The organism is Citrobacter sp. CK189 (assembly GCF_030333505.1).
GTDB classification, from domain to species: Bacteria; Pseudomonadota; Gammaproteobacteria; order Enterobacterales; family Enterobacteriaceae; genus Citrobacter_B; species Citrobacter_B koseri.
Window position 1 is genome coordinate 184213 of record NZ_JAOWFV010000036.1, and the last position, 56993, is coordinate 241205.

Sequence of the window (56993 nt, forward strand, 5' to 3'; positions counted from 1 at the left end):
CCGGCCTACGGGGGAATATGTAGGCCGGGTAAAGCGAAGCGCCACCGGGCGTATTTTTACAACATATGCTCAGTACGGGCGATGATATCGTCCTGCGCATCCGGCGACAGCGCGGTAAAGAAGGCGGAATAACCGGCCACCCTGACCACCAGATCGCGATACTGATCCGGGTGCTTTTTCGCGTCCAGCAGCGTTTCGCGCGACACGATGTTGTACTGAATATGCCAGCCTTTATGCACTTCGAAGAAAGTGCGCAGCAGTACCATCAGCTTCTGCTTGTCGGATTCGTTCTCCAGCGTCGCCGGGTTCAGCTTCTGGTTGAGCAACACGCCGCCGAGAATTGAGCCGGTAGGCAGTTTGCCGACGGAGCCAATAACCGCCGTTGGACCGAGATGGTCAGTACCGGAAGCCGGGCTTGCCCCTTCCGCCAGCGGGGTATGCGCTTTACGGCCATCCGGCGTCGCCATCGTTGCCGCGCCAAACGGTACGTTTGCAGAGATGGACGAGGTTCCGGCGTAATAGTTGCCGCCCGTCGGGCCGCGACCGTAACGCGGGTTGTGATACTGCTTCAGCTCGTCGATATAGGTCTGATAAGCGCGGGCCAGCAGGGTATCGACGGTGTCATCGTCGTTACCGTATTTTGGCGCGCCGTTGATCAGTCGCTGGCGTAACTGTTCATGAGTGAGGCCTTCAAAGTCATCGGCCAGTGCGGCGGCAAGCTGCTGTTGGCCGATAGCCCCCTGTTCAAAGACCAGTTTTTTCACCGCCGCCAGGCTGTTGCCGAGGTTAGCGATACCGACCTGCAAACCGGAAACCCAGTCATATTTCGCGCCGCCTTGCTTGATGCTCTTCGCGCGTTCGATGCAATCATCCACCAGCGCCGAGCAGAGAATGTCATGGACGTTCTCTTCCAGCATGGTGTCAACCACGTACTCGATTTCGATCGATTTGCGCGTGTAGTAGCGAATCTGCGTATCCCAGGCGTCCATCACTTCATCGAAGCTGGTGAAGTTACCGGCGGAGAGCGCCTTTTCCTGCGGCAGGAAGACTTTACCGCTGGTGGCGTCGCGACCGCCTTCCAGCGCTGCCAGCATCACGCGGGCAAAGTTAATGAAGCTCATGCCGGTGCAGCGGTAGCCCCATTTGCCACCCACGGCGGTTTCGATACAGCCGATGGCCGCGTAGTCGTAAGCGTCTTGTGGGTCGATACCGAGTTTAATAAATTCCGGGATAACGATTTCGTCGTTGTTGAACGCGGGCATCCCAAAGCCGCAGCGAATAACCTGCACGCAGGCATCGAGGAAGTCGTTGCTCATTCCGGCGTGATAGCGCACGCTGAGGTTCGGCTGGGTGGAACGCAGGCGGCCGCAGGACTCCAGAATGGCGTAAGAGAGCGGATTGACCGCATCCACCGGCTGACCGTTGACCAGACTCTGACCGCCAATGGTGACGTTCTGATACAGCGGGCTGCCCGCTGAGGCTTTGGAGTGAGAGCCGGAGCGGATCTTGTTCACTTCCAGCAGCTTCAGCCAGCAGCTGTGCAGCAGTTCAATCGCGTGTTCGCGATCCAGCGTCTGGTTTTGCTCCACATCACGACGGTAATACGGCCAGAGATACTGGTCCATACGTCCAAACGAGACGGAGTGACCGTTAGACTCGATTTGCAAAATCAGCTGGATGAAATAGCACAGTTGCAGCGCCTGCCAGAACGTCTGCGGCGGCTGATGGGCGATGAGATCGCAGTTCTCCGCCATCGCCAGCAGTTCGTCACGGCGGCTTTCACGGCTTTCTGTCGCCGCCATCTGACGCGCCAGGTCGGCAAAACGTTTGATGTGCAGGCTGACCGCCTCCAGCACGATATCAATCGCTTTCAGGAACTGCTCGCCGTGCAGGTCTTCCAGTACGGTCAGGTTAATGCGCGAACGGCGTTCCGCCACCTTGTCACGCAGACCATCAAGACCTTTTTCCAGCAGCAGCGGGAAGTTTACCGCCAGATGCGCGTCGCCGGAGGTCATGTTGCCCTCGGCTTTAATGATGCCGGTTTCCAGCAGGCCTTTTTGCTCATCGGTAAACATGCCGTAGCAGCGGTCCTGTACCGTCTGACCACGCCACCACGGGCACACGGCGTGTAAAACGCGTTTGTTCTCTTCGCTGACCGCAAAACCGGCGCCAGGGCGATCGGCCAGATCGTCGATCTCTTTTTCAATCCACGAGACGGTGTATTCCGGGAAGATCGGCGCGGCGCGCACTTCGCTTGCCTGGTTGCCGATAATCAGTTCGTCATGTTTGATCCAGATAGTGCGTTCCGCCAGATGGTGCGCCAGCGCCAGCGCGCGACGAACCGGAATCGGCTTATCCAGATGTTGCTGATACATCTCGGTGTAGTGCTGCGCGCGCTCCGTACATACGGGCGGCTTCACAATGTGCACCAGCGCGGTTTTATGCGCTTTGATGCGGTCGCTGAGCGTATCCAGTTTCAGTGTGGTCATGGGATTATCCTCGTAAAGTCGCGGTTAAACCTTTGCTGCTGGCGTACTGCTGCGCAAAATCAAGCAACGCGGGCGCATCAAGTGGTTTGTCCGGGGCATAGTAGGGCTGACTGAGTAAGTGGTATTTATTGATGCCCAGCGTGTGATAGGGCAGAAAATGGATCTCACCGACGTGCAGTTCGTCGGCGGCAAAATCGGTAATGGCTTTGATCGCCTCTTCATCGGCGTTAAAACCCTGAATGAGCGGCACGCGGATGATCATTTTTTTACCGGCGGCAGCGAGCTTTTTCAGGTTTTCCAGTACGCGAGAAGCGCTGCCATCGGTCCACTGCTTAAACGGCGCCTCGGCAACGTGTTTTAAATCGGCGAGGAACAGATCGACATTCGGCAGGGACGGTTCGATATATTTCCACGGTACGTGCAGACAGGTTTCGACCGCTGTATGGATACCCGCATCATGGCTGGCTTTGAACAACGCGGCGGCCAGTTCCGGCTGCATAAAGGGCTCGCCGCCGGAGAGCGTTATACCGCCGCCGCTGCGATCGTAAAACGGCTTGTCGCGCAGTACGGTGTCCATGATCTCTTCCACGCGCTTTGTTTCGCCGCAGACGGTTAACGCCTGAGTAGGGCAGCAGTGGGTGAGGGCATCCATATGCGCATCGGTCAGTTTTTCGCGATGAATAAGCAGGCCGTTCAGCGCGCGTTCGATCACCTCTGGCGCGGCTTGCGCGCACAGCGTGCACCCGTCAAGGCACAGGCGCGCATCGTATAAGAGATCTCTGGCGCGTGCGCGGCTTTCCGGGTTCTGGCACCAGCGGCAGCCCAGCGAGCAGCCTTTCAGGAAGACAACGGTGCGAATGCCGGGGCCATCATGGGTAGAATAGCGCTGAATATTGAAAATCATAAACGGCCTCTCTTTCTTTCGTATAAAGATTAAATAACTTTCGAATGAAAGTTATGTTGACGCAGGTCAACTCTCAGAGAGGTTTTGTCGTGATAGTCTTAAACTATGCAAAATCTCACAGTTTGAGGAATGGTTATGGAACTCTATCTGGATACGTCTGACGTTGAGGCCGTGAAATCGCTGGCGCGTATATTCCCGCTGGCAGGGGTGACGACGAATCCCAGTATCGTGGCGGCAGGTAAAAAACCGTTGGAGGTGTTACTCCCGGAATTGCACGACGCGATGGGCGGACAGGGGCGTTTATTCGCTCAGGTGATGGCGAGCACGGCGCAAGGAATGGTCAGCGATGCGCGTAAGCTGCGGGCGATTATTCCTGATATCGTGGTAAAAGTGCCGGTTACAGCCGAAGGACTGGCAGCGATTAAGTTGTTGAAAGCGGAAGGTATTCCGACGCTGGGGACGGCGGTTTACGGCGCGGCGCAGGGGTTGTTATCCGCGCTGGCGGGTGCCGACTACGTTGCGCCTTACGTTAACCGTGTGGACGCACAGGGCGGGAACGGTATTCAGACGGTTAATGATTTGCAGCAGCTACTGAAAATGCACGCCCCGCACGCCAAAGTGCTGGCGGCCAGTTTTAAAACGCCGCGTCAGGCGCTGGACTGCCTGTTGGCCGGGTGTGAATCCATCACCCTGCCGCTGGATGTCGCGCAGCAGCTTATCAGTTACCCGGCTGTCGATGCCGCAGTAGCGAAGTTTGAGCAAGACTGGCAAGGCGCGTTCGGACGAACGTCGCTTTGAGCGACGCGTAGACGCCATCCGGCAACATGCCCGGGGCGCTGCGCTTGCCGGGCCTACAAACCATCGTCAGCCGCCATCCGGCACCTGTGCTCCGCACACCTCGCAACCTGGGTTGCGCATTAATTTCATTTCGCGGAACTGACAGGTCATCGCGTCGTACATCACAATTTTGCCGGATGCGGGTTGACCGTAATGCGCCAGCAATTTGATGGCTTCCATCGCCTGCAATGAACCGATCACCCCTATCAGCGGCGCCATAACGCCCGCTTCCACGCAGGTGAGGGCGTTCTCGCCAAACAGACGGCTCAGACAGCGGTAGCAGGGTTCGCCTTCCTGCCAGGTAAAGACGGTGATCTGTCCTTCCATACGGATGGCGGCGCCGGAAACCAGCGGCACTTTGGCGGCGAAACATCCGGCATTAAGCTGATTACGGATGGCAACATTGTCAGTACAGTCCAGCACCAGATCGTGCCCGGCGATAAGCGCATTCAGCGCCGGTTCGTCCAGCAGGGCGTTGATCGGTGTAAGGGTGATATAAGGGTTGATGCGCGCCAGCGCCTCGCGCGCCGAATCCACCTTCGGCTGCCCGACGGTGGCATCGCTGTGCAGCGTCTGGCGTTGCAGGTTCGACACTGAAACGGTGTCAAAATCGAGCAGCGTGAGCTGCCCAACGCCCGCGCCCGCGAGGTACTGCGTTGCCGCACACCCGAGCCCACCCAGGCCAACGACCAGCACCCGCGCATCCTTTAGCGCTTCCTGTCCTTCAAAATCGAACCCTCGCAGAATGATTTGCCGGTTGTAGCGCATCATCTCCTGGTCGCTGAGTTCCGCCATTACAGGCCTCCAAACAGCGCGTTAAACGGCTCGACTTCCACCCATTCGCCCGCGTCAACGTTACCGCGATCGCGTTCCAGCACAATAAAACAGTTACCCATGCTAAAGGAGCTGAAAATATGCGAACCCTGGTGTCCCGTGGTGGTGACTTCCAGTTCGCCGTCAGCCGTGCGTTGCAGAATGCCGCGCTGAAAATCAAGACGGCCCGGCGTTTTCTTCAGCCGTGAAGCGGTACGCACGCGCTGACGCGCTGGCAGACCGCTGGCGATATTGCCGCTAAGTTTCGCCAGCAACGGCTGCACGAGCTGATAGAACGTCAGCGCCGCAGAGACCGGGTTGCCCGGCAGACCGCAGAACCAACTGTTGTTCAGCTTACCGAAGGCGAACGGTTTGCCCGGTTTAATCGCCAGTTTCCAGAACGCGATTTCTCCCAGCTCTTCGAGGATCGTTTTGGTGTAATCCGCCTCGCCCACTGAAACGCCGCCAGAGCTGATAACCACATCGGCCTGGCTGTCGGCTTCGATAAAGGCGGCGCGTAGCTGCTGCGGGTTATCGCGAATGATCCCGAGATTGATCACCTCGCAGCCTAACTGTTCAAGCATCAAGTGTACGGTTAAGCGGTTGGTGTCATAAATTTGCCCGTCGCCCAGCGGCTGACCCGGCAATTGCAGCTCATCGCCGGTGGAGAACAGCGCCACGCGCACTTTGCGCACGACCTGCGCTTCGGCGATGCCCAGCGAAGCCAGTACTGGCAGTTCTGCGGTGGTCAGGCGAGTCCCCGCCGGGAAAACCACGGCGTCATGGGTGATGTCTTCCCCACGGCGGCGGATGTTTTGTCCGTTACGAACGTCAGCGGTAAAACGGATGCCCTCGTCGGTTTGCTCCGTCTGTTCCTGCATGACCACCGCCTCACACCCCGCAGGCACCGGCGCGCCGGTCATAATGCGGATACAGGCGCCAGCAGGCCATTCCCCCTGGAACGGTTGCCCGGCAAAGGCTTTCCCCGCCACCGGCAGCGGTTGACCAGCGGTCAGATCCGCCAAACGCACCGCGTAACCGTCCATTGCGGCGTTATCGAATCCCGGAACGTCCAGCGGGGAGACCACATCGTTTGCCAGGATGCGGCCAAAACAGTGAACCAGCGGCAGGGTTTCGAATGCCGTGAGTGGCGTAATGCGCGACAACATCTGGGTGAGCGCCGTTTCAAGCGGCATCAGTCCGGCGGTAAATTCCATGAAAACACTCCTGCGAGGCAAAATCGAATCCGTCTATTATGTCAGAAAATGCGGGCAGGCTGTATGCCACCTCAGACTTAGGGGCTGGCCCTTTACCTTTACATGCCGCCTGCATCTTTCTATATTCAAAAATCGAATCAATAACTCACAACAATTCTGATATTTATAGGGAAAGTTGTGTGCCACCGCTAACGGACGACAAATAATGGGCAAAGCAGTCATTGCTATTCACGGCGGCGCAGGCGCAATTACGCGCGCACAGATGAGCCAGGAGCAGGAACAGCGCTATATTCAGGCGCTGTCGGACATCGTCGAAACAGGACAGAAAATGCTGGAGGCGGGCGAAAGCGCGCTGGATGTGGTGACGGAAGCGGTGCGTTTGCTGGAAGAGTGCCCATTATTCAATGCCGGGATCGGCGCGGTTTACACGCGCGACGCCACCCACGAACTGGATGCCTGCGTCATGGACGGCAATACGCTTAACGCAGGCGCTGTCGCTGGCGTTCGCCATTTACGCAACCCGGTGCTGGCCGCCAGGCTGGTGATGGAGCAAAGCCCGCATGTGCTGATGGTGGGGGACGGGGCGGAAGCGTTTGCGGCTTCCCGGGGGATGGAGCGTGTTTCTGCCGATCTTTTCTCCACGCCTGAGCGCTATGCGCAACTGCTGGCGGCGCGTGACGCCGGAGAGACGGTGCTCGACCATAGCGGCGCGCCGTTGGATGAAACCACCAAAATGGGCACCGTGGGCGCGGTGGCGCGGGATCGGTTTGGTAATCTGGCGGCGGCCACGTCGACGGGCGGCATGACGAATAAACTGCCTGGTCGCGTAGGCGACAGCCCGCTGGTCGGGGCTGGGTGTTACGCCAACAACGCCAGCGCGGCGGTTTCCTGTACCGGAACGGGCGAGGTGTTTATCCGCGCATTGGCGGCCTACGATATCGCCGCGCTGATGGACTACGGCGGACTCAGCCTGGCGGAAGCCTGCGAGCGTGTGGTCATGGAGAAATTGCCTGCGCTGGGCGGCAGCGGTGGGCTGATTGCCGTCGATCACGAAGGCAACGTCGCCCTACCTTTTAACAGCGAAGGCATGTATCGCGCCTGGGGATATGCCGGAGATACGCCAACGACGGGGATCTACCGGGAGTGAGGAGCAACAGGTGCCACACAGTCACGAATTAGACGCCAGCGACGTACTGGCGGTCAAAAATTTGAACATTGCGTTCGAGCAGGAGCAGCAACGCGTCAGCGCGGTGCGCAATGTGTCGTTTCGGCTTCAGCGAGGCGAAACGCTGGCGATTGTCGGTGAATCGGGATCGGGGAAATCCGTTACGGCGTTATCGTTGATGCGCCTGATCGAGCAGGCGGGCGGCGACGTTCACTGCGATCAGATGCTGCTTCGGCGGCGTAATCGCCAGGTCATTGAACTGGGAGAGCAAAGCGATGCGCAGATGCAGCGCGTGCGCGGCGCGGATATCGCCATGATCTTTCAGGAGCCGATGACCTCGCTTAACCCGGTATTTACCGTGGGTGAGCAGATTGCCGAGTCCATTCGTCTGCATCAGGGGGCGAGTCGCGAAGAGGCAATGGCGGAAGCGAAACGGATGCTTGACCAGGTGCGTATTCCTGAGTCGCAGGCCATCTTATCGCGTTACCCGCATCAGCTTTCCGGCGGGATGCGCCAGCGGGTGATGATCGCGATGGCGTTGTCGTGCCGCCCGGCGGTGCTGATTGCCGATGAACCGACCACCGCGCTGGACGTCACGATTCAGGCGCAGATCCTGCAACTGATCAAAGTGCTGCAACAGGATATGTCGATGGGGGTGATTTTTATCACCCATGACATGGGCGTGGTGGCCGATATTGCCGATCGCGTCCTGGTGATGTATCAGGGCGAAGCGGTGGAAACCGGCAGCGTTGAGCAAATTTTCCACGCGCCGCAGCACCCTTATACCAAAGCGCTGCTGGCCGCCGTGCCGCAGTTAGGCGAGATGAGCGGACACGATCTGCCGCGCCGCTTTCCGCTGATTTCACTGAACGATCCCGATCGTGTGGAACCGCAAACTGAGCAGGACACGGTGGTGGCAGGCGATCCGATCCTGCAAGTGCGCAATCTGGTGACGCGTTTTCCGCTGCGTAGCGGCATTCTTAACCGCGTGACCCGTGAAGTGCATGCGGTGGAAAACGTCAGCTTTGATCTCTGGCCTGGCGAAACGCTCTCGCTGGTGGGGGAGTCCGGCTGCGGTAAATCGACCACCGGGTGGGCGCTGCTGCGGCTGGTGGAGTCGCAGGCTGGCGAAATTACCTTCAGCGGGCGGCGGATCGACACGCTTCCTGCCGGTAAGTTACAGCCGCTACGGCGAGATATTCAGTTTATTTTTCAGGACCCTTACGCTTCGCTCGACCCGCGCCAGACGGTGGGTTACTCCATAATGGAACCATTGCGGGTGCATGGTTTGCTGGAAGGCGAGGCGGCCGCGTCGCGGGTGGCGTGGTTGCTTGAGCGCGTAGGATTGCGCCCGGAACATGCGTGGCGCTATCCGCATGAGTTTTCTGGCGGCCAGCGTCAGCGTATCTGCATCGCCCGCGCGCTGGCGCTGAATCCAAAAGTGATTATCGCCGATGAGTCAGTCTCCGCGCTGGATGTCTCGATTCGCGGGCAGATCATTAATCTGTTGCTCGATTTGCAGCGGGAAATGGGCATTGCGTATCTGTTTATTTCACACGATATGGCGGTGGTGGAGCGCATCAGTCATCGCGTGGCGGTGATGTATCTGGGGCAGATTGTGGAAATCGGCCCCCGCCGGGCGGTGTTTGAAAATCCGCAGCATCCCTATACCCGTAAATTAATGGCGGCAGTACCGGTGGCCGATCCTTCCCGGCACAGGCCGCAGCGCGTGCTGCTGTCGGACGATATCCCCAGCAACATTCGTAAACGTGGGGAGGAGATCGCGCCCGCTCCATTGCAGTTAGTCGGGCCGGGGCATTATGTCGCGCGCCCGCAGGCAGAAAATGCGTTATCGCGTTTATAACATCTCATAAAACAGGCAGGGTTCAGGAGAATAATATGACAACATTTGTAACCCGTAATTGGCTGGTTGCGCTGGGCGTCGCTTCTGCACTGGCGGCATCTCCGGCGTTTGCTGCTAAAGATGTGGTGGTAGCGGTTGGCTCTAATTTCACCACGCTCGATCCGTACGATGCGAACGACACCTTATCGCAGGCGGTGGCGAAGTCGTTTTATCAGGGGCTGTTTGGTCTTGATAAAGACATGAAGTTAAAAAATGTGCTGGCTGAAAGCTACACCGTTTCCGACGATGGCCTGATCTACACCCTGAAGCTGCGCCAGGGGGTAAAATTCCAGGACGGTACCGACTTTAACGCGGCGGCGGTGAAGGCCAACCTCGATCGCGCGAGCGATCCAGAAAACCATCTCAAACGCTACAACCTGTATAAAAACATCGATAAAACCGAAGCGGTCGATCCGACGACGGTAAAAATTACGCTGAAACAACCGTTCTCGGCGTTTATCAATATTCTGGCGCACCCGGCGACGGCGATGATCTCTCCGGCCGCGCTGGAAAAATACGGTAAGGACATTGGCTTCCATCCGGTCGGCACCGGGCCGTATCAGCTGGATACCTGGAACCAGACTGATTTCGTGAAAGTGAAGAAATTTGCGGATTACTGGCAGAAAGGCTTACCTAAACTGGATACGATCACCTGGCGCCCGGTAACGGACAACAACACCCGCGCGGCAATGCTGCAAACCGGGGAAGCGCAATTTGCGTTCCCGATCCCTTACGAGCAGGCGACAATTCTGGAGAAAAACAAAAACCTACAGTTGGTTGCCAGCCCGTCGATCATGCAGCGTTACATCAGCATGAACGTGACGCAAAAACCGTTCGATAATCCGAAGGTGCGGGAAGCACTGAACTACGCCATCAACCGTCAGGCGCTGGTCAAAGTGGCCTTTGCCGGTTATGCGACGCCTGCCACGGGCGTAGTGCCGCCAGCCATTGCGTATGCGCAGAGCTACGCGCTGTGGCCTTACGATCCGGCGAAAGCGCGCGAACTGCTGAAAGAGGCGGGCTATCCGAATGGGTTTAGCACCACGCTGTGGTCGTCTCATAACCACAGCACCGCGCAGAAAGTGCTGCAATTTACGCAACAGCAGCTGGCGCAGGTCGGTATTAAGGCGCAGGTAACGGCGATGGACGCCGGGCAGCGTGCGGCAGAAGTGGAAGGCAAGGGGCAGAAAGAGAGCGGTGTGAGAATGTTCTACACCGGCTGGTCGGCTTCCACGGGGGAAGCGGACTGGGCGTTGTCACCGCTGTTTGCCTCGCAAAACTGGCCGCCAACGCTGTTCAATACTGCGTTCTACAGCAACAAGCAGGTTGATGACGACTTAGCGGCAGCGCTGAAAACCAACGATCCGCAGGAGAAAGCGCGCCTGTATAAAGAGGCGCAGGACACCCTCTGGAAAGAGTCCCCCTGGATTCCGCTGGTGGTGGAGAAACTGGTCTCAGCCCACAGTAAAAATTTGACGGGTTTCTGGATCATGCCGGACACTGGCTTCAGTTTTGATGACGCGGATTTGCAGTAAGCAACGCGCGCCCGATGGTTTTATCCGGCTTGCAGACGCAGTTCGTTGCAGGTCGGATAAGGGATTTACATCGCCATCCGGCAAAAGGTTTGTAAAGGGAGCCTGATGCTTAATTATGTGCTTAAGCGCCTGCTGGGGTTGATTCCGACTCTGTTTATTGTGGCGGTGCTGGTGTTTTTATTTGTTCATCTGTTGCCTGGCGATCCGGCGCGGCTGATTGCCGGGCCGGAGGCTGACGCGCAGGTGATTGAACTGGTGCGACAGCAGCTTGGTCTCGATCGGCCGTTGCATGTCCAGTTCTGGCATTACATGACTAACGTGTTGCAGGGTGATTTCGGCACGTCGATGGTGTCTCGGCGTCCGGTATCGGCAGAGATTGCCAGCCGCTTTATGCCGACGCTGTGGTTGACCATCACCAGTATGGTATGGGCGGTACTGTTCGGGATGACCGCCGGAATTATCGCCGCCGTCTGGCGTAATCGCTGGCCGGACAGACTCAGCATGACGCTGGCGGTAACCGGGATTTCGTTCCCGGCGTTCGCACTGGGGATGCTGCTGATGCAGATATTCTCCGTTGAGCTGGGGTGGTTGCCGACCGTGGGCGCAGATAGCTGGCAGCACTATATTCTTCCCTCCATCACGCTTGGCGCCGCCGTTGCGGCCGTGATGGCGCGCTTTACCCGAGCGTCGTTTGTGGATGTCCTCAGTGAAGACTATATGCGCACCGCGCGCGCGAAAGGGGTCAGCGAAACCTGGGTGGTGCTGAAACACGGTCTGCGTAACGCCATGATCCCGGTTGTGACCATGATGGGGTTGCAGTTTGGCTTTCTGCTCGGCGGTTCGATTGTCGTCGAGAAGGTCTTCAACTGGCCCGGACTGGGGCGGTTGCTGGTTGATTCAGTGGAAATGCGCGACTACCCGGTGATTCAGGCTGAAGTGCTGCTGTTTTCTCTGGAGTTTATTCTTATCAATTTAGTGGTGGATGTGCTTTATGCCGCCATTAACCCGGCTATCAGGTACAAGTAAGGATGCGATTATTTAACTGGCGCCGTCAGGCGGTTTTAGATGCCATGCCGCTGGTCAAACCCGACCGGGTGCGTACGCCGTGGCATGAATTCTGGCGGCGTTTTCGCCGTCAGCATGTGGCGATGATCGCAGGGATATTTGTGCTGTTGCTGATCCTGGTGGCGATATTCGCCCGCTGGCTAACGCCTTTCGATGCGGAAAATTACTTTGATTACGATCGCCTGAATGACGGTCCTTCGGCGGCTCACTGGTTTGGCGTGGACTCGCTGGGGCGGGATATTTTCAGCCGCGTCCTGGTCGGGGCGCAAATTTCGCTGGCGGCAGGTGTTTTCGCCGTCTTTATCGGCGCGGCGCTTGGCACGGTGCTTGGGCTGGTCGCGGGCTATTACGAAGGCTGGTGGGACCGGCTGATTATGCGTATTTGCGATGTGCTGTTCGCGTTTCCGGGCATTCTGTTAGCGATTGCGGTCGTGGCGGTGCTCGGTAGCGGTATTGCGAATGTGATTATCGCCGTTGCCATTTTTTCTATCCCCGCGTTTGCCCGTCTGGTGCGCGGAAACACATTAGTGCTGAAACAGCAGACGTTTATTGAGTCGGCGCGCAGTATTGGCGCCAGCGACGCGACGATTTTGTTCAACCATATTTTGCCCGGCACGGTCTCGTCGATCGTGGTCTTTTTCACTATGCGCATCGGGACGTCGATTATTTCTGCGGCAAGCCTGTCGTTTCTGGGGTTAGGCGCGCAGCCGCCAACGCCGGAGTGGGGGGCGATGCTCAATGAAGCGCGGGCGGATATGGTCATCGCGCCGCATGTGGCGATTTTTCCGGCGGTGGCGATTTTCCTGACGGTGCTGGCGTTTAACCTGCTGGGCGACGGGCTGCGCGACGCGCTGGACCCGAAGATTAAGGGGTGAATGTCGAACCGTAGGCCGGATAAGACGCTTCAGCGTCGCCATCAGGCATTGCGCCGGATGGCGGCATAAATGCCTTATCCGCCTACGGGTTTTACGATAATTTGGGCGAATTAAACGCGGCTGCCCCACAGGTCATATTCGTCGGCGTTATCAACTTTCACGCGGATAACGTCTCCGGGTTTAACGTTGGTTTCACCGTTGAGGTAGACCGCGCCGTCGATTTCCGGTGCGTCAGCCATGCTGCGGCCAATCGCGCCTTCTTTGTCAACCTCGTCGATAATGACCAGGATTTCGCGCCCCACTTTCTCTTGCAGACGTTCTGCGGAGATCTGCTGTTGCAGCTGCATAAAGCGGTTCCAGCGTTCTTCTTTCACCTCTTCCGGCACCTGATCCGGCAGCGCGTTCGCGCCAGCGCCTTCGACCGGGCTGTACTTGAAGCAGCCAACGCGATCCAGGCGCGCCTCTTTGAGGAAGTCGAGCAGCATCTGGAAATCGTCTTCCGTCTCGCCAGGGAAACCGACGATAAAGGTCGAACGCAGGGTCAGTTCCGGGCAAATCTCACGCCACTGTTTGATGCGCGCCAGTTGGCGATCGACAGCGCCCGGACGCTTCATCAGTTTGAGAATGCGCGGGCTGGCATGTTGCAGAGGGATATCCAGATACGGCAGGATTTTGCCTTCCGCCATCAGCGGGATCACGTCATCAACGTGCGGATAAGGGTAGACGTAGTGCAGGCGCGTCCAGATGCCCAGTTTTGACAACTGCTCGCAAAGGTCGACCATGCTCGTTTTTACCGGCTCGCCGTTGTGGAAACCGGTGCGGTGCTTCACATCCACGCCGTAAGCGGAGGTATCCTGGGAAATGACGAGGATCTCTTTCACGCCCGCATCGACCAGACGTTTGGCCTCGCTTAACACTTCGCCAATCGGACGGCTGACCAGATCGCCGCGCATGGACGGAATAATGCAGAAGGTGCAGCGATGGTTGCAGCCTTCAGAGATCTTCAGGTAGGCGTAGTGACGCGGGGTCAGCTTAACGCCCTGTTCCGGCACCAGGCTCAGGAACGGGTTGTGCTTCGGTTTTGGTACGTAATGGTGAACGTGTTCCAGAACCTGCTCATAGCTATGCGGCCCGGTGATTTCCAGCACTTTAGGGTGCACTTCACGGATCTGATCGACTTTCGCGCCCAGGCAGCCGGTGACGATCACCTTGCCATTTTCAGTCAGCGCTTCACCAATCGCTTCCAGAGACTCCTGTACGGCGCTGTCGATAAAGCCACAGGTATTGACGATCACCATGTCGGCGTCGTCGTAGCTTGGTACGACGTCATAGCCTTCGGTACGCAGTTCAGTCAGGATTCGCTCCGAATCAACCAGGTTTTTCGGGCAGCCTAAAGATATAAATCCTACTTTCGGTTGACTAGTAGGTGTTTTAGTATGGGACATGCAGATTTACTCACATTGGATCAATGGCGCGGGATTTTAATGTCATCTAAGCAAAAATTATACAGCTATGTGCGTTGGTCAAGCGAGAAACAATCCTCAGGGACATCATTTGAGCGGCAAACATCAAGAGCAAAGAGCTTTGCGCTAGAACACGGACTTGAGTATGTCGAAATCAAGGATGCAGGCATATCAGCATTCAAAGGGCAAAATACTACTCAAGGTAAGTTAGGTGCGTTCATCGCCCAAGTGGAACAGGGGGCTATTCCCAAAGATAGTTGGCTGTATGTTGAAAATTTGGATCGACTGACTCGTGAGGATGCGATAACTGCAAATGAACTATTCCTGCGCCTGTTAAGGCTGGGATTGACGATAGTTACTGGCATGGATAACAAAGTATTCACCCGAGAAGGAGTGAACAGTAATCCTACAGACCTGATGATTTCTATCCTGATGTTCATGCGTGCCCATGAAGAAAGCAAGACAAAATCAGATCGTGTAAATTCACATGTTTTGGCACTGTTGACCCGTGAGAAACAGGGGCTCCCAGTCAATATTAAGGCTGTTGGAAGGCACCCTTTCTGGATAGATGACAGTGGTCCAAGCAACGAGAAGGTAAAAAAACACCCTGATTACTGGCAACCTGCACAAGAAGCGGTAAAGCTATTTCTCGATGGGCATGGTGCTTTTTATGTGACTGAATATCTTAATCAAAAATACCCACCACCTCCTGCATTTAAAAACAAGACGCGCAGAGCAGGAGGGTGGTCACAGCAAGCTTTGAATAAAATGAGAAGCAACCTGGCTCTGGTGGGGGTAAAACTCTTTAATCTGTCGGGCAAGCCATATCGGCTTGATAATTACTATCCACCTCTCTGTACACTAGGCGAGTTTGCACAACTTCAGGACATCAAAGCGAATAACAACAGATACAGTGGTAAAGTTTCCACTGCGATCAGTCTTTTAGGTGGTATGAAAATTCTTCGATGCGGTCACTGTAATGGAACTATGACGGCTTTTTTGCAGAGGGGGCGATTACGCTACATCTGTGAATACGGGCGGACTGGTGGTAACTGCAATGCTTGGAGTGTTAAGGCTTCCATTATCGAACGCTGTTTGATGCCAGTGTTGATCACCGGTTTCTTGATTGGGGCCTATAAGGCACATAGCGATCTGTCTTCGTTAGATGAAGAGTCAGGCAAACTTAAAGAAGAATTTGATGCAATTCAGAATAAACGAAATAATGTCGTTGATGCGATGACTGAATTCGGTAGAACTCCACAATTTGACGTGAAATACAGAGAGTTGCAAAAAAGAGAGCAAGCCATTAGCGGTAGATTACAACAACTTGATCAGCTAAAAGCCCTGTATGCCACAACACAAGATATTTCAGACAATATAGTGGATTTTGTTGCGGAACAATGCCACTGGCCGATTATCTCAGATGTTAATAACCCTAAGCGTGAAAAACTGCGAGAGAGTGTTCGTAAAATCATCAGTTCAGCTACTATCACAAAAGTGGAGCGTTGCATCCGTATAGAGTTCAAATATGCAACAGGTGAGACCTTTGTTTTTAGCGGAAGCGAACCTGGGAAATACACCACTTATATACCAAAGCGAGTTCTTGATATACCGGATAATGCTACTGAGGATGATATTGCTGAGTTACAGGAGTTTGATCGGAAATACAATGAATACTTTTCAGTACTGTGGTATGAGCATGTGAATAAAGGATACCTTGCCCACTATCCGGCTATAAACGGGAGAGACTTTTGGCCTAAAAGGTAAGTGATAATAATTCTCAATTGATGGGTTTGATGATAAAATACTTTCTGTGATAAATTATATTGCAAAAGAAAAATCTTGTTTCTTGAAATCAATCTGCCTGCGTTCGACCCTCCATCGTTAGATGAACGTAAACGGATGGCAACGATCCTGAAGTCAGCCAGGTTAACGCTGACAACTTCCCGTATTAATGTTTTGTACCATCTAACCAGAACCGTTATCCCAAGTACGGCTCTCGAACTTTCAAGACTCCTGAACGTCCCACTTTCCACCACACACCGCAATTTATCCGTACTGTCTAAGGCTGGGTTAGCTGACTATATCATTGACCGCTCAGGCGTATCTCGCTGGTACTTGGTCTCCGCTAACCACGATAATTTTTGCCCATGTTGCAACCAAGAATACCGCTCTGTTGTTGTGCGTAATGGGTAACATTTTCCTGTTGAATATCTCTCGATAAAGGGCAGAGGGAAACTCACGCTTGCAAACCCGGGGGGATGGGTGTAGAATTTATAATGGGTATTTTTGTAAAAAAAACTTTGTTCGAAAAAATCCATCATGCTCCGCACCTCGCGCTTCAGTCGTGAAGGGACTTTTTGCCATGCCTTGGTATTTGCTTTCTGGTGGTCTGATGGTAATAACTTACCTGTGTGCGTGAGAGATCTTAATGTACCTAACCGAGGGAGGTCCTTTTGATAGAAAAGTCGTATCCTGTATCAACCGATTCAATTATTACTCCATACAAAACCATCACTCACGATTACGGTAGTTATCCGCTTATTATCGGCGATCGCTTCCACCATAACGGCTACGCATATTTAATCAATGCAACAGAACCCTCTGGTGTAAGGTTAGATATCCTCACTCCAATAGCCGCAGAACTAGAAGCTGTTCTGGCAACCTATAGTCGTGTGTTTTTCGCTTGTTTTGAATTGCGTCTGCCTAGCGGCACTTCTGTTGCGATTGGCAATGAATGGGTGCGTCAGTTATTCAAAAAGCTGCGTGAACGCCTCAGATCTAAATACAAGAGGCCGGACGGTGTGACTAGCCCAATTAACGATTTTGCATTTGGCTGGGTACGGGAGAAGGAGAGAGCAAAACAAGACCATTACCATTGCTGGATTGCTCTTCCGCACCGTCAGGTTCAACGGATAGGTGGCCCGACATATGGGATTGGTAGTTCAATTATGGATATCTGGAGCCAGCTCACTGGTGGAGAGAAGACGCTGGTGGATCTCTTGGGCAAGGATGAACGGTACCCGAAAAGTTATGTTATAGAGCGTGGTAAACCAGAAACACTTGAAGGTCCGATTTATTGGGTATCATACCTTGCAAAGGTTCGTGGAAAGTATCAAACTGGTAAAGGCGACCGGGTGCATTCGACGTCCCAATTAAGGAACAGGAAAAAGTAATAATTCAAATCCTTCACAGGAAGCCCTGTTTTCAATTTTGAGTCACTAGCAGTACCATCACATTACCTCTATATTAAAAACATCACAGAGAGTCATACAGGCTGTCTAACGTGAGGCTTTGTTCTCTGTCTCTTCTCAGATTTAATCTATTGGCTGTGATTCTCAATCTTGCTTTAAAATTAACCAATGGGCTACTGCTTTGATCGCGGTAGCCCTTTTTTGTTTTCTCAACTTTATTCACTAGTAAGAAATGTTGTCTAAGAGTACAACATTTTTCTGCTGGCTGAGTCAGTCGTTTGATGAATTTTTGGAGGAATACAGCTATGAAAATATTTTTTAGATAGCTTCAAATTCACAGGAAATCCTTACGCAGTTTCGATAATCCACTTTGTAATCCAGATATCAAGCTCTTCAGATGCGCTTTGAGCTATGTTTTTTAACCAGTGATCTCTTTCATCTTTGGGCAGAATTTTTGCTGATCGGAGAATAGCCCTTTTTCCTCTTTCACCTACGGAATATACCTGTTTTTTAGAATCTCTGACCCAGGCTACATTTTTAGATGTCAACGCCGCAAGCGCTTGAATTTCTACTGAAGCGCTTTGAAATACAAATTTTCGGATTTCTGGAATCTGGAGAAGTAATTCATTAGTTGAATAAAACCACTCAACCCAGTACCTAACCATATTCTGCTGGCTTGAGGTCGAGTGAATGATGGATATTAATTTATCAGTGTTTAATGAAATCCAATTCTTATTTAATAATGTCTGGAAGTAAAGAATTACATCATTTATTACTGGGGAGAAGAAGTCAAAGTTATCAAAAATAAGATCGGATACGAACTCGATTCGATTGATTTTAGCTTTTCTAATCAAAACACGAGCAAGGCCCAAATCAACAGTATCTCGCTTTAATAATTGTTCTGATATATATTTTAGATGTTCTTCAAGGTCTGGTTTTTCTTCAACTCGTATTTTTTCATACTTAACGACTCCTGAGTATGGATTAAAAACTTCAAGTGTCTTGAATATTTCAACTTTTTCAATTTCATACTGGTTATGCAGAACGCTCTCAGCATATGCTGCCGTTTCTTGAATGAAAGTCTTTTCAGATGCAAGTGTTAATCGATGAGATTCATGCAGATATAGAGTGATTTTTTCTAAGATTTTTTCAAGTTCATCTTTGGAGTTGGAAAATATCCTTATATCATCGACATATCGGGTGTGTTTGACTCCAAAGTTTGATATGTACTGATCTATGTCTATTAATACTGCTTCAGACATAATTATACTTGCGGCTGGTCCGACAGGGACACCTTGCGAAGCTTTATCATTCAATGATGAAATAAATCTTTCAGTGTCATCGGCTATAATATCTAAGCTCGGGTCAGCTAATTTTATTGCGTTATTAAGTCTGTGAAGATAAATCTGATTGTAAAAGTCAGTGATGTCAGTCACCAATATAAATTGGTGTTGCTCTGATAAGTTTTCAATCATATCAGTAAAAATTTTGAATCCAGCATTTTTATCGAAAAAACCACTTTCATCAAGAACGAATCTATATGAACAAGCAATATTTTTATCTGCTCTGGCTAGCTCAATTTTCTCAGCTATCAAATAAGCCAGTGCGGTATAAACAATAGTATCCAAAGGCTCTAGTTGATGGACGATTCTGTAACTGCCTGAAGGTTTTTTTGACGCCATTGTCAAAGGATGTTTAGTTCTAAGTTTCCCGACATTGCTTGCTAAAAGGTGTTTTTTAACATCATCCCAGCAGTGCCAGATAGCCTCGAATTCAAAAGCTTTTGGAAAGAAATCAGAATCGTAGTAATGCTCAATATGTTTTCTTGCAAATTCTATCGAATCTTCTGTAAGTTTGCCCATAAATCATATTCGCTAATTATGTTTATTAGATACACACACTTTGAGAGTGTGCAAAAGGGGTGATTCGACAGCATTTTATGTGATAAATTGTAGGATGACAATTACATTGGCGTATTGATAATTATATTATTTTAATGTTCCAGTTTCTCTTTATGGTCGGTAGGCTCAATCCAAGTTCAGCGGCAGCTTTAGATTGGCTCAGACCTTTATCCTTGGCTTCCTGTACGCGTTTTTGAGTTTCTTTTGCCACAGGACGACCTAACTTCTTGCCTTCTTTCTTTGCTCGCTCTAGGCCTTCTTTAGTTCGTTCTGTGATACGGGATTTCTCAAACTCCGCAAACGCTGAGAACATTTGCAGCATCAACTTTCCTTCAGCACTGGCAAGATTGCTCGCAGGCAGATCCATAGAAACAACATCAATTCCCTTGTCTACAAGCATCGAGATTGTTTGTTGCACATCGATGTTATCACGCCCTAATCGATCCAATTTGAGCACAACTAGCTTATCCCCGGCTTCCAGCTTATGGCTAACGAGGTTGGAGAAAGCCTTACGCTTCATCGCCTGCACTCCACCGGAGACAACTTCAGACACTACACGGCTATCTAGCACATCATAGCCAGCCTGACGTATCGCCATGATTTGGTTTTCGGTTGTCTGCTCGCTGGTGGACACACGGCAATATGCAAAAGTGCGGCTCATAACATCCTCTCAAGTGGTATCAATTAACGGTATCATAATTTATCATTGGTATCTTTATGTCAATAGGCTAATTTGTTGATGCCAGTTTTGAGGGGGATAGATTGGTATCGTAAAACGTTCGATTGTTGATACCAGCAATCAGCACGATAGAACAGGCCGCTGATAGCTGATATTTGAAAAACATGAAGAGTACACCTTTCATACAGAAGTAGGGTGCTTGATCCATATGTTCATGTGTTGCTGATATTTTAAACAGTCGAGCTGAAGCTAGGGGGCATTGTCAAAAGTACAGGTATAGCGGGGGAAGGTGTCAGGGGATGAATCCCCTGAACTGTTGTTACTCAATTAGACCACTCAGCGGTGATAGCGTTACATAGATGTAGTTATTGTCGCGTTCCTCAATAGTGATCGGCATATCGATACCATTCGACAGCACCGCCTTAGCACGGTAGTGCTTATCTGAAACCTTCTTCACATCCTCAACGGCAAGGCATTGCACACCACTCTCTTTGTCTTTGAAAATCGATGTGGTGATTTCACAGGCTGATGTTTTCAGTGCTTCGTTATCATCGATAGTCGCACTGATAAAAGCTGCACCAAGTGCAATGGCAAGGTAAGTGAGCAGCCAGCGCCATTTTTTCATCCCTGCATCTCTGGCGCGCCCATAAACATAAATCGGTGGCAAAACGACGATACCTAAGGCAGAGCCAACAAAACCCACATAGCTTTCATCTGTTTTCTTCAACTCTCGCAAATCTAGAGATACGCAGATAAGCGCTACCACGCAGAAGACCACAAATGCGGCCTTATCGTTCATGGTGAAGAAGTAAGCCAATGGAAGCACTGATGGAGCTGCCATGTAGAGATAGAAATAAAGATTATTATTTTTCAATTGGTTGAAAGCCATAGCCACAATCCTTTCATGCTGTGAAATAGAACAATCAGATGGTTACATCGGGTTTGAGATGTAGAAACAAAAGGCACATTGCCGATCATGCGTAATTACTTTAATCGATCGAAGTAATTAAATCGATCGGTAAAATTGATCAATGTGGTTACTATAATCTTGTGTGCAAAATTTGTGCACTACACCACTGATACACCAACGAACCCGAGGCAGGAGAGATGAATATGCGAGGCTACGCAGTTATGTTTTGTGGTCTGTTGACGGCATTCAACGCCGACGCAGGCCGTATAACGATGAGCAACCCGAAACAGTCCACCACTGAGAACGGTCACACACTGTGCGTCTACTCCAACAGCGTCTACAGCTTTATTTATGTCACCAGATCGAAGCACTGTCCTTTTTCGAAAAGTTTTGATGTAAGTGAAAGTGAATAGATTTCAACAAATTAATACTCACAGCAGCATACAATATGGGAAAATCAACAGGGGTTAAGCCATAGGGTACGAACAAAATGATTCCATACTTCTTAGAGCACATTGATAAAATCAGCACTTTCATTTCTGCTTTTGCTGCACTGTTAACTGCCATAGCAACTTTTTTCTTATGGCGTGTAACCCGTATCTTGGCAGAAGAGACAAAGCGAATGGTCGACGCTTCCGAGCAGCCTCAAGTAGTGGCAACGCTGGAACCTAACGCATGGTCAATGCTTTACTTTGATATCAGTGTCGTTAACACCGGAAACGCGCCAGCTTTCAACATTGAGGTCACATTTGATCCTCCTCTTGAAAATGCCTCCCATCGAAAAGATAAAACTATCCCTTTAAAGCAAATAAGTGTCTTAAGAAATGGTCAACAAATGACCAGTAATCTATGTGAATACAAACAGATAGAAGGTAAGGTATTCCAAGTCAGCATTAGCTGGACCAAAAAACCAAACTCCACGGTGAAAGAGAGCACTAGTTATACATACGACATGGCTTCCTTTACTGGTATTAGCCAGTTGGGGGCCACCAATCCAATGACGGCAATTTCACAACAAATTAAACAAATTCGTGAAGATTGGATGCCTATAGCGAAAGGTACAAGGCGAATTCAAACAGATATACATGATACAGAAGATAGAATTGACGAAAAAAAATTGAGAGAAGAACATCTTCAAATGGTCAGAGAAGAATGGGAAAGCAGGCGAGCCAACAAGGATGAGTAGAGAATGAAAATTCGCTTCGCTGCTTGGCTTTATCTTCCACACAAAGTGCAATACAGTCTGAGACACAAGACTACTCCAGCGCCGTAGATGTCTGACGTATTGTTGAACGAAGCCGCCTTATCGGTCAGCTTTCACAACTTAAAGAAACCCTGCTTTTGTGGGGTTTTTTGCTTTCTGAATGGGCCAGCGTAGTTAAACAGCGAATGTATTATTTTTGACTTTTGGGCAGCCCAGGGAAACGAAGCCGATTTTCGGCTGGCGGGTTACATTGCTCATAGCTTAAAAATTGTTCAGTTATTGGAATGGTCAGGGCAGGGATTCTACAGAGATCCGGGCAAAAAATGTATCGCTATCTCATCGCCTGTGCGGGTAAGCGCGCCACGGGGTTTATAGCAAATATGTAAAGTATGTTAATACCGAGTGAATTATTGATCTCAGGCAGCACTTTGTTCAAAAAATGACCATACTATTAAGTTGCAGTATGGTTGGAAAGAGGAGGAACAAGGTATGGTCGTTGACAGACTAAGAACCGAGCTACTTAACAAGCTGATAAACGCCCGAATCGATCTCGCCGCTTATTTGCAGTTAAGAAAGGCGAAAGGCTATATGTCAGTCAGCGAAAGTGATCATCTGCGTGACAACTTTTTTGAACTGAATCGTGGGCTTCACGATAAATCACTGCTGCAAGGTCTGCATCTGGATCAGGAAGAATGGAATGCTTTACATCGTGCTGAAGGCGCACTGGCAGCCGCCGCAGTATGTCTCATGAGCGGACACCATGACTGTCCGACGTTTATCGCCGTCAACGCAGAGAAACTTGAAAACTGTCTGACAACATTGACGCTGAGTATCCAGAGCCTGAAAGCGCAATCACCGCTTGAACAGGTCTAAGTCAGGGGGAGGCGACTCCCCCTTTTCGTTAAGTTTTTGTAAAAATCATTCCGCGCTGTCCCTTGCTGACTACGCTTTAACGCAGGGTCATACAGGAGGCGGTATGCGTCGGACACTTTTCTCTGTTGCCTTATTGGCACTGTTTTCTCCCTTCGTGAATGCAGAAACCCCGGCGGTGAAGGTGGAGGTTTTGCAGACCAAACTTGATCACCCCTGGGCGCTGGCTTTTCTGCCGGATAATCGCGGTATGTTGATAACTCTCAGAGGCGGCCAGCTTCGTCACTGGCAGGCGGGTAAAGGGCTTTCCGATCCGATAACGGGCGTACCGAAGGTCTGGGCGAACGGGCAGGGGGGATTGCTGGACGTGGCGCTCGCGCCTGATTTTGAGCAGTCTCGCCGCGTCTGGCTCAGTTTTTCTGAGGCCGATCGCGAGGGGAAAGCCGGAACGGCGGTAGGCTTCGGGCGACTTAGCGATGACCTGAAACATCTGGAGGAATTCCAGACTGTTTTTCGTCAGATGCCGAAACTCTCAACCGGTAATCATTTCGGCGGACGACTGGTGTTTGATGGCAAAGGCCATCTGTTTATCGGGCTTGGCGAAAATAATCAGCGCCCTACCGCACAGGATCTGGACAAGTTGCAGGGCAAAGTGGTGCGCCTGACCGACCAGGGGAGCGTGCCGCCGGATAATCCCTTTGTGAATCAGATCGGCGCGCGCCCTGAGATCTGGTCGTACGGCATACGTAACCCGCAGGGTATGGCGATAAACCCGTGGAGCGATGCGCTGTGGTTGAATGAGCATGGCCCGCGCGGCGGCGATGAAATCAATATCCCCGAAAAAGGTAAAAATTATGGCTGGCCGCTGGCAACCTGGGGCATCAACTACAGCGGCTTTAAAATCCCGGAAGCGAAAGGTGAAATTGTCGAGGGAACGGAACAGCCGATCTTCTACTGGAAAAAATCGCCAGCGGTCAGCGGCATGGCGTTTTATAACAGCGACACGTTCCCTCAATGGAAGCAGAAACTGTTTATCGGCGCGCTGAAAGAGCAGGATGTGATTGTCCTGAGCGTTAACGGCGATAAGGTGACGGAGGACGGACGGATTCTGGGCGACAGAGGGAAACGTATTCGCGATGTGCGCGCAGGACCCGACGGTTATTTATATGTCTTAACCGACGAGTCCGACGGAGAACTGCTGAAAGTCAGCCCACGCGCTTAGCTGACCGGGATCATCACCGTTTTACGAAACGCCGGGCGTTCGGTAAGTTGCTGATACCAGCGCTCAAGGTGAGGGCGCGGCGTCCAGCTCAGGCCAACGTTAAACAGGTTGTAGACGAAGGGGGCGATCGCGATATCCGCCGTGCCGAACTCCGCGCCGGAGAACCAGGTCTGGCTGGCCAGCGCCTCATCAAGAATGCCAAACAGGCCGTCACAGACGTTGGCGCCGGCGTCGATCGCCGCCTGGTCGCGCTGCTCCGGCGGGGTGCGGACTAAACCCATCAGGATCACGCGATGCGCCGGGCTTAACGTCTGGTTTGCCCAGTCCATCCACTTTTCCCCTTCTGCCCGTCGCGCCGGAGAGTCTACCCACAGACGTTTTTGCCCATACTGCGCCGCCAGATAGCGGACGATGGTATTGGACTCCCAGAGCAAAACATCCGTTTCATCATCGCGCAGCAGCGGCACCAGGCCATTCGGGTTCATCGCCAGATAGTCAGCGTCATGATTCAGCCCGAACTGCCCGCCTGCCAGAATTTGCGTATAAGGCAGCTCCAGTTCGTCGAGCGTCCATCGCACTTTTTTGACGTTGGTTGAGTTATTCCGTCCCCACAGCGTAATCATAGTTACCCCTCAAATTGTTCTGCAATCGGTATCCGACTCGTCCCATGGTGGGATAAAGCTAACATTTACGCAACAGCTTGCAAAAAAATCCTCACGGAGGCAGCGCAGCGTGGCGTTATTGCATAAACTTTAAAAACTTTACCAACTTACGGTTTCTTTAAGTTCGTTAGTGCGTTATTACTCACCGCACTTATAACACGGTGGTATGGCGTGTTTTTTTGGAATGGATACTCGGGTGGCATTTATGACGCAATACTCTTCTTCCCTTCGTAGTCTTGCTGCGGGTTCAGCACTCTTATTCCTTTTTGCGCCGACGTTACAGGCGGCTGAGCAGACAACGGCGCCGCCGAGCGTTGATGCGCGCGCGTGGATTTTAATGGACTATTCCAGCGGCAAGGTGCTGGCGGAAGGCAACGCCGACGAGAAACTGGACCCCGCCAGCCTGACCAAAATTATGACCAGTTACGTCGTCGGGCAGGCGCTGAAGGCCGGAAAAATTCAGCTCACGGATATGGTGACGGTAGGAAAAGACGCCTGGGCCACGGGCAACCCGGCTCTGCGCGGTTCGTCGGTCATGTTCCTTAAGCCCGGAGATCAGGTCTCGGTATCCGATCTCAACAAGGGTGTGATTATCCAGTCGGGTAACGACGCCTGTATTGCGCTTGCGGATTATGTTGCCGGAAGCCAGGAGTCGTTCATTGGTTTGATGAATGGTTACGCGAAAAAACTGGGGCTGACCAACACAACGTTCCAGACGGTTCACGGCCTGGATGCGCCGGGGCAGTTTAGTACCGCGCGTGATATGGCGCTGCTGGGCAAAGCGCTGATCCATGATGTGCCGGAAGAGTACGCCATTCACAAAGAAAAAGAGTTCACTTTCAACAAGATTCGCCAGCCGAACCGTAACCGCCTGCTGTGGAGTTCTAATCTGAACGTTGACGGCATGAAAACCGGGACAACGGCAGGCGCCGGATACAATCTGGTGGCCTCTGCGACTCAGGGAGATATGCGTTTGATCTCCGTCGTGCTGGGGACGAAAACCGATCGCATCCGTTTTAATGAGTCAGAGAAATTGTTGACCTGGGGCTTCCGCTTCTTTGAAACGGTGACACCCATTAAGCCTGACGCGACGTTCGTGACTCAGCGCGTCTGGTTTGGGGATAAGAGCGAGGTGAATCTGGGCGCGGGAGAGGCGGGTTCCGTGACGATTCCGCGCGGACAGCTGAAAAACCTGAAGGCCAGCTTTACGCTGACTGAACCGCAGCTGACCGCGCCGTTGAAGAAAGGCCAGGTTGTCGGCACCATCGACTTCCAGCTCAACGGAAAGTCCATTGAACAGCGTCCGCTGATGGTGATGGAAAACGTGGAAGAGGGCGGCTTCTTTGGGCGGATATGGGACTTCGTCCTGATGAAATTCCACCAGTGGTTTGGCGGCTGGTTCTCTTAATCGCGGTGGCGGTGCCGGATGGCGCTAACGCTTATCCGGCCTACGATACGTGCATATTTGTAGGCCGGATAAGGCGCGGCAGGGCAAACCCTACATCAATACATCAACGTAATGCGCTGCGCTTTGGCATAATCGACAAACTCATCGTCAGGGCGGCAGTCGCTCACTACCGCATCAAAACGCGTTAATTCGCCCATCCGCGCGGGTCGCACCTTGCCGAATTTACTGTGATCCACCACCAGAACATGGTATTGCGCCATCGACATGGCCCAGTGTTTCACCGGCAGTTCTTCGAGGTTAAAACAGGTTGCCCCTTTGCTGATATGAACGCCTGCGGCGGAATAAAAGGCGATATCAGGGCAGATATTATTCAGGGTTTCCTGAAAATCGAGCGGTTTGAAAATAGCGTTGCTGGCGTGAAATTCCCCGCCGCACAGAATCGCCCGGCACAGCGGTTTTTCCTGGAGCGCCAGAAACGTATTCAGGGAATAACAGACGGCGGTGAAAGGCAATTCGTTATCAATGGCTTCAATGATCCACGGCGTGGTGGTGCCGCAGTCAAAAAAAATCGTCTGATGCGCCTGTACCAGACCGGCGGCCAGCTGCGCGGCGCGGCGCTTCTCTTCAACCAGGCGGGATTTTTGATCGCTCAATAAATAATGGCTGGCGCTGCGGGGTTCCAGAACAATATACCCGCCCAGTAACACGACGGGCGCGCTTTTATTATTCAGGTCGCGACGAATGGTCATCTCCGATACGCCCAGCAGAGTCGCGGCTTCTTTCAGGTGTAATTTATCGCTGCGTTTTAGCGCTTGCAGCAATTGACCAATACGCTCGTCGCGTCGTGTTTCCATAATTCCCCTGGACAGTTGAATAAGCACTCTGCACAGTACAGAGCGCTTAATACTACTCTTTTTTCACCAGGTTAGTCACGTACCCAGCCTTTACGAATGGGCAGCGCGAAGCAGATGCGGTAGCACGTTTGTAGGCCGTGGTAGAGAGCAACCCCATATTTTTGCCACAGCATTTGCGTGCTCAGGCAGCCGATCATCCCGACCAGCAAACCGCCGAGCATATCCAGCGGCCAGTGAACGCCGAGGTAAACGCGTGACCAGGCGACCGTCACGGCCAGCGCCATGAGCAGTACGCCAGACCAGACGCGGTGCCAGAATAAAAACGCCAGCGCAAAGGTAAAGACAACGGTGCCGTGATCGCTCGGGAAGGAGTCATCGGGCGCGTGATGCAGGAAGTTATAGCCGATACGATCGACAAAAGGGCGATCGTGCGGGAAAAGATGCCCCATTATCCAGGAGATCGTCAGGCTGATGAGCAGCGCGATACCCATTTTAATCACCAACTGGCGTTGAGCGCAGACCCGATCGCGCGGCCCCCATAACCAAAGCACAACGGCCAGCAGCGGCACGATGTTAATCAAATCTCTGGCAATGAAAATGGCCAGAGCGATCATCCACTGTGCGGAGTCGGGGGTGGCATTGATTAAGTAAAACAGCGAGTTGTTAAGGTTTTCCAGCATAACATCCAGACTCAGTGCAGTGATTAAACGAAACGACCCTACGTGCTCCGGGTAAGGGCGAGAATACAAAGTGCCGCAACGGGGGGAAAGCGGTATTGTCTTATTTACCTGTAAAATGAGGAAATTTAAGACAATGGCGCGAGCTTATTCGCCATGATAGCGCCAGCAACTTAAATTAACCTTAAAGCAAAAGGTCACGAAGGATGATTATGTAAAAATGTGCGCATTTTGTTTGTAAATCACATAATTCGCTATCTCAGGTAACGTACTTTCATTACACTTTGCGCGATTTTTTATTTGCGAAGAGATTGCATGCAAAACCTTTCACAAACAGGCGTCCGGCTCGGACGTCAGGCACTGCTTTTCCCTCTCTGTCTGGTGCTTTACGAATTTTCTACGTATATCGGCAACGATATGATCCAGCCGGGGATGCTGGCGGTGGTGGAACAGTATCAGGCCGGGATCGACTGGGTTCCGACCTCGATGACCGCCTACCTGGCGGGCGGGATGTTTTTGCAGTGGCTGTTAGGGCCGCTGTCGGATCGTATTGGACGCCGCCCGGTGATGTTAGCGGGCGTGATCTGGTTTATCGTCACCTGCCTTGCCACACTGCTGGCGCAAAACATTGAGCAGTTCACCCTGCTGCGTTTTTTGCAGGGGGTAAGCCTGTGCTTTATTGGCGCCGTGGGGTACGCCGCCATTCAGGAATCCTTTGAAGAAGCGGTGTGTATCAAAATTACGGCGTTAATGGCTAACGTTGCCCTGATTGCGCCGCTGCTGGGGCCGCTGGTGGGCGCCGCCTGGGTGCATGTTCTGCCGTGGGAAGAGATGTTTGTTCTGTTTGCCGTACTGGCGGCGATTGCTTTTGTCGGCTTACAGCGCGCGATGCCGGAGACCGCGACCCGCCTCGGCGAGAAGCTGTCGCTTAAAGAACTGGGGCGGGATTACAAGCTGGTGCTGAAAAACGTGCGGTTTGTTGCCGGCGCGCTGGCGCTGGGGTTCGTCAGCCTGCCGCTGCTGGCGTGGATTGCCCAGTCGCCGATCATTATCATCAGCGGTGAGCAGCTCAGCAGCTATGAATATGGCTTGTTGCAGGTTCCTGTTTTTGGCGCGCTGATTGCCGGGAATCTGGTGCTGGCGCGGTTGACTTCCCGGCGAACGGTGCGCGCATTGATTATCATGGGCGGCTGGCCGATTGTGGCGGGATTGCTGATCGCCGCAGCCGCGACGGTGGTCTCTTCCCATGCGTATCTATGGATGACGGCGGGTCTGAGCGTCTACGCTTTTGGCATCGGCGTGGCGAACGCGGGGCTGGTGCGTCTGACCCTGTTTGCCAGCGATATGAGCAAAGGCACGGTTTCTGCGGCGATGGGGATGTTGCAGATGCTGATCTTTACCGTGGGTATTGAAGTGAGCAAGCATGCTTATCTGAGCGGCGGCAACGGCTTATTCAGCCTCTTCAACCTGGCGAACGGCATTCTCTGGCTGCTGCTGATGGTTATCTTCCTGAAAGACAAACGGGTAGGGGATTCACGGGAAGGGTGAGGCCCTCCGGCGCAGCGCCATCAGGCCTCAAGGGGCATTACCCACTGAATGGGGCTTCGTTTTTCAGCACGCGGTCGATAACGTCCAGCACGCCTTCCGCGTTATTCGAGCCCGCCCGATATTTCGCCGCAGAGGCCACCGCCGCTCCGGCGTTTTCCATCGCAAAACTGAAGCCGGCCTGACGCAGCATCTCAATATCATTGCCGCCGTCGCCAAACGTCACGACCTCATCATTGTTAATCCCCCAGCGTTGTTGCAGCAGACGCAAGCCGTTCGCTTTGTGTACGCCGGGAATGATCAAATCGATGCTGCCGTAACCGGTGTGAACCGGCACCATGATATCGCCAATCGCATCATGCAGCGCCGTCTGAACCTGGGGAATACGGTCATCAGTAATGTTGAGGCCGAATTTAAAGAACACGTCATTGATGTTGTCGAAGCTGTCCACGAACTCAAGGCGATGGTAGTACATCGCCGCAACCTGTTTCAGTTCATCGTTGTACTGTTTCAGGGTATAGGCGCTGTTTTTACCGCAGGCGATGATTTCAATATCCGCGCGAGTCAGCAGATGATCGACAACGGCAGCAAAATCCTCTTTCGCCAGTTCGCCGTTGAACACGTCTTCGCCCTCGCTGACCACCCAGCCGCCGTTTTCAGCGACAAAGGCGATTTCGTGGGCGATCTCTGGAAAGAAAGAGATTAACTGGTAATACTGATTACCGCTGGCGACCACAAAACGGATGCCTTTCTGCTTCATTAGCCGATACTGCGCCATAAACCGGTCGCGATTATAGGTTTTTTGATCGCTCAAAAAGGTGCCGTCCATGTCTACCGCAATTAGCTTGATACCCATTAACTATTCTCCATAACAGATTGAGTGTTTGATGTTGGTTTGGCGACAGCCTTTGCGACAAGAGCGGCCAGGATGACCAGCGCCAGCACAACCAGCATTGCGCTGCGCAAACCATAATGTTCGCCAAGATAGCCCAGCAGCGGCGGCCCCACCAGGAATGCCAGATAACCGGTTGTCGCCACCACGCTGACGCGGGTTGGCGCGTCCGGGCCGGTATCGCTGGCCGCTGAAATCGTTAGCGGGAAGCCAAGCGACGCCCCAAGCCCCCAGAGAATAACGGAAACGCCCGCGACCCAGGCGCTGTCGACGAAGATAATCAGACCAATACCGAGCGCTCCCATTAGCGCGCTGGCGCGGACTACCGCCACGCGGCTATAACGGTCGATAAACCAGCCGCCGGTAAAGCGCCCGACGGTCATACCGAGCGTAAAGCCCGCATAAATCAGCGAGCCGGACGTTGGGCTGAAGCCGTGACCATCCACCATCAGAAGCGGCAGCCAGTCGTTGGCGGACCCTTCAGCGAAGGCCATTGCCAGTACCACCACGCCGATCAACAGTAGCTGGGCATCGCGATAAAAAGGTACGCCTTTTTCCGTTGTGTGGGCGCCGTCGGCGGCGTTTTTCCCCGTGCCGTCGGGAATGGCGCGAATAGCAATAAAAATGGGGACGATCGCGACGAGAGCCGCCAGCAGGATATGAGCGTTGGCAGGGACGTTAAAGGCGGTTAGCGCCATGCCGACGCCAGCGCCAGCCAGCGTACCGAAGCTGTAAAAACCGTGCATCATCGGCAGGACGGTTTTATTCATTTCACGTTCAACCGCCGCCCCTTCAACGTTGATAGCGACTTCGGCGGCGCCAAAGCTGGCGCCGAATACGCCTAAGCCAAGCGCAAAAACCAGCGGAGAAGCGAACCACAGCGCAATGCTGAGGATAACCATCCCCGCAACGGCGCAGGACATGGTGGTCTGAATGACGTTGCGCGTGCCAAATCGCTTTACCAGCCAGGCGGAACACAGAATACCGCTCATCGAACCGATGGAAAGCCCAAACAGCACCGCCCCCATTTCTGCCGTTGATACCGAAAGGATATCGCGAATGGCGGGGGTGCGGGTTGCCCATGAGGCCATCAACAGCCCTGGCAAGAAGAAGAACATAAAAAGCGCCCAGGTCCGGCGTCTTAAGGCTTTACGTGATGAGATGGCGGTCATTGATTCAAACTGAAAAAAGAGAATACAGGGGACAACACTAGCAAGTTTGTGTACATTTGTACACAAACGTGATGAGAGGAAAAGCAGTGCGACGAGCTAACGATCCCCTGCGGCGAGACAAAATCGTTCAGGCCACGCAGGAAGCGATAATAACGCATGGCATTCACGGCGTTACGCACCGCAAAATCGCGGCGATAGCGCAGGTGCCGCTCGGGTCGATGACCTATTATTTTTCGGGAATCGATGAGTTGCTGATCGAGGCGTTAAGCCGGTTTACAGAAACAATGTCGCACCAGTTTCAGTCATTCTTTGCCGATGTCACGAACGTTCAGGACGCCTGTCACGCCATTACCGACATGATCTACAGCTCGCTGGTGACCACGCCAGATAATATGGAGCTGATGTACCAGCTGTATGCCTTCGCCAGCCGAAAACCGGCGCTGAAAACGGTGATGCAGAACTGGATGCAGCGCAGTCAGCAAACGCTGGAGCAGTGGTTTGAACCGGTGACCGCCCGTGCGCTGGATGCGTTTATCGAAGGCATGACCCTCCATTTCGTCACCGACAGAGCGCCTTTAACGCGGGAAGATATTCTGGTCATGGTGAAGCGTATTGCCGGGCAGGCGTGATTTTCAGGCAACAAAAAACCCATCAACCTTGAACCAAAATGGCGGGGTTGATGGGCTCCACAAATTGGGGACATCAAAGAAAAGCAGTGGCACTAGTTATGACTGACGCCTTGAAGAAAAGTTCTGCTTACCTGCAAAAATTTTTCACTTAAAGGCAAACTTCAGTTTTATCCTAAGCCCGGCCAGATGATGACAATAAGTGTCCCCGCCAGCGTTAACAGAACGTTGGCTATCGCATAGGTTCCCGCATAGCCTAATGCCGGAATGTTGCTGCGCGCCGTGTCGCTGATGATCTCCATCGCCGGAGCACAGGTGCGCGCGCCCATCATGGCGCCGAAGAGCAGGGCGCGGTTCATACGTAATACATAAGCGCCGAACAGGAAGCAGATAATGACCGGCACCAGGCTCACCACAAGACCGGCAATCAACATTTGCCCGCCGACCGCGCCAAGCCCGTTCCCGATGCCGCTGCCCGCGCTCAGGCCGACGCCGGCCATAAAGACCATCAGACCAAACTCTTTCACCATGTTCAGCGCGCCCTGCGGGATGTACCCGAAGGTGGGGTGGTTAGCTCGCAGGAAACCGAGCATGATCCCGGCGAACAACAGCCCGGCGGCGTTGCCGATGCCGAAGCTGAAATTACTGAACTGGAAGGTGATCATCCCGATCATCAGGCCGATGATAAAGAAGGCGCAGAAGGCCAGCAGATCGGTTACCTGACTGTGAATCGAGATAAAGCCAATACGGTCCGCGACGGTTTTCACGCGACGCGCATCGCCGCTCACCTGCAAGACGTCGCCTTTATTCAGCACCACGTTGTCGTCGATCGGCATTTCAATCTGGCTGCGGATCACGCGGTTAAGGAAGCAGCCGTGGTCGGTCAGCTTCAACTGGGCGAGACGGCGGCCTACGGCATTGTGGTTTTTCACGACGATCTCTTCGGTTACGATGCGCATGTCGAGCAGGTCGCGGTCGAAGACTTCTTTGCCGTTACGGAAGCTGGGGTCCAGCCGGGCGTGTGCATCCGGGTAACCGACCAGGGCAATCTCATCACCCATCTGCAATACCGCGTCGCCATCCGGGTTAGCCAGAATACCGTTACGGCGGATGCGCTCAATGTAGCAACCGGTCTGACGGTAGATGCCCAGCTCGCGCAGATTTTTCCCGTCGGCCCAGGCCACCAGTTCCGGGCCGACGCGATAAGCGCGGATGACCGGCAGATAGACCTTGCGGTTGGCGTCGGTATCCAGGCCGCGCTCGCGGGCAATCTGCTGGGCGCTGGTTTGCAGATCCTGATGTTGCAGTTTCGGCAGGTAACGTGCGCCGACAATCAGGCTGACCAGGCCGATGAGGTAGGTCAGCGCGTAGCCCAGGCTCAGGTTGTCCAGCGCGACCGAGAGCTGCGAACTCTCCATACCGGAATGGCGTAACGTGTCGCCTGCGCCGACCAGCACAGGGGTCGAGGTCATGGAGCCCGCCAGCATACCGGCGGTCAGGCCGATATCCCAGCCAAAGAGCTTACCCAGCCCTAATGCGATCAGCAGCGCGCTACCGACCATGACCAGAGCAAGCATCAGGTAATTTTTGCCGTCGCGAAAAAAAATAGAAAAAAAGTTGGGGCCAGCTTCGACGCCGACACAAAAAATAAACAGCATAAAGCCCAGATTTAGTGCATCGGTGTTAATACTAAAGTGCTGCTGCCCTAATAATAGGGAGACCACTAAAACGCCAATGGAATTACCGAGTTGGACTGAACCCAGGCGTAACTTACCCAGACATAGCCCGAGAGCCAGGACCACAAATAATAACAGGATGTAATTCCCATTTAACAAATCTGCGACGTTTATATTCACGGAGACTAACTTCTTGTTTACCAGTAAGCTGTTGAAAGAAATGACAATTTACGCTAATGTTTTTGCCAGAAATTATGAGGCGTCGGCATCGTATCGGCGCTCAAATAAAAGCAGCACAACAATTTAATTCGCTAGTTTAATCTCATTACGTATCAACGGCTATAAGAATCGTGTGGGTGTGTTTTTGGCATGGAATGCCGAACGACTTTATCTGACTGGACGCCTTCGGGCGAAAAAAGTGTTCGATAGAGATAGTGTCAGGAGGAACGATTGAAACATAAACAAGGTTGGGCGGGTGCAATCTGCTGCTTTGTACTCTTTATTGTGGTGTGCCTTTCATTAACGATGCATATGAAAGGGGCATTTCGGGTTGCCGGGCATCCTGAGATTGGGCTGTTGTTTTTTACGTTACCTGGCGCGGTGGCCAGTTTTTTTTCCCATCGCAGAGAAGTCATTAAACCTCTTATCGGCGCCATGCTGGCCGCACCATGTTGTCTGGTCCTGATGCGATTTGTTTTTATGCCTACGCGCTCCGTATGGCAAGAACTGGCGTGGTTGTTCAGTGCGGTGTTCTGGTGTGCGCTCGGCGCGCTTTGCTTTTTATTTATCAGCAGCCTGTTTAGTCAGCGACGTAAAAAGAACCGATAACGCCCTCCGGGAGAGGGCGTAAAGCAGCGATCAGGCGAACAGGTTCAGATTCTCTTTTGCCCATGCCTCAAAATCGGTGTAACCGCCGATGTGTTTCTGATCGACAAAAATCTGCGGTACGGTCTCTACCGGTTTACCCACGGTTTTTTCCAGATCCGCTTTGGTAATGCCTTCAGCATGAATATCAATATAACGATAGTTAAAATCGTCGCGCTCAGTGCTCAGTTTTTCTGCTAACTCTTTCGCACGCACGCAATACGGGCACCCTGGGCGACCAAAAATAACGGTAAACATTGTTTTTTTCCTCGAACTCATAGCCTTGTGACGAATGGCGGCTATGATGCCGTTAAACGACGCGTCTGAAAAGCAGGTTGCGCCTGTTGCTTTGATACCTATAGGCTATATCTGTTAAACACGATAAACCTGAACGCGTTACACTGAGCATCCGTTATCCGGGAGGCCCTTATGCGCTCGATTGGCGCTTTACCCAAAAGCGTGTTGATTCTGGAAATTCTCGGTATGATTTTGCTGGCAGCGGCGTTGCTGTCGCTCAATCAGTACCTCACATTACCCGTGCCGATGAACAGCCCGCTGACGGTAACGGTGATGATATTTCTCGGTATCCTGCTTATGCTTCCCGCTGCGGTGGCGCTAATGTGGCGGATCGCGCAGCTTATTGCGCCGCAACTGATGACGCGCTCACCCGATTCTTCTTCCCGTTCAGCAAGAGAAAAACCGCATGACTCCAACCATTGATTTAATCCGTGGTCACCGTTCTATTCGTCATTTCACCGATGAGCCGATTTCCGATGCGCAGCGTGAGTCGATTATTGCCGCCGCGCGGGGAACCTCAAGCTCCAGTTTTTTACAGTGCAGTTCCATTATCCGCATTACCGATAAAGCCATGCGCGAAGCGCTGGTGCCCCTGACGGGCGGGCAAAAGCACGTTGCGCAGGCCGCGGAATTTTGGGTTTTCTGCGCTGATTTTAATCGTCACTTACAGATTTGCCCGGACGCGCAGCTCGGGCTGGCGGAACAGCTGCTGCTGGGCACGGTCGATACGGCGATGATGGGGCAAAATGCGCTGACCGCTGCCGAATCCCTGGGGCTGGGCGGCGTCTATATCGGCGGTATCCGCAATCATATTGAAGCGGTTACGGAACGGCTGAAATTACCGAAATATGTCCTGCCGCTGTTTGGGCTGTGCCTCGGCTGGCCTGCGGATAACCCTGGCGTTAAGCCGCGTTTGCCCGCAGAACTGGTGGTGCATGAAAATCACTATCAGCCTGTGGATGCCGCGCTGCTGGCGCAATATGATGAGCAGATCGCGGAGTATTACCTGACCCGCGACAGCAATACGCGCCGCGATACCTGGAGCGACCATATCCGTCGTACCATCATCAAAGAGAATCGCCCGTTTATTCTGGACTATTTGCATAAACAGGGTTGGGCGACGCGCTAACACCCGGTGTATGATACGCAGGCTTTTACCAGGTCTTTTAGAGAGGTGCAGGGTGAAAATTGCCATATTGTCCCGGGACGGAACGCTCTATTCTTGTAAACGCCTGCGCGAAGCGGCGATGAAGCGCGGCCATCTGGTCGAAATACTCGATCCGCTTTCCTGCTATATGAACATCAGCCCGGCGGCCTCTTCTATTCACTATAAAGGCCGCCAGTTGCCGCATTTTGATGCCGTCATCCCCCGTATTGGCTCCGCCATCACGTTTTACGGTACAGCGGCGCTGCGTCAGTTCGAAATGCTGGGTAGCTATCCGCTGAACGAATCCGTGGCGATTACCCGCGCGCGCGATAAACTGCGTTCGCTACAGTTACTGGCCCGGCAGGGAATTGACTTGCCTGTTACTGGCATTGCGCATTCGCCGGATGACACCAGCGATCTGATCGACATGGTCGGCGGCGCGCCGCTGGTGGTAAAACTGGTGGAAGGTACGCAGGGCATTGGCGTGGTGCTGGCGGAAACCCGGCAAGCCGCAGAGAGCGTGATTGATGCGTTTCGCGGTCTTAATGCGCACATTCTGGTGCAGGAGTACATCAAAGAGGCCAGAGGGCGTGACATCCGTTGTCTGGTCGTGGGCGACGAAGTGGTGGCGGCCATTGAGCGGCGGGCAAAAGAGGGCGATTTTCGCTCCAACCTTCATCGCGGCGGTATGGCGAGTATCGCCAGTATCACGCCGCGTGAACGAGAGATCGCGATAAAAGCGGCGCAGACGATGGGGCTGGATGTTGCTGGCGTCGATATTCTGCGCGCGGAGCGTGGGCCGCTGGTCATGGAAGTGAACGCCTCTCCGGGTCTGGAAGGGGTAGAAAAAACGACGGGTGTGGATATCGCCGGGCGAATGATCCAGTGGATCGAGCGTCACGCCACCCCCGAATTTTGCCTTAAAACGGGCGGTTAATCGCAATATCGTTCCCGATCGTGGTATGACGCGGTCTTTTTGCGTAAGCTGTGCCGGTAATTTTTTATCGTAAGAGGTAGCACATTATTATGACATCACTGGTCGTTCCTACTCTGGATACGTTGCGTCAATGGCTCGACGACCTGGGCATGAGTTTTTTTGAATGTGATACCTGTCAGGCGCTGCATTTGCCCCATATGCAAAATTTTGACGGCATTTACGATGCGAAAATCGACCTGGTGGATAACACGGTGCTGTTTTCCGCAATGGCGGAAGTGAGACCCTCGGCGCTGCTGCCGCTGGCTGCCGATCTGTCGGCAATTAACGCCAGTTCGTTAACGGTGAAAGCGTTCCTGGATATGCAGGATGATAATCTGCCAAAACTGGTGGTTTGCCAGTCTTTATCCGTTATGCGGGGCGTGACGTATGAACAGTTCGAGTGGTTTGTTCGTCAGAGCGAAGAGCAGATTTCTATGGTGATCCTGGAAGCCGGAGCGCATCAGCTGCTGTTCAGCGCAGAAGAAGACGCGCAAAAAAGTAGCACTGAAAATCATTTTCTTCACTGAAATCTGCGCACATGCAACCTGAAGAATGACGCGTCTAACGCAGTCGCTGCCAGAGCGGCTGCTGTTTGCATTTTTTTATTCTGCCTTTAACCTTTCTTTAAAGAATAATTCACCTCCTTTCCGCCTGTTTCGCTTTATCACATAGACAAAACCTGCATAAAAAATTGATAAAAGGCGTTTTTTAATCTGAGCTATAGCCTCGAACCCTGGCTAAAGTTATTCTTGCGAAGCTTTTACATGTCATCCTTCAGACAACCTCCTGAATGATTTTGTGTATTTATGGCGAGCAATGACGGCAGGGAGAGAGTCCTCTCTTCTGTAACTGTGTCGAGTGACAAAATATGCACGTTTCTTGCATATCTTAGAATGCAACTTTTTTGGTTCGTTTGTTAACGAACTTTCAGAAGGAAAGAGATTATGACCGCCTTAAATAAAAAATGGCTATCGGGTCTGGTTGCGGGTGCTCTGATGGCCGTCTCTGCCAGCACGCTCGCCGCTGAACAAAAAACACTGCATATCTATAACTGGTCTGATTATATCGCCCCGGATACGGTCGCGAACTTTGAAAAAGAGACCGGTATCAAAGTGGTCTATGACGTCTTCGACTCCAACGAGGTACTGGAAGGGAAACTCATGGCCGGGAGCACCGGTTTTGATCTGGTTGTCCCGTCGGCCAGTTTTCTGGAACGCCAGCTCACTGCGGGCGTATTCCAGCCGCTGGATAAAAGCAAACTACCTGGCTGGAAAAACCTCGATCCAGAGCTGTTGAAGCTGGTAGCGAAGCACGATCCTGACAACAAATACGCGATGCCGTATATGTGGGCGACTACCGGTATCGGTTATAACATCGATAAAGTCAAAGCGGTGCTGGGGGCTGACGCGCCGGTCGATAGCTGGGATCTGGTGCTGAAACCTGAAAATCTGGAAAAACTCAAAAGCTGCGGTGTCTCCTTCCTTGATGCGCCTGAAGAGGTGTTCGCGACCGTGCTGAACTACCTGGGGAAAGATCCCAACAGCACCAAAGCGGATGACTACACGGGGCCTGCGACCGATCTGCTGCTGAAGCTGCGCCCGAACATTCGTTATTTCCACTCGTCTCAATACATAAACGATCTGGCGAACGGCGATACCTGCGTGGCGATTGGCTGGGCAGGGGACGTATGGCAGGCGGCTAACCGCGCGAAAGAAGCGAAAAACGGCGTGAATATCTCCTTCTCCATTCCGAAAGAGGGGGCGATGGCGTTCTTTGATGTGTTCGCGATGCCTACTGATGCGAAAAACAAAGAAGAGGCTTATCAGTTCCTCAACTATCTGCTGCGCCCGGATGTGATCGCCCACATTTCCGACCATGTGTTCTACGCCAACGCCAACAAAGAAGCGACGGCGCTGGTCAGCGCTGAAGTGCGTGACAACCCAGGCATTTATCCGCCTGCGGATGTGCGAGCGAAAATGTTCACGCTGAAAGTGCAGGAACCGAAGATCGACCGTGTGCGTACGCGTGCCTGGACGAAGGTGAAAAGCGGTAAATAAGCCGCTGTATCAGAACGTTGCCCGGTGAGGTTTACCGGGCAATGCGCACTTTTATGGTGCGTTTGCACTGATTTTTGTTTATGCCGGAGAGCACCCCGTGAACGACGCGACCCCCCGCCCACAGGCGAAAACCCGTAAAGCGCTGACGCCGCTTCTTGAAATCCGCAACCTGACAAAATCATTTGATGGTCAACACGCCGTGGATGATGTCAGCCTCACCATCTATAAAGGCGAAATATTTGCGCTGCTTGGCGCATCGGGCTGCGGGAAATCCACGCTGCTGCGTATGCTGGCCGGATTTGAACAACCCTCCGCCGGGCAAATCATGCTCGATGGCGTCGATCTGGCGCATGTCCCGCCTTATCTGCGCCCTATCAATATGATGTTTCAGTCCTATGCGCTGTTCCCCCATATGACGGTGGAGCAAAACATTGCGTTTGGGCTGAAGCAGGACAAGCTGTCGAAGGCGGAAATCACCGCGCGCGTGAACGAAATGCTGGGGCTGGTGCATATGCAGGAGTTCGCTAAACGTAAGCCTCATCAGCTTTCCGGCGGCCAGCGTCAGCGTGTGGCGCTGGCGCGTAGCCTGGCGAAACGCCCGAAGCTGTTGCTGCTCGACGAACCAATGGGCGCGCTGGATAAAAAGCTGCGCGACCGGATGCAGCTGGAAGTCGTCGATATTCTTGAGCGCGTTGGCGCGACCTGCGTGATGGTGACGCACGATCAGGAAGAGGCGATGACGATGGCCGGGCGAATTGCGATCATGAACCGTGGGAAATTCGTGCAGATTGGCGAACCGGAAGAGATTTATGAACATCCGACCACCCGCTACAGCGCGGAATTTATCGGTTCTGTGAATGTCTTTGAAGGCTTGCTGAAGGAACGTCAGGATGATGGGTTGGTCATTGATTCGCCGGGGCTGGTGCATCCTCTGAAGGTGGATGCGGATGCGTCCGTTGTCGATAACGTTCCGGTGTATGTTGCGCTGCGCCCGGAAAAAATCATGCTGTGCGACGCGCCGCCGGAAGACGGCTACAACTTTGCCGTGGGTGAAGTGGTGCATATCGCCTACCTCGGCGATTTGTCGATTTATCATGTGCGGTTGAAAAGCGGCCAGATGTTGAGCGCTCAGTTACAGAACGCGCATCGCTATCGCAAAGGGTTGCCGACCTGGGGCGATGAAGTGCGTTTATGCTGGGATGCGGACAGTTGTGTGGTGTTGACGGTTTAAGGAGCGAAAATGAGTACACTTGAACCTCCGGCTCGCGATAAAAAGCCCGGCGGCCTGACGCTGTGGCTGGCGCGGATGCAAATGAAGCATGGGCGTAAGCTGGTCATCGCGGTGCCGTACCTTTGGCTGATCCTGCTTTTCCTGCTGCCGTTTCTGATTGTGTTTAAAATCAGCCTGGCGGAGATGGCGCGGGCGATCCCGCCCTATACCGATCTGGTGGCGTGGGCCGACGGGCAGCTATCCCTGACCCTCAACCTGGGAAACTTCCTGCAACTGACGGACGATCCGCTCTATTTTGACGCCTATTTGCAGTCTTTGCAGGTGGCGGGCGTTTCGACTCTCTGCTGTTTGCTGCTGGGGTATCCGCTGGCCTGGGCGGTGGCGCACAGCAGGCCGTCAACGCGTAATATTCTGCTGTTGCTGGTGATCCTGCCGTCCTGGACCTCGTTTTTGATCCGCGTTTACGCCTGGATGGGGATTCTGAAAAATAACGGCGTGCTGAACAACTTCCTGATGTGGCTGGGGGTTATCGATCATCCCCTGACGATTTTGCATACCAATCTGGCGGTGTATATCGGTATTGTCTACGCCTATCTGCCGTTTATGGTGCTGCCGATTTATATCGCGCTGACGCGCATTGACTATTCGCTGGTGGAGGCCTCGCTGGATCTGGGCGCGCGTCCGCTGAAAACTTTCTTTAGCGTCATTGTGCCGTTAACGAAAGGGGGAATAATTGCCGGATCGATGCTGGTGTTTATTCCGGCGGTGGGGGAATTTGTGATCCCGGAACTGCTCGGCGGGCCAGACAGCATTATGATCGGCCGCGTACTGTGGCAGGAGTTCTTCAACAACCGCGACTGGCCGGTGGCCTCTGCGGTGGCTATCATCATGTTATTACTGCTGATTGTACCGATTATCTGGTTCCATAAGCATCAGCAAAAAAGCGAGGGGGAACTCGGATGAATACTTTACCGGTGGTTCGTTCGCCCTGGCGAATTGTTATTCTGGTGCTCGGGTTTACCTTCCTGTATGCGCCGATGCTGATGCTGGTCATCTATTCGTTTAACAGCTCGAAGCTGGTGACCGTCTGGGCGGGGTGGTCTACGCGCTGGTATGGCGAGCTGTTCCGGGATAGCGCGATGATAAGCGCCGTCGGCCTGAGCCTCACGATTGCCGCTTGCGCCGCGACAATGGCGGCTATTCTGGGGACGATTGCCGCCGTGGTAATGGTGCGTTTTGGCCGTTTTCGTGGAGCGAATGGCTTTGCGTTTATGATCACCGCGCCGCTGGTTATGCCGGATGTGATTACCGGGCTGTCGCTGTTGCTGCTGTTTGTGGCCCTGGCCCATGCTATCGGCTGGCCCGCAGATCGCGGAATGCTGACAATCTGGCTGGCGCACGTTACCTTCTGTACGGCCTATGTGGCGGTGGTTATTTCATCGCGTCTGCGCGAACTGGATCGCTCGATTGAAGAGGCGGCGATGGATCTTGGCGCGACGCCGTTAAAAGTGTTCTTTGTGATTACGCTGCCGATGATCATGCCTGCGGTGATCTCTGGATGGCTGCTGGCTTTCACGCTGTCGCTGGACGATCTGGTGATCGCCAGTTTTGTCTCTGGCCCGGGGGCGACGACATTGCCGATGCTGGTCTTCTCCAGCGTGCGTATGGGGGTTAACCCGGAGATTAACGCGCTGGCGACCCTTATCCTCGGCGTGGTAGGCATTGTCGGTTTTATCGCCTGGTATCTGATGGCGCGCGCAGAAAAGCAGCGGATGCGTGATATCCAACGTGCAAGACGCGGCTGAAGAAACTAAAATCTGCCAACCTGGCAACACGTTACCGTGGGCAAACGCGGTAACGTTTTCATGGAAGACGATTCGTTGGGATTTTTTAAGAAATCATCCTCATCACATGCCCGTTTAAATGTACCCACGCTGGTGCAGGTGGCGGCGCTCGCGATTATTTTGATCCGCTGCCTCGATTTGCTGATGATTTTTAACACGCTCGGCATGCGGGGAATGGGGGAGTTTATTCATCGCAGCGTGCAAACCTGGAATCTGACGCTGGTGTTTTTAGGCAGCCTGGCGCTGGTCTTTACTGAAATATATTGCGCGTTTTCGCTGGTGAAAGGGCGCAACTGGGCGCGCTGGGTGTACCTGCTCACGCAGGTTATTGCCACAGGTTATCTGTGGGCGGCGTCGCTGGGCTATGGCTACCCGGAACTGTTCAGTATTGCCGGGGAGTCGAAACGCGAAATTTTGCGCACGCTGGTGATGCAGAAATTGCCGGACATGCTGGTTCTGATGCTGCTCTTTATTCCTGCGGGCAGCAGGCGGTTCTTCCGTTTGCAATAACGTGTATAATCCTCGCCCCTGGTAATATGAAGGTCTTTGTATGCAGTGCGCACTCTACGACGCCGGTCGCTGTCGATCCTGTCAGTGGATAGTCCAGCCGATCCGCGATCAACTCTCCGCCAAAACCGCCGATCTAAAGGGGCTGCTTGCCGATTTTTCGGTTGAACAGTGGTGCGCGCCGGTCAGCGGCCCGGAACAGGCCTTTCGTAATAAAGCCAAAATGGTGGTCAGCGGCAGCGTGGAAAAGCCGCTGTTAGGCATGTTGCATCGCGATGGCACCCCGGAGGATTTGAGCGACTGTCCGCTCTATCCCGACACGTTTGCTCCCGTTTTTGCCGTGCTGAAGCCGTTCATCGCCCGTGCCGGGTTAACGCCTTACAACGTGGCGCGCAAACGCGGCGAGCTGAAATACATCCTGCTGACGGAAAGCCAGTTCGATGGCGGCATGATGCTGCGGTTCGTGCTGCGCTCAGAAACCAAACTGGCGCAGCTGCGCGCGGCGCTGCCGTGGCTACAGGCGCAGTTACCGCAGCTGAAGGTTATTACCGCGAATATTCAACCGGTACACATGGCGATTATGGAAGGGGAAACGGAGATCTTCCTGACGGAGCAGCAGGCGCTGGCAGAACGTTTTAACGATGTGCCGCTGTGGATCCGTCCGCAGAGCTTTTTCCAGACCAACCCGGTCGTTGCGAGCCGTCTGTATGCGACGGCGCGTGACTGGGTGCGTCAACTGCCTGTTCATCACATGTGGGATCTGTTTTGCGGCGTCGGGGGATTTGGTTTGCACTGCGCCACCCCGGAGATGACGTTGACGGGCATTGAGATCGCACCAGAGGCAATCGCCTGCGCGAAGCAATCCGCCGCAGAGCTGGGGCTGACGAATCTTCATTTTCAGGCGCTGGATTCTACGCAATTCGCGACCGGGCAAGGGGAAGTGCCGGAACTGGTGCTGGTGAACCCGCCGCGTCGCGGCATTGGAAAAGCCCTGTGCGACTATCTTAGCCAGATGGCGCCGGAATACATCATCTACTCCAGCTGCAACGCGCAGACGATGGCAAAGGACATTGCCAACTTGCCGGGCTACCGTATTGAGCGTGTTCAGCTTTTCGATATGTTCCCGCATACCGCGCATTATGAAGTGTTAACGCTGTTGACCAAAGCACACTGACCGGTAGGCCGGGTAAAGCGAAGCCGCCGTCTGGCGCAACGGCCGCACAAAGTTCAACAAAATGTGAACTCTTCCCCCCTGTGAAATCGGGTAAGCTTAAGTCATTGGCATTGAGAGAATGAAGGCTTACCCATGAAGCAGATCCTGCTGGTGGAAGATGACCACGACATCGCGGCGCTCCTGCGCCTCAATTTAGAAGACGAAGGCTACGCCATTACTCACCAACCGGATGGGGGCAAGGCGTTACAGTGCCTTGAAACCCAGCCCTGGGATGCCGTGATCCTCGACCTGATGCTCCCCAACGTTGACGGTCTGGAAATTTGTCGTCGCATCCGTCAGATGACCCGCTACCTGCCGGTGATTATTATCAGCGCCCGCAGCAGCGAAACGGACCGCATTACCGGGCTGGAAACCGGGGCAGATGATTACCTGGCAAAACCCTTCTCGGTGCAGGAGCTGATCGCGCGCATCAAAGCGCTGTTTCGCCGTCAGCAGGCTATGGGGCAGGCACAGACTGCCGGGCATATTCAGGCTCATGGCCTGACGCTTGATCCGCTGGCGCGTACGGTGCGCTTGCACGGTCAGGACGTGGACCTCACGCCGCGTGAATTTGAGCTGCTGTACTTCTTTGCCCGTCATCCCGGCGAAGTCTTTTCGCGTCTGGCGCTGCTGGAACAGGTCTGGGGCTATCAGCACGAAGGGTATGAGCACACCGTCAACACCCACATTAATCGCCTGCGTATCAAGATTGAAAAAGATGCCGCTGAACCGGAGATTATTCGTACCGTCTGGGGCAAAGGTTACAAATTTGCGGAGCTGAACCATGATGCGGCGCTTTAGCCTGAGCCAGCGGCTGACGCTGCTGTTCATTCTGCTGCTGATGCTCTGTGCTACCGTTGCCTGCGCGGTGCAACTCTACAGCAGCATGCAGTACGGCAACGCGATGGTGCAGCGGCTGTCCGGCGGGCTGGCGCAACAGATTGTGCAGCGTGAACCCATTCTGGATGCGCAGGGCAGGGTTGACCGCAGCGTGCTGAAGCCGCTGTTTGACCGCCTGATGACCTTTAACCCGAGCGTTGAGCTGTATGTCGTCTCCTCTGACGGCGAACTGCTGGCCGATGCCGCGCCGCCGGGCCATATCCAGCGGCAAAAGATCGATATTAGTCCATTGCAAACGTTTCTCAGCGGCGCAGCGATGCCCGTCTATGGCGACGATCCGCGTAGTCAGAGTCAGAAGGTTTTCAGCGTTACCCCTTTACGTCAGGATGGTGAGCTTAAAGGCTATTTGTACATCATCCTGCAAGGCGAAGAGTCAAATGCGCTGGCAGAAATGGCCTGGCATAAAGCACTCTGGAGTACGGTGTTGTGGTCCCTGCTATGGGTGGCGCTGTTCGGCCTGCTGGCGGGGTTACTGATCTGGTACTGGGTGACGCGCCCGGTAAAACGCCTGACGATGGACGTTGCCGGGCTGGAGCAGGACAGCATTACCGCCATCAAACAGCTGGCGGCACAGCAGCCGGAAACCACGGTGAATGATGAAGTTGCGGTGCTGCGCAATACTTTTATCGAGCTGGCGCGCAAAATCGCCGGTCAGTGGGATCAACTGGCCGACAGCGACCGGCAGCGCCGGGAGTTTATCGCCAATATCTCGCATGACTTACGCACGCCGCTGACGTCATTGCTGGGCTACCTGGAAACGTTATCGCTTAAATCCGCTACGCTGACGCCGCAGGAAACGCAGCAATATCTCTCCACTGCGCTGCGTCAGGGGCACAAGGTGCGGCACCTGTCGCAGCAGCTTTTCGAGCTGGCGCGGCTTGAGCATGGCAGCATTAAACCGCAACTGGAGCGCTTTGCTATTGGTGAGCTGATTCAGGATGTGGCGCAAAAATTCGATCTGACGATAGAGACCCGGCAGTTGCATTTGCAGGTCGATATGCCGCATTCCCTGCCGCTTATCAATGCTGACGTCTCGATGATAGAGCGGGTAGTGACGAATCTGCTGGATAACGCCGTGCGCCATTCGCCGCAGGGGAGCACTATCCGGCTGAAGGTCTGGCAGGAGGAGGCGCAGCTACAGGTAGAGGTCAGCGACAGCGGGCCAGGTATCGACGAAGCGTTGCGTGAACAACTGTTCCAGCGACCATCGGTGCTGGGGCATCAGGCGTCGCGGGAAGATCGCGGAGGGTTAGGGCTGCTGATTGTAAGACGGATGCTGGAACTGCACGGCGGTGGGATCAGGCTGATGGATTCAGTGAGTGGCGCGCGCTTTAGGTTCTTTGTGCCCTTATAGAATTGCCGGATGGCGCAGCGCCATCCGGCAAGGAAGATTACTGCGGGAACCACTGATCGCTGATTTTCTGATAAGTGCCATCAGCTTTGATTGCCGCCAGCGCGGCGTTCAGTTTTTCCAGCAGCGCTTTATTATCCGGGCGCACAGCGATGCCAAGGCCGGTGCCGAAGTATTGCGGATCGGTCACTTTTTCTGTTGCCGCACCCAGTTGCGGATTGGTTTTCAGCCACTCATTCACCACGGCGGTATCGCCGAATACGCCATCAATACGGCCATTTTTCAGGTCGATAATCGCATTCTGGTAGCTGTCATAAGCCACGGTTTTCACTTCAGGATGCTTATCTTGCAGGTATTTCTGGTGCGTGGTGCCGTTTTCCATGCCGATACGTTTCCCTTTCAGGTCGGCAAAGGTTTTATAGCTGTCTTTTTTCGCAATCACCAGCGCAGAGTTGGCATAGTAAGGGCTGGTGAACGTCACCTGTTTGCTACGCTCAGGGGTAATATCCATACCAGAGATAACCGCGTCATATTTTTTGAATTTCAGCGCCGGGATCAGGCTGTCAAACGCGTGGTTGGTAAAAGTACAGTCGGCCTGCATTTGTTTGCATAACGCAGTCGCCAGATCGATATCGAAACCGACGATTTTATTGCTCGCATCTAGTGATTCGAACGGCGGGTAAGTGGCGGAAACGCCGAAATTGATTTTATCGGCAGCTGAGGCGCCAGCGGCGAAAGTAGCGAGTAATGCGGCCAGAACTAACTTTTTCATGGTGGAACTCCCGTCTGTCAATCTTATGATTATTCACCGTGTCTGCGGCATGGGTTTACAATGCCATTTAATGAATTTATATGCAATAAAAATGATTAAATATTTTGTCGTTATAAAAAAAGACGGACAGCTTAGTGGCTTGTCCGTCTTTATGATTTCGTTTTATGCATTTATGTCGATGATTTTGTAGGCTGGATAAGGCGCTTGCGCCATTGCCTGATGGCGACGCTGATGCATCTTATCAGGCCTACATGGTGTTCTTAATTCCTGCGCTCAAACGCCAGCGCTTTACGCTCGATGAGGCGCATCAGCAAGGTTAGCAAACCGTTGACGATCAGATAAATCACGCCAGCTGCGCCAAACACCATCACATCGTAGGTACGACCGTACAGCAGCTGGCCGTGGCCCATCACTTCCATCAGCGTAATGGTGTACGCCAGGGAGGTGCTTTTGAAGACCAGCACCACCTCATTGGAGTAAGAGGAGAGGGCGCGTTTAAACGCGTACGGCAGCAGGATCGCCAGGGTATCTTTTTTGCTCATCCCCAGCGCGCCGCAGGACTGCCACTGGCCTTCCGGGATCGCACGGATCGCGCCATAGAACAGCTGCGTGGTATAGGCCGCGCTGTTGAGCGACAGGGCAAGTAAGGCGCATAGCCACGGCTCGGACAGCAGATGCCAGAGTACCGGGTAATCCTGTAACGACGGGAATTGCCCCGGGCCGTAGTAGATCAGGAAGATTTGCACCAGCAGCGGCGTACCGGTAAACAGCGTAATGTAGCCGCGAACCAGCCATACCAGCATCGGCGTTTTCAGCGTCAGAATGATGGTGAAAATCAGCGCCAGGATCAGCGCGACGATGATAGACGCAACCGTCAGCGTCAGGCTGGTGTGCAGCCCTTTCATCAGTTCAGGTAAATACTCAAACATCAGCCTGGTCTCCGCTCAAAACGTGTCGCGCGCAGGTCAATGCGTTTGAGAATGTACTGACTCACCAGCGTAATCACCAGATAGATAGCCGCAGCCACAATGTACCAGGTGAACGGCTCCTGAGTGCGCGTGGCGATGCTTTTTGTTTGCAGCATCAGATCGTTCACGCTGATAAGGCTGACCAGCGCGGTATCTTTCAGCAATACCAGCCACTGGTTGCCCAGCCCTGGCAGCGCATGACGCCACATTTGCGGCATCACCAGGCGGAAGAAAATCGCGGTTTTTGATAAGCCTAACGCCTGACCGGATTCCCACTGTCCAGACGGAACCGCTTTCAGCGCGCCGCGCAGCGTTTGCGACGCGTATGCCGCATACAGCAACGACAGCGCGATGACGCCGCACAGGAACGGGCTGACGTCGAAGTCTTCAATCTGCATCTGCAACGGGATTTGCACAAACCCCAGGTTGATGGTGAAGCCATCAGACAGCATCAGCAGAAGCTGAGAGGAACCGAAATAGATAAACAGCACCACCAGAATTTCCGGCAGGCCGCGCAGAATCGTGACCAGTGCGGAACCTGTCCAGGCTATCGGGCGCCATTTTACGGACTCCCAGACGGCAAAAATCATAGCGAGGACGAGGCCGATGATCAGCGCACAAACGGCAAGGCCGACGGTCATCCCGGCGGCGCTTGCTAAAGGAAAAAATTCGTTCATCAAGTCTTACTTCTGGAACCATTTGTTGTAGATGGTTTCGTACGTGCCATCTTGCTTCACTTTTTCCAGCGCAGTGTTGAATTTCTGCTGTAGTTCCGTGTTGCCCTGGCGTACCGCGATGCCGAGGCCGGTGCCGAAGTAATCTTTGTCGGTCACTTTATCGCCAACCGGCGCCAGCTTCGGATTATCTTTCAGCCATTCAGTGACCACGGCGGTGTCGCCGAACACGCCGTCAATACGACCATTTTGCAGATCCAGCTTCGCGTTCTGGTAGCTGTCATAAGGCACGGTGGTGATTTCCGGGTGCTTATCCATGATGAACTTCTGGTGGGTAGTGCCATTCTGTACGCCCACTTTTTTGCCTTTCAGCTGGTCGATGCTGGTGTATTTACCCTGCTGACCGATGAACAGCGCGGAGTTGTCATAGTAAGGCGTGGTGAACAGAACCTGCTTTTCACGCTCAGGCGTGATGTCCATACCGGCCATTACCGCGTCGAAACGACGGAACTTCAGGCTTGGGATCAGGCTGTCAAACGCCTGGTTGGTAAAGGTGCAGGTCGCGTCAATCTCTTTACACAGCGCATTGGCCAGATCGACGTCAAAGCCGACGATTTTGTTACTGGCATCCATAGATTCGAACGGAGGGTAGGATGCTTCCGTGGCGAAACGGATGGTTTGAGCTGCTGTAGCGGAAAGGCTAAAGCCTGCAATTAGCGCGGCAATCAGAACTTTTTTCATTGTCATTGTCCCGAATCTTAGTGAGATAAATAGTTTTTAAATGCATCGGTCTGCGGGTTCGCAAAGCAGCTCGCATCCCCTTGCTCGACGATGTGACCGTTTTCCATATAGATTACCCGGCTGGCGGTTTTACGCGCCACTTCTACTTCGTGAGTGACGATCACCTGGGTAATTTTGGTTTCCGCCAGTTCACGAATAATACTGACGATTTGCGCGGTGATTTCCGGGTCCAGCGCGGCGGTTGGCTCGTCAAACAGCAGCACCTGCGGCTCCATCATTAACGCACGAGCGATAGCCACACGCTGTTGCTGACCGCCGGAAAGATGCAGAGGATAGCGATCGCTGTAAGGTTTCAGACGCAGACGTTCCAGCAGCTTCTCGGCACGCGCCAGCGCCTGGTCTTTTGACAGACCCAGCACGCGGCAGGGCGCTTCAATCAGGTTTTGTTGTACCGTGAGATGCGGCCAGAGATTGTATTGCTGAAAAACCATGCCTACGTTCTGGCGTAATTCACGAATCGCCTTATCGGAAGGCGTTTTCGTGAAGTCGAAATGATTTCCTGCGATAGTGAGCGTGCCGGAGCGCGGCATCTCAAGCAGATTGAGTACACGCAGCAGCGAGCTTTTACCCGCTCCGCTTGGGCCAAGTAACACCAGCGTTTCGCCCTGAGGGCAATCCAGCGTGATATCGAACAGCGCCTGATGCGCGCCGTAGAAGCAATTAATGCCGTTTAATTGAATACTCATTGATTCTCGTATGCTGGCAGTCTGATAACTGTACACGTCATCCTTCATGCTGCCTCTTTGTTGGCTGCTGAGTGACTCGTCTCACCCTGAGACTCGCCCTTACGGACCGTTGCTCGCGACGTTCAAATCTGTTCCTGACAGATTTGTCACTCCAGTCACTTGCCGCCTCGACGCATCATGAATGATTTTGTGTATGTTGAGGCCGCAGATAGTACCTTTGACAGAATAGTTATGCAATATTTATGCGTTAAAAGTTAAATGCAAACCGCATTCTTCACTAAACATAGCACAAAATAGCGGGGGCGGTAGGCGGCAAGAATAATTGTCGGCATTCTATGCAGAATGCCAGACAATTTGTGGGGCTTATGATTTATCGACGTTTTGTCGGGTGATCAACGGTTTTCGACGGACTGGCGCAGCGTACCGGCTGGCGCGTGGACGCTGCCGCCAAGATAACGCACATCATCAATAACCCAGCACTGACCCTCATGGATCATCAGCACTTCGTCGCGCCAGGTCTGGTCGCCTTGCTTCAGCTCCACGCGCAGCGGGATGTTGCGGGCGTCGCGATTAGGAATGGTGGACGCGCTGGCTACGCTGGCGCTATCCGGGAAGGTGGTGCGGCTGGAGAACGGGTCGCTGCTCACCAACTGGCGGTGTTCGCTGTCACGGCTGGCGTCAGAGAGCAGTTTTGCCAGGTTGTCGCTTAAGTAAGGGCGAAGGGCGGTAATGTCGTTAGTACGGTTTTGAATGCGGTAGTCATAAAATTGTTGAGCCACGCTGTCCGGCCCGCCTTCTATGCACGACCCGCTGCGCGGGCCATTGTCTTTATAAGCAGGAGTGACGGTTGTGCAGGCACTGAGCAGCAGTGCGCAAGGGACGAGCAGAGAGAGTTTGCTGTAGCGCATAGTGATTTCCTTATAAGCGATCTGCCAAAAAGCGATCTACGATAATCAATTATATCTTTTCAATGATAGCGTATCGGTCTGATAATGCGTTTGAGATCGAGTGCTTAGGTAAACAAGGAGATCGGCTATGCAGTTTTCGACAACCCCGACGCTGGAAGGGCAGAACATCGTGGAATATTGCGGTGTGGTAACGGGTGAAGCCATTTTGGGCGCCAACATTTTCCGTGACTTCTTCGCGGGTATTCGCGATATCGTCGGCGGACGTTCGGGTTCCTATGAAAAAGAGTTGCGTAAAGCGCGTGAAATCGCTTTTCAGGAACTGGGCGAACAGGCGAAAGCGCTGGGTGCGGATGCGGTTGTGGGCATCGACATTGACTATGAGACCGTAGGCAAAGACAGCAGTATGCTGATGGTGAGCGTCAGCGGGACGGCGGTAAAAACGCGCCGATGAGACATCTGCTCTGGCTGGTCGCGTTCGCGCTTCTGTTAACCGGGTGCGCGGGCGAGAAAGGGATTATTGATAAAGACGGGTATCAGCTGGATACCCGTCATCAGGCACAGGCGGCGTACCCGCGCATCAAAATCCTGGTCATCCACTACACGGCGGATGACTTTGATACCTCTCTGGCGACGTTAACGGATAAAAACGTCAGCTCGCACTATTTAATTCCTGCTGTACCGCCGCTTCATCGTGGCAAGCCGCGTATCTGGCAACTGGTGCCAGAGCACGATCTGGCGTGGCACGCGGGCATCAGCTTCTGGCGCGGCGCAACGCGCATCAACGACACGTCCGTTGGTATCGAACTGGAAAATCGCGGCTGGCAAAAGTCGGCGGGAATGAAATACTTCGCCCCGTTTGAACCTGCGCAAATTCAGGCCCTGATCCCACTGGCGAAAGAGATCATTGCCCGCTACGACATTAAGCCGCAAAACGTGGTGGCGCATGCGGATATTGCCCCGCAGCGTAAAGACGATCCCGGCCCTCTGTTCCCCTGGCGCGATCTGGCGGCGCAGGGCATTGGCGCCTGGCCTGATGAACAGCGCGTGGCGTTTTATCTGGCGGGACGCGCGCCCAATACGCCAGTCGATCCCGCATCATTGCTCGACTTGCTTTCGCGTTATGGTTACGAGGTCAAACCGGAGATGACCGCGCGTGAACAGCAGCGGGTGATCATGGCGTTCCAGATGCATTTCCGCCCGGCGTTATGGAACGGGGTGGCGGATGCGCAAACGCAAGCGATTGCTAATGCGTTACTGGAAAAATATGGCCAGAATTAATGGCGCTGGCGTCGTGATAAAAGTCAGTTAACTTGTTTATTTTCATCGAAATTCATTTTGGATAAAAATCAAATTAATCTATGGTTAATTGACTTTAAATTCCCCTCATCTATGATTGATTTTATCAGGAAGATATTTCTTATACGCTAAAAGTCGTGAAACTTAGCGCGCACAATCTTTTTTTTGCTTAATTTTATTTTTAACCAGGTTGAATCAGTGAGTGACATTAAGCTGAGGTTATCACTCGTCGCTTGTCATTAAATTTAAATCAATATTCTTCGAAAGGCATAATATGTTAAGCATTTACGGTAAGAAAATTCGTCCGCATCATGAAATGGAACGTATTATTTCTTTAACGTCAGGTTATAAAGAAAAAACCTTAAAAAAATGGCAGAAAATCACCACCAGTGACTCGGAATATATTCATATTATCGTGAGCGGTGACGTTGAATTTCGCCGTACCTCCGATGAGTTATGTATGTTTACCCTGCAAGGGCAGTGTATCTTTGGGCTGTCTGCCATATTTTATGGTTCTCTGCATATGTATGGGCTTGCTCGTACCAATACCGTCGTGCGCTCAATCAAAAAAGATGAGTTTATGCGCCTGTTGACTGAACACAGTTTATGGCCAGATCTCACCAGGGTGCTGTCATGGTATATTTGTCTGCTTAGCAAACGTGATGATGTTTTGGTTGCCCGTAGCGCTTACTCTGTTATTCGTGAATTTTTAATCGAAATTAATGAGCTGATTATTCACCATAACCGTGACATCAATGTATACGACTATATTCAGGAATATACGAATTTTGCCCGCAGTACGATTATCAAAATTCTTTCTGACCTTAAAAAAGGAAACTATATCGTCATTGAGAAAAGCCGATTAATGTCGATGACGACCTTGCCAGAAAAATATTAATCACATTTCCCATTGTCTCCTCTTCAGCTAATGAAGCGGAGGCCTTTGGGGAGCGCATTAAGGCGTAATGATGTTTTCTTGCGTCATCAATCATCGGGCGGTTCCGGTATTTTTCCCTGCTGATAGTCCTCTTTTTGCTCCTGTAACGCTTGCAGGAAACGCGCTTTCAACGATGGCGTCTGTTCTTCCGCGCCGGGCAATGCCCGATCCGAGAGATCGCCTTCCGGCGCTTGCCGCCAGTCGTTGTCTTGACTTACCGGCGCTTCATCCTGCAATGGGGGTAACGCCTGGGGAGCAGGGGCCGGTTTGGGGGCTGGCTGCGGGAATGGCTTCGAAATATAAACATAGTGCATCTCAGAAAGCCGGGTATCCGGGTTTTCCACTTTTGTCGGTTTCGGCTCAGGCGTCGGATGCTGACAGTTCCAGTAAATATGGGCATACAGTCCGGCAATAATAAACGTGCAGAGGGTCAGCAGCCACATCATGGCGCGGAACAGCACTTTTTGGGGCGCCGGAAGGCGCCAGGCAAAATAGACCGCTTCTCCCGTCGTGAAACTGCGCTGTGCAGCAAGGCAAATGGTGGACATTATTTCGTGTTCCCTTGCGTTTTATGTTCCTGCTTCTGGCTTAGTGTTTGCGCCAGTACGCCCGGAACGCTGTTGGTTGCGCGCATTAACTGCATCAGCGTCTCTTCGCCGGCGATGCCGTCGACATGCAGTCCTGCCTTACCCTGAAATTCACGGGTGCGTTTTGCCAGTTCAGCCGTCCAGCTTCGCGAGTGGGTCAGCGGTTCATTCAACGTCTGGCTTAGCGTTTGATCCAGCCACGCCAGGTCTTTATCGCCGCTGGTCGCGCTAATATCATCTTTCCCTTGCGGCGTTAAACGATGCAAAAGCGTGTAATTTCCGGTGGCGTGTTGATTAAACCAGTGTCTGCTTACCTGCCAGGTTCGGTTATTGATCAGAAGATCGAGCGACTGTTTATCAACGTGGGCCACGACGGCGTAATTCAGGTGATTACCCGTTTTGATCTCTCCTGCCCACGGATATCCTTCCTGTTCCAGCGCCTGTAAAGACGTATTCCCCTGACGGCACATCAGGTTCACTCGCGCTGCGTTCTGGCATAGCGCATCGTTCGCGGAAGCATCATAACCCCACATAAGATAGAGCTGATGCATGGCGTCCGACTGATTAACCACCTCATTTTCAATGGTGGGCATAACAGGCGCAGTCGTCTCAGGCAGCGTCTTTTTCCAGCTGGCCGGAACCGGCACTTGTTGCGGCAGGCGAGACGCGATCGCGCCGGAAAAGTACCAGCCGCAGCAGGCGAACAGGACGGAGGCAAACAGCCCTGCGGTTGCCAGGCGTTTACCGCGCGGCGTGGGCGGCAGGAGTTCACCGGCAGCCAGGCGTAAATGGCGTGGGGAAACCTGTATCGCCCGCTCGGTCCATGCGGCAAGCAGCGCCAGATGCGCCAGTTTATTGAGTCCGGTCACGCGGCCTTTGGTCAGCGCATGCATTCTGCGCACCCGTGCGGGCGTCAGTGGCGAGGTATCGACGTTTTGTTCGTCCATCTGTGCCCCGACGTAGTCGAGATATTCACGGCAGGTCAGCGAACGTAGCGCAAGGCAGGTATGAACGCGGGGCTGTAAACCAGAATGATTCAGAAGACGGGATTTCTGATCGGGAGAGCCGGTCAGAAGAATCGTGAGCGGGAAGTTCAGCTCTTGCGCCCGCGTCAGCAACATACCCAGAACATCCCAACAATTATCTTTCATGGCCTGTGCCGTGGAGAGGATCAGCAGTTTGCCTTTTTTATTACGCGAAGGCGTTTCCTCATGCCATTGGCGCAAAATGGCATCAATGGCATAAATTTTGTTTTTACCCTCTTTAGCGGCAGGGTTCAGTTTATAGAGCAGCGTACTGGCGCTCAGTTTGGGGAAGGCGTTAATGGCCAGCGCAGGTGTGCCGCCGTTACGTAGTTTTTCCACAAAGGCATTGTCTAATTCAGGTTCGTCAGAAAACAGACCGATGATGCCGGGCACGTTGGTTTTTTCCTGCAACAGGGAAAAGATGTCCTGATGATAATGAACGAAAAACTCCCCCGTTCGCCGGGTGAGTTTGCCAAACGGCTGAGTGGAAAATTTAAAATGATGCTGATACATGGTGTCTCGCTGTACTTTCTGGCTTCTGGAAACGTTGCGCTAAAAATAATTGAGCGGGTTTATTCGGGCAAATACCGGACAGGAGAAAATTACTCTGATTATTTTCGCTAACACCAGTAAGTGAAATCGTCAATGTTTTTCTGCAATAAAGTTGCCGGGAAAGCGAGTGGTCGACTTTCTTGCCGCTCATTACTATTTGCCGCACCGATTGGCGCAGCCGGTGCTGCGAAATTTAGCTTTATTAAAGGCATTTAAATAATGAGGATGCAGCTTTTCTCCCGATTGATTGCACCCTGCGTGATGTTTGTTTTACTGATATTCAGCGGGCATCAAGGGTATGTCGTTTTTAAAAACTATAATAAGGTTACAAACAAGTTAAATAACAGAAAAATTAACGTGCGTAAAAATGACGAAAAAGAAAAGTCATTTGCGCTTTTTCAACCTGCCGTCTGGCAGCGAAATACGCCAGCAGCGGTTAAATCGCCGCTCTCTGCCGAGATTGAAGGCATCGTCAGCAGCGATGAAAAATGGCTATCATTTGCCGTTATTAAAACGCCTGCGGGACAGCAAAGTTATCGCGAAGGCGAAAGCCTCGTGGGAGTGAGTAACGCCTGTATTGAGGAGATCAATAACGACAATGTGGTGGTTAATTATGAAGGTACTACGCAGGTACTGGCATTAAAGAAACCTGATTATTTCAGAGGCGGTGTTGAAAGCGGCCCGCTACAAAAACCGACAAACGATGCCGGTGCAGAGAGCCTGCATCTTAATGATGTCCTGGTGCTAAAACCGTTTATCGAAAAAGGTCGTCTGGAAGGGTACGAAATCAACCCGCGCAATGCTTCGTCTTTCTTTCAGAACAGTGGGCTGGAGAAGGGCGATGTGGTTGTGAAGGTGAACAGTACCGATATGACGAAAGAAGAACAGGCGAAAAGCATCATTGCTGGCTGGTCAAAAATGAAAGAAGCGGCGGTAGTCGTAAGACGTCACGCTCACCTGGAAAATATTCAGGTCAATGTTTTAAACAACTAACAAGTGAATTGCCATGAAGAAATTTCCGTGGGCGTGCGTGGCGCTGACAACTCTGGCGTTATATTCCAGTTCGCTCTTTGCGGCGAATTTTAGCGCCAGCTTTAAAAATACTGATATTCGTGAATTTATTGATACGGTTGGCCGTAATCTCAATAAAACGATTCTGGTCGATCCGTCGGTACAGGGAACCGTATCGGTTCGGACGTATAACGTCCTGACCGAAGATGAATACTATCAGTTTTTCCTCAGCGTGCTGGATTTGTACGGACTTTCTGTGATTCCGATGGATAACGGCATGGTGAAAGTGGTTCGTTCATCCGTTGCGAGAACCGCGGGAACGCCGATTGCCGACAGCAAAAATCCCGGTAAAGGGGATGAAATTATTACCCGCGTCGTGCGGATGGAAAATGTACCGGTACGCGAACTGGCACCGCTGTTGCGCCAGCTGAACGATGCGACCGGTATCGGCAACGTGGTGCACTTTGAGCCGTCAAACGTCCTGCTGCTCACCGGTAAAGCCTCGGTGGTGAACCGCCTGGTCGATCTGGTTCAGCGCGTCGATCGTTCCGGCGTACAGCGGCGCGAAATCGTTCCGCTACACTACGCCTCCGCGAAAGAACTTTCGGATATGTTGAATAACCTCAACAAC

56 protein-coding genes (1 of these 56 running past the window's edge) are annotated in these 56993 nt (G+C 52.9%); 33 read left to right on the forward strand and 23 right to left on the reverse strand.

All coding sequences use genetic code 11. The annotated features are described in order from the left end of the window. Window positions 1-56: 56 nt before the first annotated feature. Together OGV83_RS07295 and OGV83_RS07300 are read right to left on the reverse strand one after the other, a co-directional pair. Window positions 57-2489: a glycyl radical protein gene (locus OGV83_RS07295; RefSeq protein ID WP_049010111.1), complete on the reverse strand. Its 2433-nt coding sequence runs from the start codon at window positions 2487-2489 to the stop codon at window positions 57-59. Between the two features lie 4 nt (window positions 2490-2493). Then, window positions 2494-3393: a glycyl-radical enzyme activating protein gene (locus OGV83_RS07300; protein ID WP_012133135.1), complete on the reverse strand. Its 900-nt coding sequence runs from the start codon at window positions 3391-3393 to the stop codon at window positions 2494-2496. A gap of 135 nt (window positions 3394-3528) precedes the next feature. On the opposite strand from OGV83_RS07300, the gene fsa reads away from it, so the two are divergent. Continuing rightward, window positions 3529-4191: a fructose-6-phosphate aldolase gene (gene fsa / locus OGV83_RS07305; RefSeq protein ID WP_047457926.1), complete on the forward strand. Its 663-nt coding sequence runs from the start codon at window positions 3529-3531 to the stop codon at window positions 4189-4191. Between the two features lie 66 nt (window positions 4192-4257). On the opposite strand, the gene moeB is transcribed toward fsa, so the two are convergent. Both moeB and moeA read right to left on the reverse strand, forming a co-directional pair. Then, window positions 4258-5025 (reverse strand): molybdopterin-synthase adenylyltransferase MoeB, encoded by a 768-nt coding sequence (gene moeB / locus OGV83_RS07310; RefSeq protein WP_012133132.1) that lies wholly within the window; start codon window positions 5023-5025, stop codon window positions 4258-4260. Continuing rightward, window positions 5025-6260: a molybdopterin molybdotransferase MoeA gene (gene moeA / locus OGV83_RS07315; protein ID WP_248622888.1), complete on the reverse strand. Its 1236-nt coding sequence runs from the start codon at window positions 6258-6260 to the stop codon at window positions 5025-5027. The genes moeB and moeA overlap by 1 nt, the downstream gene beginning before the upstream one ends. Before the next feature lie 205 nt (window positions 6261-6465). Here moeA and iaaA point away from each other — a divergent pair, with 205 nt between their 5' ends. From iaaA to gsiD, 5 genes are all read left to right on the forward strand, one after another. Next, the gene (iaaA, locus tag OGV83_RS07320) at window positions 6466-7407 is read left to right on the forward strand and encodes a beta-aspartyl-peptidase (protein WP_012133130.1); all 942 of its coding nucleotides are present in this window, start codon (window positions 6466-6468) and stop codon (window positions 7405-7407) included. A gap of 10 nt (window positions 7408-7417) precedes the next feature. Then, entirely contained in the window at window positions 7418-9289 is a 1872-nt protein-coding gene (gene gsiA, locus OGV83_RS07325; protein WP_286463345.1) for a glutathione ABC transporter ATP-binding protein GsiA, read from the forward strand. Window positions 9290-9324: 35 nt separating this feature from the next. Then, window positions 9325-10863 (forward strand): glutathione ABC transporter substrate-binding protein GsiB, encoded by a 1539-nt coding sequence (gene gsiB, locus OGV83_RS07330; protein ID WP_286463346.1) that lies wholly within the window; start codon window positions 9325-9327, stop codon window positions 10861-10863. A gap of 105 nt (window positions 10864-10968) precedes the next feature. Beyond that, window positions 10969-11889, forward strand: coding sequence for a glutathione ABC transporter permease GsiC (gene gsiC / locus OGV83_RS07335; protein ID WP_049010826.1), 921 nt, complete (start codon window positions 10969-10971; stop codon window positions 11887-11889). 2 nt (window positions 11890-11891) lie between these two features. After that, entirely contained in the window at window positions 11892-12803 is a 912-nt protein-coding gene (gsiD, locus tag OGV83_RS07340) for a glutathione ABC transporter permease GsiD (RefSeq protein WP_012133126.1), read from the forward strand. Window positions 12804-12913: 110 nt separating this feature from the next. Here the strand turns inward: gsiD and rimO are convergent, their stop codons facing one another. Next, the gene (rimO, locus tag OGV83_RS07345; protein ID WP_286463347.1) at window positions 12914-14248 is read right to left on the reverse strand and encodes a 30S ribosomal protein S12 methylthiotransferase RimO; all 1335 of its coding nucleotides are present in this window, start codon (window positions 14246-14248) and stop codon (window positions 12914-12916) included. Here rimO and OGV83_RS07350 point away from each other — a divergent pair. Continuing rightward, a complete protein-coding gene (locus OGV83_RS07350) occupies window positions 14240-16033 on the forward strand; it encodes a recombinase family protein (protein ID WP_286463348.1) in 1794 nt (597 codons plus the stop codon). The two genes, rimO and OGV83_RS07350, sit on opposite strands and share 9 nt — an antisense overlap. Window positions 16034-16722: 689 nt before the next feature. Beyond that, window positions 16723-17442, forward strand: coding sequence for a YagK/YfjJ domain-containing protein (locus OGV83_RS07355; RefSeq protein WP_286463349.1), 720 nt, complete (start codon window positions 16723-16725; stop codon window positions 17440-17442). 365 nt (window positions 17443-17807) lie between these two features. On the opposite strand, the gene OGV83_RS07360 is transcribed toward OGV83_RS07355, so the two are convergent. The 3 genes from OGV83_RS07360 to OGV83_RS07370 form a co-directional block, all read right to left on the reverse strand. Further along, window positions 17808-19322, reverse strand: coding sequence for a reverse transcriptase domain-containing protein (locus tag OGV83_RS07360; RefSeq protein ID WP_286463350.1), 1515 nt, complete (start codon window positions 19320-19322; stop codon window positions 17808-17810). 121 nt (window positions 19323-19443) lie between these two features. Continuing rightward, window positions 19444-20022 carry a recombinase family protein gene (locus OGV83_RS07365; RefSeq protein WP_286463351.1) on the reverse strand — a complete coding sequence of 193 codons (579 nt, stop codon included), beginning with the start codon at window positions 20020-20022 and terminating at the stop codon, window positions 19444-19446. A gap of 337 nt (window positions 20023-20359) precedes the next feature. Then, window positions 20360-20929: a hypothetical protein gene (locus tag OGV83_RS07370; protein ID WP_286463352.1), complete on the reverse strand. Its 570-nt coding sequence runs from the start codon at window positions 20927-20929 to the stop codon at window positions 20360-20362. Between the two features lie 242 nt (window positions 20930-21171). Between OGV83_RS07370 and OGV83_RS07375 the strand changes: the two genes are divergently transcribed. The 4 genes from OGV83_RS07375 (at window position 21172) to OGV83_RS07390 (ending at window position 24246) form a co-directional block, all read left to right on the forward strand. After that, the gene (locus tag OGV83_RS07375; RefSeq protein ID WP_502873446.1) at window positions 21172-21363 is read left to right on the forward strand and encodes a hypothetical protein; all 192 of its coding nucleotides are present in this window, start codon (window positions 21172-21174) and stop codon (window positions 21361-21363) included. 77 nt (window positions 21364-21440) lie between these two features. Further along, window positions 21441-22136, forward strand: a complete 696-nt coding sequence (locus tag OGV83_RS07380; RefSeq protein WP_286463354.1) for a DUF8453 domain-containing protein — start codon at window positions 21441-21443, stop codon at window positions 22134-22136. Between the two features lie 507 nt (window positions 22137-22643). Further along, the gene (gene bssR / locus OGV83_RS07385; protein WP_024130501.1) at window positions 22644-23027 is read left to right on the forward strand and encodes a biofilm formation regulator BssR; all 384 of its coding nucleotides are present in this window, start codon (window positions 22644-22646) and stop codon (window positions 23025-23027) included. Between the two features lie 103 nt (window positions 23028-23130). After that, entirely contained in the window at window positions 23131-24246 is a 1116-nt protein-coding gene (locus tag OGV83_RS07390) for a PQQ-dependent sugar dehydrogenase (RefSeq protein WP_286463355.1), read from the forward strand. Here the strand turns inward: OGV83_RS07390 and OGV83_RS07395 are convergent. Beyond that, window positions 24243-24869, reverse strand: coding sequence for a glutathione S-transferase family protein (locus OGV83_RS07395; RefSeq protein WP_049008548.1), 627 nt, complete (start codon window positions 24867-24869; stop codon window positions 24243-24245). The two genes, OGV83_RS07390 and OGV83_RS07395, sit on opposite strands and share 4 nt — an antisense overlap. Before the next feature lie 244 nt (window positions 24870-25113). Here OGV83_RS07395 and dacC point away from each other — a divergent pair, with 244 nt between their 5' ends. Further along, entirely contained in the window at window positions 25114-26316 is a 1203-nt protein-coding gene (dacC, locus tag OGV83_RS07400) for a serine-type D-Ala-D-Ala carboxypeptidase (protein ID WP_024130500.1), read from the forward strand. A 95-nt stretch (window positions 26317-26411) separates the two neighbouring features. Here the strand turns inward: dacC and deoR are convergent, their stop codons facing one another. After that, window positions 26412-27170: a DNA-binding transcriptional repressor DeoR gene (gene deoR, locus OGV83_RS07405; RefSeq protein WP_058668858.1), complete on the reverse strand. Its 759-nt coding sequence runs from the start codon at window positions 27168-27170 to the stop codon at window positions 26412-26414. 71 nt (window positions 27171-27241) lie between these two features. After that, window positions 27242-27850, reverse strand: coding sequence for an undecaprenyl-diphosphate phosphatase (ybjG, locus tag OGV83_RS07410; RefSeq protein WP_200092244.1), 609 nt, complete (start codon window positions 27848-27850; stop codon window positions 27242-27244). A 312-nt stretch (window positions 27851-28162) separates the two neighbouring features. Between ybjG and OGV83_RS07415 the strand changes: the two genes are divergently transcribed. Continuing rightward, window positions 28163-29395 carry an MFS transporter gene (locus tag OGV83_RS07415; protein WP_012133116.1) on the forward strand — a complete coding sequence of 411 codons (1233 nt, stop codon included), beginning with the start codon at window positions 28163-28165 and terminating at the stop codon, window positions 29393-29395. 37 nt (window positions 29396-29432) lie between these two features. Here the strand turns inward: OGV83_RS07415 and OGV83_RS07420 are convergent, their stop codons facing one another. Then, window positions 29433-30248, reverse strand: coding sequence for a Cof-type HAD-IIB family hydrolase (locus OGV83_RS07420; RefSeq protein WP_012133115.1), 816 nt, complete (start codon window positions 30246-30248; stop codon window positions 29433-29435). After that, window positions 30248-31456: an MFS transporter gene (locus OGV83_RS07425; RefSeq protein WP_047457899.1), complete on the reverse strand. Its 1209-nt coding sequence runs from the start codon at window positions 31454-31456 to the stop codon at window positions 30248-30250. Before OGV83_RS07425 ends, OGV83_RS07420 begins: the two co-directional genes overlap by 1 nt. 86 nt (window positions 31457-31542) lie before the next feature. On the opposite strand from OGV83_RS07425, the gene OGV83_RS07430 reads away from it, so the two are divergent. Further along, a complete protein-coding gene (locus OGV83_RS07430; protein ID WP_115609452.1) occupies window positions 31543-32085 on the forward strand; it encodes a TetR/AcrR family transcriptional regulator in 543 nt (180 codons plus the stop codon). Window positions 32086-32252: 167 nt separating this feature from the next. Here the strand turns inward: OGV83_RS07430 and OGV83_RS07435 are convergent, their stop codons facing one another. Then, a complete protein-coding gene (locus OGV83_RS07435) occupies window positions 32253-33938 on the reverse strand; it encodes an aspartate:alanine antiporter (RefSeq protein ID WP_012133110.1) in 1686 nt (561 codons plus the stop codon). A gap of 270 nt (window positions 33939-34208) precedes the next feature. Here OGV83_RS07435 and OGV83_RS07440 point away from each other — a divergent pair, with 270 nt between their 5' ends. Further along, a complete protein-coding gene (locus tag OGV83_RS07440) occupies window positions 34209-34586 on the forward strand; it encodes an inner membrane protein YbjM (protein WP_024130498.1) in 378 nt (125 codons plus the stop codon). Window positions 34587-34616: 30 nt separating this feature from the next. Here the strand turns inward: OGV83_RS07440 and OGV83_RS07445 are convergent, their stop codons facing one another. After that, window positions 34617-34880 (reverse strand): GrxA family glutaredoxin, encoded by a 264-nt coding sequence (locus OGV83_RS07445; protein WP_024130497.1) that lies wholly within the window; start codon window positions 34878-34880, stop codon window positions 34617-34619. 171 nt (window positions 34881-35051) lie between these two features. Between OGV83_RS07445 and OGV83_RS07450 the strand changes: the two genes are divergently transcribed. From OGV83_RS07450 to OGV83_RS07505, 12 genes are all read left to right on the forward strand, one after another. Beyond that, window positions 35052-35342 (forward strand): YbjC family protein, encoded by a 291-nt coding sequence (locus tag OGV83_RS07450; RefSeq protein WP_286463356.1) that lies wholly within the window; start codon window positions 35052-35054, stop codon window positions 35340-35342. Then, window positions 35326-36048 (forward strand): nitroreductase NfsA, encoded by a 723-nt coding sequence (gene nfsA / locus OGV83_RS07455; protein ID WP_012133106.1) that lies wholly within the window; start codon window positions 35326-35328, stop codon window positions 36046-36048. The genes OGV83_RS07450 and nfsA overlap by 17 nt, the downstream gene beginning before the upstream one ends. A 52-nt stretch (window positions 36049-36100) precedes the next feature. After that, a complete protein-coding gene (rimK, locus tag OGV83_RS07460) occupies window positions 36101-37003 on the forward strand; it encodes a 30S ribosomal protein S6--L-glutamate ligase (protein ID WP_024130496.1) in 903 nt (300 codons plus the stop codon). A gap of 89 nt (window positions 37004-37092) precedes the next feature. Further along, window positions 37093-37569, forward strand: a complete 477-nt coding sequence (locus tag OGV83_RS07465) for a YbjN domain-containing protein (protein ID WP_058668867.1) — start codon at window positions 37093-37095, stop codon at window positions 37567-37569. Between the two features lie 417 nt (window positions 37570-37986). Further along, the gene (gene potF, locus OGV83_RS07470; RefSeq protein ID WP_286463358.1) at window positions 37987-39099 is read left to right on the forward strand and encodes a spermidine/putrescine ABC transporter substrate-binding protein PotF; all 1113 of its coding nucleotides are present in this window, start codon (window positions 37987-37989) and stop codon (window positions 39097-39099) included. Between the two features lie 97 nt (window positions 39100-39196). Beyond that, the gene (gene potG / locus OGV83_RS07475) at window positions 39197-40330 is read left to right on the forward strand and encodes a putrescine ABC transporter ATP-binding subunit PotG (protein ID WP_012133102.1); all 1134 of its coding nucleotides are present in this window, start codon (window positions 39197-39199) and stop codon (window positions 40328-40330) included. Between the two features lie 9 nt (window positions 40331-40339). Continuing rightward, window positions 40340-41293 carry a putrescine ABC transporter permease PotH gene (gene potH, locus OGV83_RS07480; RefSeq protein WP_047457887.1) on the forward strand — a complete coding sequence of 318 codons (954 nt, stop codon included), beginning with the start codon at window positions 40340-40342 and terminating at the stop codon, window positions 41291-41293. After that, the gene (potI, locus tag OGV83_RS07485; RefSeq protein ID WP_012133100.1) at window positions 41290-42135 is read left to right on the forward strand and encodes a putrescine ABC transporter permease PotI; all 846 of its coding nucleotides are present in this window, start codon (window positions 41290-41292) and stop codon (window positions 42133-42135) included. Before potH ends, potI begins: the two co-directional genes overlap by 4 nt. Window positions 42136-42195: 60 nt before the next feature. Then, entirely contained in the window at window positions 42196-42684 is a 489-nt protein-coding gene (locus OGV83_RS07490; RefSeq protein WP_012133098.1) for a YbjO family protein, read from the forward strand. 40 nt (window positions 42685-42724) lie between these two features. Then, complete coding sequence (gene rlmC, locus OGV83_RS07495; RefSeq protein WP_130028191.1) at window positions 42725-43855, forward strand: 23S rRNA (uracil(747)-C(5))-methyltransferase RlmC; 1131 nt, start codon at window positions 42725-42727, stop codon at window positions 43853-43855. A 132-nt stretch (window positions 43856-43987) separates the two neighbouring features. Further along, entirely contained in the window at window positions 43988-44695 is a 708-nt protein-coding gene (locus tag OGV83_RS07500; RefSeq protein ID WP_047457883.1) for a response regulator transcription factor, read from the forward strand. Then, complete coding sequence (locus OGV83_RS07505; protein ID WP_200053959.1) at window positions 44679-46148, forward strand: sensor histidine kinase; 1470 nt, start codon at window positions 44679-44681, stop codon at window positions 46146-46148. Before OGV83_RS07500 ends, OGV83_RS07505 begins: the two co-directional genes overlap by 17 nt. Before the next feature lie 37 nt (window positions 46149-46185). Here OGV83_RS07505 and artJ read toward each other — a convergent pair whose 3' ends face one another. The 6 genes from artJ to OGV83_RS07535 all read right to left on the reverse strand — a co-directional run bounded on the left by artJ (window position 46186) and on the right by OGV83_RS07535 (window position 50954). Beyond that, window positions 46186-46917: an arginine ABC transporter substrate-binding protein ArtJ gene (gene artJ, locus OGV83_RS07510; RefSeq protein ID WP_112002224.1), complete on the reverse strand. Its 732-nt coding sequence runs from the start codon at window positions 46915-46917 to the stop codon at window positions 46186-46188. 260 nt (window positions 46918-47177) lie between these two features. Continuing rightward, a complete protein-coding gene (gene artM, locus OGV83_RS07515) occupies window positions 47178-47846 on the reverse strand; it encodes an arginine ABC transporter permease ArtM (RefSeq protein WP_286463361.1) in 669 nt (222 codons plus the stop codon). Then, window positions 47846-48562, reverse strand: a complete 717-nt coding sequence (gene artQ, locus OGV83_RS07520) for an arginine ABC transporter permease ArtQ (RefSeq protein WP_049009773.1) — start codon at window positions 48560-48562, stop codon at window positions 47846-47848. The genes artM and artQ overlap by 1 nt, the downstream gene beginning before the upstream one ends. Before the next feature lie 6 nt (window positions 48563-48568). Further along, the gene (gene artI, locus OGV83_RS07525) at window positions 48569-49300 is read right to left on the reverse strand and encodes an arginine ABC transporter substrate-binding protein ArtI (protein WP_024130494.1); all 732 of its coding nucleotides are present in this window, start codon (window positions 49298-49300) and stop codon (window positions 48569-48571) included. 17 nt (window positions 49301-49317) lie between these two features. After that, on the reverse strand, window positions 49318-50046 hold the full coding sequence (gene artP / locus OGV83_RS07530) for an arginine ABC transporter ATP-binding protein ArtP (RefSeq protein ID WP_024130493.1): 729 nt from the start codon (window positions 50044-50046) through the stop codon (window positions 49318-49320). Between the two features lie 392 nt (window positions 50047-50438). Next, a complete protein-coding gene (locus OGV83_RS07535) occupies window positions 50439-50954 on the reverse strand; it encodes a lipoprotein (RefSeq protein WP_200023958.1) in 516 nt (171 codons plus the stop codon). Window positions 50955-51081: 127 nt separating this feature from the next. Here OGV83_RS07535 and OGV83_RS07540 point away from each other — a divergent pair, with 127 nt between their 5' ends. The 3 genes from OGV83_RS07540 (at window position 51082) to OGV83_RS07550 (ending at window position 53148) form a co-directional block, all read left to right on the forward strand. Then, window positions 51082-51405: a heavy metal-binding domain-containing protein gene (locus tag OGV83_RS07540; RefSeq protein ID WP_012133087.1), complete on the forward strand. Its 324-nt coding sequence runs from the start codon at window positions 51082-51084 to the stop codon at window positions 51403-51405. Beyond that, entirely contained in the window at window positions 51402-52232 is an 831-nt protein-coding gene (locus OGV83_RS07545; RefSeq protein WP_071259576.1) for an N-acetylmuramoyl-L-alanine amidase, read from the forward strand. The genes OGV83_RS07540 and OGV83_RS07545 overlap by 4 nt, the downstream gene beginning before the upstream one ends. Before the next feature lie 292 nt (window positions 52233-52524). Further along, window positions 52525-53148: a helix-turn-helix domain-containing protein gene (locus OGV83_RS07550; protein WP_012133085.1), complete on the forward strand. Its 624-nt coding sequence runs from the start codon at window positions 52525-52527 to the stop codon at window positions 53146-53148. Window positions 53149-53234: 86 nt separating this feature from the next. Here the strand turns inward: OGV83_RS07550 and OGV83_RS07555 are convergent, their stop codons facing one another. Both OGV83_RS07555 and OGV83_RS07560 read right to left on the reverse strand, forming a co-directional pair. Then, window positions 53235-53735, reverse strand: a complete 501-nt coding sequence (locus OGV83_RS07555) for a type II secretion system protein GspB, cryptic system variant (RefSeq protein WP_012133084.1) — start codon at window positions 53733-53735, stop codon at window positions 53235-53237. Continuing rightward, the gene (locus OGV83_RS07560; protein WP_286463362.1) at window positions 53735-55312 is read right to left on the reverse strand and encodes an ExeA family protein; all 1578 of its coding nucleotides are present in this window, start codon (window positions 55310-55312) and stop codon (window positions 53735-53737) included. Before OGV83_RS07560 ends, OGV83_RS07555 begins: the two co-directional genes overlap by 1 nt. Window positions 55313-55612: 300 nt before the next feature. Here OGV83_RS07560 and gspC point away from each other — a divergent pair, with 300 nt between their 5' ends. Both gspC and gspD read left to right on the forward strand, forming a co-directional pair. After that, entirely contained in the window at window positions 55613-56344 is a 732-nt protein-coding gene (gene gspC / locus OGV83_RS07565; protein WP_047463719.1) for a type II secretion system protein GspC, read from the forward strand. Between the two features lie 13 nt (window positions 56345-56357). Next, on the forward strand, window positions 56358-56993 hold the beginning of the coding sequence (gene gspD, locus OGV83_RS07570) for a type II secretion system secretin GspD (RefSeq protein WP_286463363.1). 1287 nt of this gene lie beyond the right edge of the window; only the first 636 of its 1923 coding nucleotides appear in the window; it begins with the start codon at window positions 56358-56360; the stop codon falls past the right edge of the window.

What these genes read in the sequence shown, in the direction of transcription:
- gsiB (WP_286463346.1), top strand. Translation starts at nt 9,325, where the DNA reads ATGACAACATTTGTAACCCGTAATTGGCTGGTTGCGCTGGGCGTCGCT.
- ybjG (WP_200092244.1), bottom strand. Translation starts at nt 27,850, where the DNA reads ATGCTGGAAAACCTTAACAACTCGCTGTTTTACTTAATCAATGCCACC.
- bssR (WP_024130501.1), top strand. Translation starts at nt 22,644, where the DNA reads ATGGTCGTTGACAGACTAAGAACCGAGCTACTTAACAAGCTGATAAAC.
- OGV83_RS07420 (WP_012133115.1), bottom strand. Translation starts at nt 30,248, where the DNA reads ATGGGTATCAAGCTAATTGCGGTAGACATGGACGGCACCTTTTTGAGC.
- moeA (WP_248622888.1), bottom strand. Translation starts at nt 6,260, where the DNA reads ATGGAATTTACCGCCGGACTGATGCCGCTTGAAACGGCGCTCACCCAG.
- OGV83_RS07555 (WP_012133084.1), bottom strand. Translation starts at nt 53,735, where the DNA reads ATGTCCACCATTTGCCTTGCTGCACAGCGCAGTTTCACGACGGGAGAA.
- OGV83_RS07500 (WP_047457883.1), top strand. Translation starts at nt 43,988, where the DNA reads ATGAAGCAGATCCTGCTGGTGGAAGATGACCACGACATCGCGGCGCTC.
- artP (WP_024130493.1), bottom strand. Translation starts at nt 50,046, where the DNA reads ATGAGTATTCAATTAAACGGCATTAATTGCTTCTACGGCGCGCATCAG.
- artI (WP_024130494.1), bottom strand. Translation starts at nt 49,300, where the DNA reads ATGAAAAAAGTTCTGATTGCCGCGCTAATTGCAGGCTTTAGCCTTTCC.
- OGV83_RS07350 (WP_286463348.1), top strand. Translation starts at nt 14,240, where the DNA reads ATGGGACATGCAGATTTACTCACATTGGATCAATGGCGCGGGATTTTA.
- OGV83_RS07545 (WP_071259576.1), top strand. Translation starts at nt 51,402, where the DNA reads ATGAGACATCTGCTCTGGCTGGTCGCGTTCGCGCTTCTGTTAACCGGG.
- artQ (WP_049009773.1), bottom strand. Translation starts at nt 48,562, where the DNA reads ATGAACGAATTTTTTCCTTTAGCAAGCGCCGCCGGGATGACCGTCGGC.
- OGV83_RS07560 (WP_286463362.1), bottom strand. Translation starts at nt 55,312, where the DNA reads ATGTATCAGCATCATTTTAAATTTTCCACTCAGCCGTTTGGCAAACTC.
- potH (WP_047457887.1), top strand. Translation starts at nt 40,340, where the DNA reads ATGAGTACACTTGAACCTCCGGCTCGCGATAAAAAGCCCGGCGGCCTG.
- gspC (WP_047463719.1), top strand. Translation starts at nt 55,613, where the DNA reads ATGTTTGTTTTACTGATATTCAGCGGGCATCAAGGGTATGTCGTTTTT.
- OGV83_RS07365 (WP_286463351.1), bottom strand. Translation starts at nt 20,022, where the DNA reads ATGAGCCGCACTTTTGCATATTGCCGTGTGTCCACCAGCGAGCAGACA.
- OGV83_RS07380 (WP_286463354.1), top strand. Translation starts at nt 21,441, where the DNA reads ATGATTCCATACTTCTTAGAGCACATTGATAAAATCAGCACTTTCATT.
- fsa (WP_047457926.1), top strand. Translation starts at nt 3,529, where the DNA reads ATGGAACTCTATCTGGATACGTCTGACGTTGAGGCCGTGAAATCGCTG.
- artM (WP_286463361.1), bottom strand. Translation starts at nt 47,846, where the DNA reads ATGTTTGAGTATTTACCTGAACTGATGAAAGGGCTGCACACCAGCCTG.
- gsiC (WP_049010826.1), top strand. Translation starts at nt 10,969, where the DNA reads ATGCTTAATTATGTGCTTAAGCGCCTGCTGGGGTTGATTCCGACTCTG.
- OGV83_RS07450 (WP_286463356.1), top strand. Translation starts at nt 35,052, where the DNA reads ATGCGCTCGATTGGCGCTTTACCCAAAAGCGTGTTGATTCTGGAAATT.
- OGV83_RS07535 (WP_200023958.1), bottom strand. Translation starts at nt 50,954, where the DNA reads ATGCGCTACAGCAAACTCTCTCTGCTCGTCCCTTGCGCACTGCTGCTC.
- potI (WP_012133100.1), top strand. Translation starts at nt 41,290, where the DNA reads ATGAATACTTTACCGGTGGTTCGTTCGCCCTGGCGAATTGTTATTCTG.
- nfsA (WP_012133106.1), top strand. Translation starts at nt 35,326, where the DNA reads ATGACTCCAACCATTGATTTAATCCGTGGTCACCGTTCTATTCGTCAT.
- OGV83_RS07360 (WP_286463350.1), bottom strand. Translation starts at nt 19,322, where the DNA reads ATGGGCAAACTTACAGAAGATTCGATAGAATTTGCAAGAAAACATATT.
- potF (WP_286463358.1), top strand. Translation starts at nt 37,987, where the DNA reads ATGACCGCCTTAAATAAAAAATGGCTATCGGGTCTGGTTGCGGGTGCT.
- OGV83_RS07300 (WP_012133135.1), bottom strand. Translation starts at nt 3,393, where the DNA reads ATGATTTTCAATATTCAGCGCTATTCTACCCATGATGGCCCCGGCATT.
- rimO (WP_286463347.1), bottom strand. Translation starts at nt 14,248, where the DNA reads ATGTCCCATACTAAAACACCTACTAGTCAACCGAAAGTAGGATTTATA.
- deoR (WP_058668858.1), bottom strand. Translation starts at nt 27,170, where the DNA reads ATGGAAACACGACGCGACGAGCGTATTGGTCAATTGCTGCAAGCGCTA.
- OGV83_RS07445 (WP_024130497.1), bottom strand. Translation starts at nt 34,880, where the DNA reads ATGTTTACCGTTATTTTTGGTCGCCCAGGGTGCCCGTATTGCGTGCGT.
- dacC (WP_024130500.1), top strand. Translation starts at nt 25,114, where the DNA reads ATGACGCAATACTCTTCTTCCCTTCGTAGTCTTGCTGCGGGTTCAGCA.
- OGV83_RS07505 (WP_200053959.1), top strand. Translation starts at nt 44,679, where the DNA reads ATGATGCGGCGCTTTAGCCTGAGCCAGCGGCTGACGCTGCTGTTCATT.
- OGV83_RS07465 (WP_058668867.1), top strand. Translation starts at nt 37,093, where the DNA reads ATGACATCACTGGTCGTTCCTACTCTGGATACGTTGCGTCAATGGCTC.
- OGV83_RS07425 (WP_047457899.1), bottom strand. Translation starts at nt 31,456, where the DNA reads ATGACCGCCATCTCATCACGTAAAGCCTTAAGACGCCGGACCTGGGCG.
- OGV83_RS07375 (WP_502873446.1), top strand. Translation starts at nt 21,172, where the DNA reads ATGTTTTGTGGTCTGTTGACGGCATTCAACGCCGACGCAGGCCGTATA.
- rlmC (WP_130028191.1), top strand. Translation starts at nt 42,725, where the DNA reads ATGCAGTGCGCACTCTACGACGCCGGTCGCTGTCGATCCTGTCAGTGG.
- OGV83_RS07390 (WP_286463355.1), top strand. Translation starts at nt 23,131, where the DNA reads ATGCGTCGGACACTTTTCTCTGTTGCCTTATTGGCACTGTTTTCTCCC.
- OGV83_RS07550 (WP_012133085.1), top strand. Translation starts at nt 52,525, where the DNA reads ATGTTAAGCATTTACGGTAAGAAAATTCGTCCGCATCATGAAATGGAA.
- OGV83_RS07370 (WP_286463352.1), bottom strand. Translation starts at nt 20,929, where the DNA reads ATGGCTTTCAACCAATTGAAAAATAATAATCTTTATTTCTATCTCTAC.
- OGV83_RS07415 (WP_012133116.1), top strand. Translation starts at nt 28,163, where the DNA reads ATGCAAAACCTTTCACAAACAGGCGTCCGGCTCGGACGTCAGGCACTG.
- OGV83_RS07540 (WP_012133087.1), top strand. Translation starts at nt 51,082, where the DNA reads ATGCAGTTTTCGACAACCCCGACGCTGGAAGGGCAGAACATCGTGGAA.
- OGV83_RS07295 (WP_049010111.1), bottom strand. Translation starts at nt 2,489, where the DNA reads ATGACCACACTGAAACTGGATACGCTCAGCGACCGCATCAAAGCGCAT.
- OGV83_RS07490 (WP_012133098.1), top strand. Translation starts at nt 42,196, where the DNA reads ATGGAAGACGATTCGTTGGGATTTTTTAAGAAATCATCCTCATCACAT.
- moeB (WP_012133132.1), bottom strand. Translation starts at nt 5,025, where the DNA reads ATGGCGGAACTCAGCGACCAGGAGATGATGCGCTACAACCGGCAAATC.
- gsiD (WP_012133126.1), top strand. Translation starts at nt 11,892, where the DNA reads ATGCGATTATTTAACTGGCGCCGTCAGGCGGTTTTAGATGCCATGCCG.
- OGV83_RS07395 (WP_049008548.1), bottom strand. Translation starts at nt 24,869, where the DNA reads ATGATTACGCTGTGGGGACGGAATAACTCAACCAACGTCAAAAAAGTG.
- iaaA (WP_012133130.1), top strand. Translation starts at nt 6,466, where the DNA reads ATGGGCAAAGCAGTCATTGCTATTCACGGCGGCGCAGGCGCAATTACG.
- artJ (WP_112002224.1), bottom strand. Translation starts at nt 46,917, where the DNA reads ATGAAAAAGTTAGTTCTGGCCGCATTACTCGCTACTTTCGCCGCTGGC.